Here is a 56570-nt window from a genome sequence, read left to right as displayed (position 1 = left end):
GTCCGACTCACGTCTCAGTGCCCACCCGCATGCCGATCACCTTCCTGGTCGGGATGTGCCTTCCAGACCTGAGACGAGACAGGCCGGCCGTTTGTGACATGGGAGCCCGGCCGGTGCGGGGCGTCGGTGAGGGTTCGTATGTGGTTGTGGTTGTGCTTGCGGTTGCGGCCGTACGCGCTCGGGCCGTCGGCGTTCAGCCGGACTTGCGCGCCACGCCGCCGTAGAAGCCGATCTCTTCGGATCCGGCCGGCGGCGGGCCGTCAGGGCGCCAGAACGGGACCTGCGCCAGGCCGGGTTCGACCAGCTCGAAGCCGTCGAAGAACCGCTCGACCTCGGCGCGGGAACGCAGGTTCAACGTGGCGGTGGCCCTGTTGTAGACGGCCTGGGCCGCGCTGCGGTCGGCGAAGTCGCTCGTGGCGTGCGAGAGCACCAGGAAGCTGCCGGCCGGGAGCGCCTCGCGCAGGGTGGCGACGATCTGCCCGGGATTCTCCGCGTCGGTGAGGAAGTGGACGACGGCGACGAGGAGCAGGGCGACCGGCTCGTCGAAGTCGATGACGCGGCGCACATCGGGGTGGTCCACGACGGCCCGCGGATCGCGCAGGTCGGCGAGCACGATGCTGGTCGTGCCGGAGCGGCTGAGCAGCGCGTCGGCGTGGGCCTTCACGATCGGGTCGTTGTCGACGTACGCGACGCGCACGTTCGGCGCCAGCTCCTGGGCGATCTCGTGCACGTTCGGCGAGGTGGGCAGCCCGGTGCCGACGTCGAGGATCTGCCGGACGCCTCTGCCGACGACATGGCGGACGGCGCGCCGCAGGAAGGCGCGGTTGGCCCGCAGGCCGATGCGGACCTCGGGTGCCGCGGCCGCGAGCGCCTCGCCGGCCCGCGCGTCCACCTCGTAGTTGTCCTCGCCGCCCAGCAGGTAGTCGTAGATCCGCGCGGGGTGCGGCCTGCTGGTGTCGATCTCCTCGGCACGGAAGCCGCCCTGTGTCACCCTGTGCTCCTCTCGGCAACCGCCACGGCGCCGCCCCCGCGAGCGGCCTCCGACAGTTTCGCACATCAACTTCCTTGTGCAGGGCCGCAGTTCACACCAGCGCTCCGGATGCGCCCCCGGCGCACCTTTCGTGACGCAACCAACCCACCGTCACATAACGTCATTTCCCATGACGGATGGTTCAGTCTGTTCAACGGGGAGCACAGGTGCTGCGGATCCACTTCACGAGCGAGGACATCGGACGTATCCGGATCGCGGCCGGCCCGGTACCGGCCTGGGAGATGTTGCTGAGCCTGCACGCTCTGCACGGGCGGGCAGACCACGGCGTCTTCGGGATATGGCGGACCAGAACGCTGGGCCTGCTCGCCCCGTCCGCGCGCCTGTTGCTGCGGCTGGCGCCCGCGAGAGGCTACTCCCCGGACTTCCTCACACCCACGGTGGACAACGATGTCGAGTCGGCCGTGGAGGCCGTGCAGAGCACGGCTCGGACCCGGCTGCGCGCCGACCTGGCACTCCTGGCCGGACGCAGCGCCGCGGCAGCCTCCCTGCTGCGGCCACTGGCCGAGGGCGAGGCCGAGGCGTTACGGCACTTAGGCAGCGCGATGCGCCTCTACCACCAACGCGCCCTGGCTCCCGCCTGGGAGCGTATCCACGCCGTGGTCGCGGCCGAACGGGCGGCCCGCGCGGCCGACCTGATGGCAGGAGGCGTGGAACGCATGCTGGGCAGCCTGCACCCGCAGATCCGCTGGGAGTCGCCGGTCCTCACGGTCGCCTATCCCGTCCGCAAGGAACTGCATCTGGGCGGGCGGGGACTGGTGCTGATCCCGTCCTACTTCTGCTGGGCCCGTCCCATCGCCCTGCGCGACGAGCGACTCGACCCGGTTCTGGTGTATCCCGCCAACCGCGGCCTCCAGCGGCTGGTGGAGCCCGCGGACCGGTCCGGTGCCGGGTGCCTGGCCCGACTGCTCGGGGCCACGCGTGCGGCCGTCCTGGAGGAGATCGCGGCGGCCGAGGGCATCACGGGCGCGGACCTCGTCCGGCGGCTGCGCATCTCACCCGCCTCGGTGAGCGAGCACGCCACCGTCCTGCGGCAGGCCGGCCTGGTCTTCAGCCACCGGACCGCGAACACGGTCTGGCACCTGCCGACTCCGCTCGGCCGGGCGGTCCTCGACGGCACGGCCACGTCCGACCTGCCTCGCCTCGCGCAGTTCCACCCGACCGACCGCGTCCCCGACACCGTCGAGGTCCGCAAGAATTCCGCCCTGTCACACCTTTCACCCGCGACAGGCCGGTCTTTCGGCTGAGCCCGAACCGTCATGCGGCAGCGGAGTGACTGGTGCAGGCTGATCGGCGAACCCGACCGATGGCACTGACCCCGACCGACCGTGCTGACCGCCCTGGCTGCGTCTGACCGCCTGACCGCCTGACCGTCCGACCGCGTGACCGACTCGCCGCACGGGCCGCGACCGACCGGCTCACCGACCGGGCTCCGACGCACGAGCCACACGTCGGCGCGCCCCGCACCCTTGCGACACGACCGCTGATCCCCCTTCACCAGCGCGATTGACCGACGCGCTGGACCGGCTGCGCGTGTCCCGCGCAGGCTCCGGCCGCGAAAGAGGCTTCATGCTCCGCGTTCACTTCACCCCCCACGATCTGCTGAACGTCCGCATCGCGCAACGCCCCGACCCGCTGTGGGAACTCATCTGCAGCGTGTGCCGACTGCAAACAGGAATAGGGCCACTGGAATTCGGCAGCTGGCGGAAAGCCGCCCGCCAACGCATTCAGCGGGATGCCGATCTGGACCGCGCCGTGCGCCCGCTCACCACACTGATCCCGCCCACCGGCTACATCCCCGACTTCCTCACTCCGTCCGTCACGGCACCCGAACTGGCCGCCGGACTCGACGCGGTGCGCGCCACCGAGCGCCCGCGCGTGGTGACCGAGCTGAGCCGCCTGGCCGACTCCCGCAGACTGCCGGCCTGGACGACGACCCTGGGCCGCCCCGGATGCGCCGGACTCGCCGAGGTGACGCGGGCACTGGCCGTATATTTCCGGGCACTGGTGGAACCGCACTGGCCCGTGGTGCGGGCGCTGGTGGCCGGCGACGTCGGCCAGCGCACCCAGGCGCTCCTGGACGGCGGCACACAGGCCTTGCTGGACGGGCTCAGCCCCTGGGCCCGCTGGAACGCCCCGGTCCTCGAAGTGGACTATCCCGTCGATCGCGACCTTCACCTCGACGGACGGGGCCTGTTGCTGGTCCCCTCGTTCTTCTGCTGGAACCGTCCGACCGCCCTCGCGAACCCGGAGCTGACTCCCGTGCTGGTGTACCCGGTGCCCAAGGGTCCCCGGCATGTCCCGCAGCACGCCCTCGTACGACTGTTGGGCCGGACCCGGGCCGAAGTGCTGGGCGAGGTCGCCAAGCGGGACGCCCGTACCACCAGCGAGGTCGCCGGTGCGCTGGGGATCGCCCTGCCGAGCGTCAGCTACCAGCTCGGGGTGCTGCGCAACGGGGGTCTCGTCGCCAGCCGCCGCGAGGGCAAGTTCGTCCTGCACTCCGCGACACCGCTGGGCCACGGCCTGTTGAAGTCCGGACCGCCGTGATCACTCCCAGCGGCGGGCGTTGGAGTCGTCGAGGTTGCCCGGGGGATGCGGGATGACGCAGAACAGCAGCCCCGCGGGATCGCGCATGACCCACCAGGAGTGGACCTTGCGTACCCGCGCGGCCCCCAGCCGTTCCAGGCGGGCCACCTCCGCCTCCAGGTCGTCGGTGTGGATGTCCAGATGGACGCGAGGACCGTCCCCGCCCTCGTCCAGGCGCTGGATGTACAGCCACATACGGGGGCTGTGCAGCGACGCGCTCGTGTACTCGGGGGAGCCGGGCACCACGGCCGTGGGCGCGCCGGTGGCGGCTCCCCAGAAATCCACGGTGCGTTCGTGGTCGGTCTCGGGTACGTCGATGACCACCTTGCAGATCCTGCTGTGATGAGCCATGTCTCGAAGGGTCTTCCCGTGCGGATGATCGGGCGGCGGTGATCGGTCGGGGGCGATCGGGCGGCGGTGATCGGTCGCGGGGCGATCGGGCGTCGGTGATCGGTCGGCCGGACAGGTCCTAGGTGAGCTGATTGAGCAGGTGTTCGGACTGGAGGCGCAGGGTCCCTGCCACGACGTCCCCGCTCGTCAGGCGTTCCAGCAGGGCCAGGGTCGCCCTGCGCAGCGTCTCCTCCGCCTCGGCCCGCGCGTCGGCGGACATGTGGGCATGGAAGGCGGGCACCGGCTGGTGTCCGAGGGCACGGCTCTTCGCGGTCTGCGTCAGGAACGGCAGCACCGCCGACTGGAGTGACACCGCGGGACAGACCAGGGAGAGACTGAGGGACTCCGCCTCGGACACACCGGAGTGCAGCCAGAAGATCGGGATGTAGAGCAGGTCTCCCGGGCTGACCCGGAAGCGCAGCACATCGGTGTCCGGGAGGCCGTGGCCGCCGACACCGGGCACGTTCATCATGCGCCGAGCCCGGGTTTCCGGGCGGATGTGGTGCGGTGCCGCGAGTGACCACTCCTTGACGCCGGTCTGTTGCAGGACGAAGTTGTCGCTGTGGTCGAAGTGGGCGCCGATACCGTCGGCGCCGTATGTGCGGACCGTGTCGAACCAGGCCCGGGGCGCCCCGAAGACGCGGGCGAAGTCCGCCGCCCGACCGGCGAGGTCGGTGTCGAAGGCGGAGACCTCCTCGATGAACGTCACCTCGCCGGGGCGTTCGGTCACCGAGCCGGCCCGCTCGGCCAGGCTTCGGTCGCGGGCGGCGGCGAAGTCCTCGGGCGACCAGGAACGCCCGAGGAAGTCCGCGGCACCGCCGGGGACGAACAGCGGCCTCTTCCTCCAGAAGGCCGCGAAGAACTCGTCGAAGTCGAACGCGCTCCGCTCGCAATCCGTGCTCTCGGTCATGGCGCGAGGCCCCTCTCAGTACCGTTGCGTCAACAGCGCGCAGACGTATTCCTGCTGCTGAGCCGTCAGTCGTGGATGGCAGGGCAGCGACAGGGCGCTGTCCGTGTACTGCTCGGACGCGGGCAGCGGCCCGGACACGCAGCCGAGCGCGGCCATCGCCGGATGGTGCGGAACCAGCAGCCCGTAGAAGACCCGGGCGTCCACCCCCTTGTGCCGCAGATACGCGAGCGTCTCGTCCCGGCTCTCCTTCCCGCCCGGGACGGTCACCGTGTACTGGTGAAACGCGTGCGTACGGCCGAACGGGACGACCGGCGGCCGGATGACACTGTCCTTGAGGAGCTCGTCGTAGCGGGCGGCGACGGCGATCCGCCGGGTGATGTCCTGTGGCAGCGTCCGCATCTTCACCGAGAGGACGGCGGCCTGTACGCAGTCGAGCCGCGAGTTGATGCCGCCTTCCTCGACCGCGGTGTACCCGTCGGGCTCGAAACCGTGTTCGCGAAGCCGGCCCACTCGGGTGTACAGGGCCGGATCACTGGTGACGACGGCACCGCCGTCCCCGTAACAGCCGAGGTTCTTGGTCGGGAAGAAGGAGAAGACCGCCGCGTCGCCGAAGGAGCCCGCCGCCTTGCCCCAGTACTCCGCGCCGACGGCCTGAGCCGCGTCCTCCACGACGGCCACGCCCGCCCGGCGGGCGTCCTGGAGCAGCGGGTCCATGTCCGCGGTCAGTCCGAAGAGGTGGACCGGCACGATCGCTCTCGTCCGGTCCGTGCAGGCCGCGGCCACGGCGGCCGAGTCGAGGTTGAAGGTGTCGGGGTCGATGTCGGCGAACACCGGGGTCGCCCCCGTACGCGCGATCGCGGCGGCCGTCGCGACGAAGGTGACGGGTGACGTGATCACTTCGTCGCCGCGGCCGATCCCCAGCGCCTTGAGCGACATGAACAGCGCGTCCGTGCAGGTGCCGACGCCGAGGGCGTACCGGGTGCCGCAGTAGGCGGCGAACTGGTCCTCGAAATGTCTGACCGCGGGGCCGAGGACGAGTCGGCCTCCCGCGATCACCTGGGAGATGGCCGTGTCCAGCTCGTCCTTCAGCTCCGCGTACTGCTGTTGGACGTCATTGCCGAGGACGATCTGCCGGGACGGTTCACTCATGCCGCTCTCTCCTGTGCGCCGCATCAGACCAACGATCCCGAGGAGCCGCCGTCGAGCTTGCACAGCATGCCGTTGGCGGTCGGGCCCAGCTCGGCGAGGTAGCGGACGCTGCGGAAGCACGATTCGTAGTCGATGAATTCGTCGATCACCAGGTTCGGATTCGATCTCCGCAGAAAGAGCCGTACGACCTCGGCCGGAGGCAGACTCCTCCGCTCGGCGACGGTCTCGATCTCCGCGAGTTTGGCACGGTCGGCGAGCGGTCCCAGGAGCAGCGTGGACACGCTGGCCTCGGCGGAGCGGCATCCCGCGGCCAGACCGGCGGTGAGGACGCGCAGCGCCGCCTTGCTGGCGGCGTAGATCGCCGAATGGCGGTCCGCGCTGTAGATGGACTCGGAGTTGACGACGACGTAGGAGCAGAACCGGTCCGGCGGCTTCCGCGCCAGCAGGTCCAGGGTGAGCAGGTAAGGGTTGAGCGCGTTGACGCGGAACACCTCCTCCATGTCGGGCAGCGCGGGCCCGGACGGCCGGGCGGCGGGATAGGCCGCGGCACAGTGCACGACGAGGTGCGGCGCCGAATCGAGCCGGGCGGACAGATCGGCTGGAGTGCGGGGGAGGGCGAGGTCGGCCTGGAGATAGGTGACTCCCGGCACGGGAGGTACCTGGTCCGCGGGGCAGCGGCCGACGCCGACCACCGACCAGTGCTCGTCCGCCAGCCGGGCGGCGAGGTACTGGCCGAGCCCCTTGCAGGCACCGGTGACCAGGGCGTGCCGATCGGCCATCACCGCTCCTTCCGGCTGATCAGCAGGCCGTTCTCGGTCCCGGCGAACGCGGACAGCAGCCGTGGACTGCGGCCCACGGCACGGGTGTACGCGGTGAGGGCGGCGACCTCACGGCTGCCGGCGTCGGCGTCGGCGTCGGTGTCGGCGTCGGTGTCTGCGTCCGCCTTCGCGCCGGCCCCGGCGTCCGAGGACTCGGCGGAGTAGTCGCCCCGCGCGAGCACGTCGTCGGCGACGAGCAGGCCGCCGGGCTCCAGCAGCGGGAAGCCGTACTTGAGATAGCGGGTGTAGGACTTCTTGTCCGCGTCGATGAAGAGCATGCCGATGCTCTCCGGCGGCACGGTGGCGAGGTGGTCGACGGCGTCACCGACGACGATGTCCACCCGGTCGGCCACACCGGCCAACGCGAAGTTCTCGGCCGCGACCTTCGCCGCCGCGGGATCGATCTCGAGCGTCGTGACGGTGCCGCCGGGCGGGAGCGCCCGGGCGATGTGGATGGTGGAGTATCCGAACAGGGTGCCGATCTCGATGACGCGGAGCGGGCGGTGCAGACACGTCAGCAGCTGGAGCAGCCGCCCCGCGTTGTCGTCCACGTGGAGGGTGGGCAGCCCGGCGGCCCCCAGTGACCGGCGCAGGACCTCGTCGAGGACCGCGTCCCGGGGGCCGAGCATCGCCCGGGTGAAACCATTGGACAGCGTGATCATGTGTCGGGCGCCCCTCATCCGGTCAGGGTCGACGAGCCGTAGAAGCGGAAGACCGCCGAGCTGTCGGGGATACCGGCCGGCGCGTCCACGTCGAAGCACGGCGCGAACATCCGCCTCAACTCGGTCCGCTCGGCGATGTCTTCGAGGCTCAGCGGGTGGAAGGCGGCGAACTTCTCGGCGCTGTCGGCCGCACCCCACAGGTAGCTGAAGTTCGCCCCGGGGTTGGCCACGTACATCGGCCAGGTGAAGTAGGGCGTGAAGTCAGCCAGGTCGTAGTGCCGGGAGAGGCCGTAGCGCTCGTCCAGACCGTCGAAGACGTTCTGGAGGCCGCCCTCGTCGCGACGGTGGACCTCCAGGTCGAGCGCGGCGGTGATGGCCTGCTCCAGGTGACCGGCCCGCTGTTCGATCATCTTGATCCGCACGCACCGCCGCCACTCGCGCGCGCCGTCGGGACCGAGCGACAGACGGCGGGCGAACTCCGGGTGGTACGCCCACTTCTCGAACCACATGCTGAGGCATTCCAGCCGTTCCGGCGGCAGGCACTCCAGCCCGGAGCGGAAGGGCACACCGGTGCGCGTCAGAAGGTGGTTGAGGGCATGGCCGAACTCGTGGAACATGCCGTGCACGTTCTGGAACGTGATGCGTCCCGTGCCCTCGGGGTCGGGACGGAACCGGCACGAGACATAGGCGACCGGTCGCTGGACCAGGCCGCTCCAGTCGGTCCGGTTGCGCAGGCCCAGGGTGTGGTTGGGGCCGCGTGCCTTGTGGCTGAGGTCCCACAGGTCGAACAGGATGTGCCCGATCTCCTGGTCGGCGTCCCGGACCACGACCCTGATCACCTGAGGATGCGCGCCACGCTGCCGGGTCAGCGTGAGACCGAAGACGGCACGGGTCACGGCGAAGAGGTAGTCAAGACACTCCTCCAGGAGGAACGTCGGGGCCCGGTCCGCGCCGAAGACGCTGTGCATCGCGAACCCGAAGTCGTTCATCGGCCGGTCGGTGCGGCCGGTGACGGACGTGATCTCCGATTCCACCTCCGCGTGCGCTTCCAGCGCCGCTTCGAGGTTACGGATGACGAACGCGGCGATGTCCGTCTCGGTGACCCGGCACCGGGCGAGCGTCTGTGCCGCGACGCTCGGGTGACCGGCCCGGGCACTGCGCCGGCGCCGTACCGCCACCATGCCGTCGAGCGCGGCCAGCAGCGTGGACTCGTGGGCGTCGCGGGTCGCGGCCCACACCCGTGCGAGTCTGCCGCGCGTGGAGGCGCTCGCCATGGTGCCCATCACGGTGTAGTAGACGGCCGCCGGGTCCGCCTCGCCGACGCGGGTTCCCACGCGTTCCAGGACCCCCCGCCGGGCTTCCTGGACTCGGGCGAGAACCGCCTTCGCCTCGTCGAGGAGGGCGTCGATCCGCGCGTCGGTCGCCGGGTCGCACCGCTCCTGGGCGGTCAGGTGCGCGAGGTACTCCGCGCGGACGTCGTCCAGTTCGGCGTCCCCACAGCGCAGGTCCCGCAACCGCCTTACGATACGGGCGGTCAGCTCGCCGTCGTGGTAGAAGTCCCGGCGCCAGGGCAGGAGTCGGGCGAAGGTCTCCTCGTCGTCGATCGCCTCCAGGTACAGGAAGACGTAGGCCACGTTGTTGTAGATGGCCATGATCTCGACGAGGGTCTGATCCGTCAGGCGGTCCGCGGCCAGAATGGCGTCCAGGCGGGTCATCATCCCTTCGAGGGACTCCTCGATCGCGGTCGCGCTGCGTCCGGGAAGAGTGCTGGGGTCGGCTACCCGCACGACGTCACCTCCGTGCTCGCGGGCTGGAATCGGAACTCGTAGACGTCTCCCGAGTAGGAGGCGCAGTACATGGCGCCGTCGGGCGCGGCGACGGGCGTGGTGTCCATCGTCGGCTCGTGGTCGGGCAGGCCCAGGACCTGGCTGCTCTCCCATCGGAAGCGGCCGTCGTGGTGGCGCAGGGCGATCACGTTGCCCCGCTCCGCCGTCGCGATGAAGTCCCCGTTCGGCAGGACGCTGAAGGAGGTGTACGACCGGGGGGCACCCTGGTCCGTCCGCCAGACGGGTTCGTGCGTGCGCACGTCGATCCCGGTCACCGTGCCGTTCTGCGGGCCCACCGCCAGCACGTCCGCCGAGAGCGCGGGGCTCGCGGTGATCTTCGCCCCGAGGAACAGCGTCTGCCGCAGTCGTCCGCAACGGCTGTCCAGGAACAGGCAGTTCCCGTCGACGGTGCACACCGCGACCTCCGCCGTGGCGCCGACGAAGACGGGGGAGGCCTTGATGTCGTGGCCCGCCGAGAACCGCCACCTCTCGGTCCCGTCGCCCGCCACGGCGATCACATGGTCGCCGCAGCACACGATGACGCCGCCGTCGTCGGTCGCGGCCGGGCTGGGATAGGGGTCCCGGTACGACGCGGTGCCGCCGTACGCCGCGTGCCACGGTTCGGGCAGGGCGAGGTCGAAGACGGGCTCACCCGTGGACATCCGGAAAGCGAGGCAGCGGGCGTGGAAGGCCGCCACCACGAGCAGGTCGGCCCCGGGAAGGACGGCCGGGGTCGCGTAGACGGGAAGGCCCGTGGAGGTGGCCCACACCAGCTTGCCCCGCAGGTCGAAACACGTGATCAGACCACTGGTCGCCGCGACGATCACCCGGTGCCGTACCGGGTCCACGACGAGGGAGGCGTACACACCGCTGTCGAGACGGCGTTCCCAGTACACCTTGTCCAGGCCCCGACCGTGGAAACGCACATGGCCGTCGTCGCCGGCCAGCAGCACGCCGATGCCGGGGACCACCGCGGGCGAGGCGCTGACGGGGACGGGGAGGGTGCGGTCGAGCGTGCGGTTGTGGAAGGTGAGGCGGCGGTGCCCGCACACCACGGGTTCCCTGCTCCAGCGGAACGTTCCGTGGTCTCCCGTGGGCAGGACGGACTTCGCCGGGTCATGCCGGAACGCCGACACCCGTGTCATGGCCCACCTCGCTCCGCGTCCAGTGGTCCCTGCGGACCGACCTCCGGAAGATCGCGGCGAGCACGACCGAGGGGACGACTCCCGCGGCGATCACCAGGAACGGCGAGTGCAGGACGAAGACGCCGACGGCGGCCAGTGGAATCGCGAGGACGTAGGTCGTGACGGCGGAGGCGGTGGCGAGCAAACCACCGCGCTGGTGCACCGAGAGGATCTCTCCGAAATGGTTCTCGATCAGATAGGCCGGCACCGTGAGCAGAAAGGCGAGCAGCAGCGACCGGGTCAGCCCCTCGTCCTGGTCGCCGCCCGCGAACAGCCCCACCAGCCAGGGGGACGTCAGGAACACGACCACCGCGCCCACGGCCGTCGGGATCGCCGCGTAACGCAGCAGGGTGCGCGCGGTGCGCGGCAGATCGGCCTCGCCCTTGCCGAGTTGATAGCCGTAGAAGACGAAGGTGCCGGACACACAGGCCTGCGGGACGCGGCAGAACAGGCTCCAGATCTTGGTCGCCACGGTGACCGCAGCCAGCACCTGAACACCCAGTGTGCCCAGGAGCATGGTGAGGGTGATGGTGCCCGCGTAGTCGTTGAAGTGCCGCACGCCCACGCCCGGCGCCGTGCGGGCCATCGAGCGCGCCTCGGCACCGACCGCGGCCCGGTCCGGACGGCTGAACGTCTCGCCGCGGTCACGCATCCGGCGCAGGAAGATCCGCAGGCCCCAGCAGGCGATCAGGATCTGGGACCCGGTGGTCGCCGTCGCGACCGCGGCCACCGGCGAGGAGAAGTACCCGGCCGCACGCGTGTAGAGGAACACCCAGTCCAGGGCGGCGTTCGTGGCGAAGCCCACGACCAGCAGCAGCAGGGACCTGTTCTTCAGTCCGCAGATCTTGAGTGTCTCGTTGAGGGCCGCGTACAGGATCGTGAAGGCCATGCTGGAGGTGCGCACGGTCACGAAGTCGCCGACCAGAGGCACCAGATGACTGTCCTGGCCCGCCAGCCGCAGGCCCGGTCCGACACCGAACGACAGGACCGTGGCCGACGCCTGGGCCGCGAGGAGAAGGGTGAGGAGTGCCGCCGCCAGTACCGGCAGGCGCTGCGCGAGGTCCGCTCTTCCCTCCGCGATGGCCAGGCGGCTGCTGAACGTGTCCACGATGCCGATGGCCAACAGCGCGGTGAGACCCGCGTTGATGACATCACCCAGGCCGACCGCCGCCACCTGGTCGAGGCCCTTGGGGGAGATCATGAGGATGTCGATCGCGCCGAAGCCGACCGAGACGAGCCCGGTGAGGAAGACGGTCGTCGCGAAGCCCGTGTAGTTCCTGGTGGTCAGTTCGGTGTGCTTCACGTCGCCTCGCCTGTCGCGGTACGGGACTGGTCGAGCAGCCGTCGGAAGTGAGCGGCCCGCGCCGGGTGACTACTGCGGCGGGCGACGTCCAGACCGCGTCGCAGTACGGTCCGGTCGCCGGGCACGAGAGCCGTCAGGTGCTGGTAGTGCTCCAGGGCTCGTTCGTCGTCGCCCAGCCGTTCCCGGACGTCGGCCGCGCGCAGCAGATGGTGCCCGTAGTACGGCGGACCGATCTCGACGGCCTTCTCGTACAGAGCGGCCGCCGCTTCCAGCCGGCCGAACAGGACGTGGGCCTCGGCGAGTTCGCCGTAGCTCGGGGACCACGCCGGGTCGAGCGCGATGAGGGCGAGGCCCGACTCCTCGGCCTGGTCCGCGTCGCGGGTGACGTACATGTGCTCCTTCAACGAGGACTCGTGATAGGTCTTCAGGAAGTGGGCCTCGTAGGCCTGAGGCCGGCGCATCAGCGAGTGGGCGGCGGTATCGCGGGTGAACTCCATGTAGCGACGGGTCAGTTCGGCCTTGCCGCGGGCCGCCGGCACCATGGCGAGCGCCCGGTACCAGGCCGACAGGGAACCGGCGCCGACGCCCCGCGGCTGCCGGGCGACCTGACGGCCGGTCGTCGCGTACCAGCGGAAGTCCGCCGTCGGCAGGTCCCGGCGCTTCATGTACCAGACGACGGCTTGTGCGCAGGCGTCCAGCACCCGGTCGGCGGGCAGCGGGCCGGACTCGATGGCACGGCGCATACGGCGGAACGCGTGGGCCGTGGCCGGACCGTCCTCACAGCGGTTGGCCACCACGAAGCGCAGCATCGCCACCTCGAACACGTCACGGGACTGCTCGGCCCGTTCCTCGACCCGGTGCAGGATGCGGGCGGCCGGTCCGAAGCGGGAGATGCTGATGAGAGCGGCGGCCACGTTGACCGACTCCACCACCGACAGGTCCGCGACGTTGTCGGCCAGTTCACCGAGCCGCGCGGTCGCCTCGGAGGGGCGGTGGCGGAGTTCGGCCAGGTCCTCGTAGGGAAGGTCGTCGAGCAGGGCCACTTCGCGCAGTACGTTCGCCTCGAAGACCTGCGCGAACCGGTAGCCGTAGTGGGCGAAGTCGCCGGCGTGGAACTGCTCCACACACGCACGGGAGAAGAGGTCGCACTCCTGGTGCAGCGAGAACGTGAGACCGACCATGGTCTCCTGGAAGGCGTTCCTGGTACGCGTCGTGGTGTCGAGCATGGTCCCCCCGAGTGGATCCGGCAGAGGTCGGTGTGTGCGGTGTCAGGCGGGTCAGGTGCGGGCCGGGGCGTTTCCCTGCCGGCTCACCCAGCCGAGCAGGTGGACGAAGACGAGCGCGGCACGCTGCGCGTCGGCGAGCGTCCTGGGGGAGCGGTCCTCCCGGCCGGCCGCGAACTCGACGACGTCGAACCCGATGAGCCGGTTGTCCGTCAGCGCGAGGTCGATGAGCCGCAGCAGCCTGCGCGTGCTCAGCCCGACCGTCGCGGGGTATCCCGTGGACGACATGTCGGCCGCGTCCAGCACGTCCACGTCCACGCTGACGTAGATGTCCTCGCCCTGCCCGACGATCTCCCGGAAGGCCGGGGCGTCGTCGATCTCGGGGGCCGATACGCACACCTGCCGGCCGATGGAGCGCAGGAACTGAGGCAGGGCGTGCGCGCTGTCCTCCTCCACGGTGGCGAAGGGAGACACACCGACCTGGAGCAGCCGGCCCGGACCGATCACGTCGGAGACATGGGACATCACGTTGGTGTGGAAGATCGGCTCGCGCTCCCGTGGTCTCGCCGGGGCTCCGTCCCAGATCTGGAGGTCCAGGTGGTGGTCGAACTGGACGACGGTGAAAGGGGCTTCACGGCGTTCGGCCAGGGCCGTGACGATCGGCAGCGTCACGGTGTGATCGCCGCCGATGACACAGGGAGCCACCCGTGGCGGAAGCGCGGCGACGAGTGCTCGGACCGCGTCCAGTACCTCCGTCAGCGTCGGCTCCGCCGGGCCGGGGGTGAGGTCGGGAGCGAGGTCGAGGTCGCCCACGTCGACGACCCGGTCGAACAGCCCGACCCCGTGCCGGAGGTCGTATATCCGAGCGGATTCGGCCGCCCAGGTGTACTCCTTCGAAACGGTCCGCAGAAAGAACGGCCCGTGCTCCGCGCCTTTGTGCGGACTCCCCAGTGAATGGCCCACGCCGACGACGGCGGCCACCGTGCCGGCCGGAACGCGGTCCGGGTCGGCGAAGGGAAGTCCACAGAAGGAAGTCGTCATGGTTCGCTTCGGCAATTCTCAGCTCCCCGTGAGGCCGTGAGGCCGTGATGCACCGAGGTGCGGGGATGGCGGGAACACCGCCATCCCCGACCGATTGACGTTGAGGAAGCCCTGAACACGCCGGGACGCGCCCGGCGCGTCGGTCAGCGGCTTTCTCAGGCCTCGACGCCGAGCAGCGCGTCGAGTTCCGCGTCGACGTCGACGTCCTCCGCGAGCGAGCCCAGCACGACCTCGGTCTCCAGGGCCTCGGACTCGAAGAACATGGCGACCGACGTGGTGCGGAAGAACGCCGGCTTCTTCTCCAGGGAGTAGCTTTCCATCGTGACCTCCTCTGTCGGACGGCGGCGTGCATCGCCCCCGTACGTGATGGACCGTTGAGAACGCCCGCAGAAATCCGCGATGCCCGGCATGGATCTCTCGCCGGTCGCGAATTTCTGCTTCTCTGCGAACAGGCAGCGCTGGCAGGACCTTTCGGTTCAGGTCCCTGTGCCCCCGGCGGCGTCCATTCGTCCTTTCCGGCAGCCGCTGCCGTGTACCTCATTCAGAATGAGGTACTTCCGTGCAGCGCGCACTCGTTTGCACGAGGGTGGAAATGTTCAGTCTGCAATCGAGTCCTCAGGGCGGCGGACGCCGAGGGGCGGATCGCCTTGCGCGGGCCGATGGCACCGGCAGCGGCGCCTGTTGAGGCTAAGGGCTGTCCCGTAATCCCCGGTGGATCAGCGCGCGGCGTCAGATGCGGTGCATCGCGAGGCGGAGGGCCGTCCTCATACTGGGCGTATTCGGGCGATCCGACAACGCGGCGAGGTGCCGTAGCTGTCGTCGTGCGCCCGCCGGGGGTTACGGGACAGCCCTTAGAGACCGTCCGGGCAGTACGGGCTGATGATTCCCGGGGTCAGGACGATGGAGTTGACCGGGGTCAGGTCCTGCGCCCATGAGCTCGGGTAACTGGTGTTCGGCGACTCGGCGATGATCAGGCTGCCACCGCCGTTGTAGCCGGCGCACAGCCGCATCCACGCCCCGCCGGTCTGGTTGTTGATGACCGCGTGGACGCCGAACTGGTTGGAGAGGTTGTGCGGGCCGTAGCTCCAGTAGATACCGCCGGGCTCGATACCGGAGTCCACACTGGCGCCGTTGTAGACGCACACGGCGCCGGACGGGCAGCCGTGGAAGGTGCCGTCGGCCCTGGCCGGACCGGCCGCGATCAAGGCGCCGGCCGCGATCGTCGTCATGACTACAGCCGCTGCCTTCGTGCTGGGTCGCTTCATCGTTCCCCCTGATGTGGGCGGCGCCGGGCCTCGCGCCCGGCCGGGCCATCATTGGCGCGCGAGCCACATCGACCCAAGCCACTTCGGCCTGAGCCGAATCTCCCTGCCGACCTGGGCGGACGAGCCGGCGGCCACTGGTTCGCGGGCGGGAGTCCGCGCCGCGGGACGCTGATCGGCGTCCCTGATTCGTGAGGCCGGATCGGCCCAGGTGTGGCGATCCTTACTGAGCGCGAATCGTGATCTTCGGCTCTTGACGGGGATTTCGGGATAGCCGAAGGTGCTGGTCTGGACAAGCAGGGATGAGGGTGGAAGTGGTACAGCAGTACGCACAGAAGTGTGCGGAGCTTTTCGCCGTGGGCGGCTTCGCGTCCGTGCGACGTACGGCGCAGGCGGGCCTCGACGAGGCCGGACCGTCCCCGGTGCTCTATCAGTGGCTCGGTCAGGCCCACGCCGCCGAGGACGAGGACGACCACGACGCCGAGGCGGAACGCGCGTACCGCGAGGGCCTCGCGCACGCTCCGGACGACCTGGGGCTGCACGTGAGCTACCTCGAACTGTGCCTGCGTGCCGACGCCTTCGAGTATCCGGGCCGGGCCAAACGCGCCGTCATGCTGCGGGCGCGCATCGACGAGCTGGCCCCCGTCGGATCGCCGCACCGCGAGCGGGTCGATACCGCCCTGGCCTGGGCCGGCCGAGGTTACTGGGACGAGGTCGCCTCCGCCGCCACCCGCAACGAGATGCGACAGGCCGAGACGGCCGAGCTGAGCGAGCGGGTCACCGAGGCGTTTCGCCCGGATTCCGCCGTCGCCACCGCGCCGGACGCCGGCGGAGAGGATCTGAAGGCGGCGGAACTGGCGGCGGCGCTCGAACTGCTCCAGGGCCCGGCCAACGCACCCCTGCGCCTCCTCCTGGCCCACCGCGGCACCGCCTATCTGGCCGCGTTCCTCGGCGCCTTCGCGGTGAACCGCCTGCTGGTCGAGACCGGCGTGGTCACCTTCAGCCTCTGGGGCTTCCTGCTGTGGATCCCCCTGCTCGCCGCCGACGCCAAACTGGGCGCGGCACGCAAGCTGGCCCGGCAGCGCGTCGTCGCCCGCATCGAGGAAGGCCACGCTCGGCAGACCACGGCCACCGGGTCCGGATGACCCGCGCGCAACCGTGCCGCGTACCACGTCCGGCCGGAAGGCGAGCCGTGGTTCGCCGGCGGCCGACGCCGGCCACGATGATCGATCAACGGCTCCTGGGTGGTTCCGGCCGCCGGCGTTCGCGGGATACCAGGGCCTGGTCCGGCCGGAGTTCCTCGCCGCCGGTTCCGGTAGCGGATTCGCGCCTCCGGCGGCACGCTATACTGGATCTTGAGCGCGCCGCGGAAACGCGGTCGACGTGCTGTGCGTCGGTGGTCCAAGGAAAGACGCCCCGCTTCCTGCGGGGAGATGCAGGTGCAAGGCCTGCCCGGCGCTCGAGCAGACCCCGTCCCGGAGATCCGGGGCGGGGTTCGTGCTTTCCGCGGGCACGGAAACGGGCGGCCTCTGCCGGTGGTGGCGTCGGTCAGCCGTGGTAGTTGATGTAGCCGTTGCCGTCGCGGTCGTTGGCACGCTTGGTGTAGGAGTGCACGTCGGCCTTGGCGCCGGTCGGCTTGATCAGGTTGATGGTGTCCTTGTCGTTGTTCCAGATGAAGTTGCAGTTCTGGCGGTAGACGACGTTGCCCGCGTCGGAGTCGGTCCCGCGGCCGCCGCGCAGCTTCACGTAGTCGCCCGGCTCGAGCTTGTGGCTGGCGGTGAAGGTGAACTTGTTGCCGACGGCGTCCTTGACGACGTAACCCTTGAGGTTGACGGTCGTGGTGCGCGAGTAGTTCTTGATCGTCAGGTACTCGTTCTTGGTGTTGCCACCGGAGCACCTGTTCGAGTCCGAGCCGGGTGCGTCGTACTGGACGCCCTTCAACTTCAGCGCCGAGGAGTACTCGGCGGCCTGGGCCGGAGCGGCGACGGTGACCGCGATGGCGCCGGCGGCGGCGGTAGCGGTCAGGGCGTGACGTATACGCATGAGGAAATCCCCCCTCAGTGGTGCGAATGGAGCGTCGAGAGCATACCCAATGAGTGATCATCGTGTAATCACAAAGTGGTGAAATGGTGAAGCGTGTGGCGTCGGGGCGGTCTTGGTCGTCTCCGGGCCGAGCTGTCCGAGGCAGTCGCCGGACGGGGTGGGGCTGGTGGTGCCGGTAGCGTGCAGGTCATGCACGTGCCCGGCGGTGGTTCGACCCCGTCCCCGTCCCCGTCCCCGTCTTCTCGTCCGTCCGCGTCCGCGTCCGCGCCCCCGTCCATGTCCTCGCCGCCCTCCGCTCCGCGTAGAGCGCGGGAACTCGGCATCGTCGTCGGTGATGTGGCGACGGGGCGCTACAACGCCCTGACGGACGTGCCGGGTGTCCGGGTCGGGCACACCACGCTGGTACGCCCTCCGCGGGTGCACAGTGGTGTCACGGCGATCGTGCCGGAGGGGGTGGGCCCCGGCAGCGCACTGCCCGCGGGGGTGTTCGCGGGCAACGGGTACGGCAAGTTGCTGGGCACTACGCAGATCGCCGAGCTCGGCGCACTGGAGACCCCCGTGCTGCTCACTTCGACGCTGTCCGCGTTCAGGGTGGCGGACGCTCTGGTCGGCTGGATCCTGGAGCGACCGGAGGGCGCGGGTGCGCGCAGCGTGAACCCGGTCGTGGGTGAGTGCAACGACGGGCTCCTGTCCGACATCCGCTCTCGGCCGGTGCGAGAGGAGCATGTCCGTGCCGCGTTGGAGAGCGCGTCGGACGGGCCGGTCGCCGAGGGGTGTGTGGGGGCGGGGACGGGGATGACCGCCCTCGGGTTCAAGGCCGGCATCGGCACCTCGTCGCGGCGCGTGCGACTGGCCGCCCGGGAGGTGACCCTCGGGGTGCTCGTGCAGGCCAACTTCGGTGGCACGTTGCGGGTCCTGGGGCGTACGGTCACTCCCGCCGACGTCGGTGTGCCGACCGCGGACCCCGGCCCGCAGGCCGGCTCCTGCATGGTCGTGGTCGCGACCGACGCGCCCCTGGACGCACGGCAGCTGACCCGGCTGGCTCGCCGGGCCGTCTTCGGGCTTGCGAGGGTGGGTGCCGCGTACGGTCATGGCAGCGGCGACTACGGTCTTGCTTTCGGGACCCGTCCCCTGGGAACGCCCGCCGGGCCCGCAGTGGTCTGCGACGACCTCCTCGATCCCCTCTTCGTCGCCGTCCTCGACGCCGTGGAGGAGGCGGTCCTCAACTCGCTGCTGACCGCCACCACGACCACGGGCCCGGGCGGGGACACGCGCTACCCCCTGCCCGCGGAACCTCTGCTCGCCCTGCTGGGGTGAGGGGGCGGCGCCGGGCCGCGGCGTCGACGGTCGGGCGTGTGCAGGAACGGTGACGCGCCGGTCGAGGAGCTGTTGAGCCTGATCGACGGCCTCGCCGGGCACGTAATTCGCGGCGAGGCCGTCGATCAGGCCCCGCAGCGGGACCGGTTGGTCCCGCGCGGAGTACGTCGCCGGACAGGAGGGACGGAGGTGCCAGGACCGAGGCGGCCGCCGCGTCGAACGGCCTGTCGTCGGTCCTGCGCTGCCACGTCGAGGCGAGGGAAACCTGCCCGGCGGCCGAGGTCGGGCGGAGTCGCATCCTGTCAGTCGGGGACTGGCGGAGTCGCATCCTGTCAGTCGGGGACCGGCGGAGTCGCATCCCGTTCCGCCGCCTCGGCGACGCGTTTGATGGTCGCCAGGCGGCGGTCCCAGTCGGCCGCGAGCGAGGCCATCCACCGTGCCGTCGTGTCCAGCGCCGCGGGGCGTACCGCGTAACGCACCTCGCGCCCGACCCGGCCGCTGCGGACCAGGCCCGCGGCGTCCAGCACGGTGAGGTGCTTGACCACGGCCTGGCGCGAGACGGGAAGCTGTTCGGCGAGTGTCGTGGCGGTGGCCTCACCCCGGGCGGCGAGCAGATCGAGCAGTCGGCGTCGGGTCGGGTCGGCCAGCGCGGCGAGGACGCTGTCGACGGTCTCGGCGGCGCCGGGACGGTCTTCCGTCACGTGGCGGGCTGCTCGGCGCGCTTCTTGAGGGCGTCGAGCTCCATCGGCCAGCCTTGGGTGTGGTCCTTGAAGTTCTGGGTGCGCAGTTCCTCGGACCCTGCCAGCGCCGCGAAACCGCTCTCGACGACGCGCAGCCGCGTCCGGTCGCCTTCCGCGGTCAGCGTGAACTCCACGAGGGTGCTGTTGTCCTCGCGCAGTTCCTCGCCGGGGAACGCGCTGGTCCAGCGGTACGCCAGATAGGTCGGCGGCACGACCTTCTCCACGCGGACCGGGAAGTCGCCGTGCTCCGCGTTCTTCGCCACCATCGACTCTCCTTCCACGGCCACGGTGCCGGGCAGGCTCGCCTTCTCGGCCACCCAGAACCCGGGCTGGGCCACCAGCGACCAGACCCGCTCCATGGACGCCGCGATCAGGGTTTCGCGTTCGATCCGGTCCTCGCTCATGAGGGACTCCTTCGTCGTCACCATCGGTGCGTGCAACTCCAGGGTTGCACGTGGTGGCGCAACGTGCAACCCGAGGGTTGCGCGATGTCGACCGAGGCGACGCCGCGAGGCAGCGTCGCGGGGCGGCGTCGCGAGGCGGTGATGCGGTGACGTGGTGATGCGGTGACGTGACGTCGTGGGCATCGCGTTGCCGGGTGCGATCCGTACGGGTCACCGGGTGGTGCTGAGCCATGGCATCGGGTCCGTGTACTGGGCGTCGAGGAGGACCTCGAAGTGCAGATGGGGGCCGGTGGACAGACCGGTGGAGCCGACGAGCCCGACCGGGGAGCCGGCGGCCACGGTCTGGCCCGCGGTGACCTGGAGGGCGGACAGGTGGCTGTAGGTGGTCTCCAGCCGCTTGCCGCCGATCGTGCCGTGGTCGATCACCACACGGTTGCCGTAGGCCGTGGTCGGGCCCGCGAACTCGACCCGACCGGCACGCGCGGCGGACACCCGTACCCCCTGAGGTGCGCCGAAATCGACCCCCGTATGAAGCTTGGTGACGCCGGTGAGCGGGTGTTCGCGCGACCCGAAGGGCGAGGTGACCGTGAGCGTGCCGACGGGAGGGGTCAGGATCGCGGCGGCGTTCTGGCCGCCCGCCTGGTCGGGATTCCGGCGGACGAGGGCCTCGTACTGCGGAAGCCGCGCCTTGACCTGGTCGAGGAACTCGCGGGCGGCGCCCGGCACCCGGCCCGTCCGTGCCACCGTGTCCGTCCCGACCGCGTACGCGGCGAGGGTGAGGTCCGCGAGGTTGCCGCTGACGGTCCCCCTGGTCCTGAGGTCGGTCACCTTCTTGGCGAGCGAGCAGTCCTGCCGGCCGAGGGCCATGATGGCGTCCGCCGGATCGTGCGGCGAGGAGTGGCCGTTGGCGTCGTCGTCCCGGCCCCAGGTCCGCCATCGGGCGACCGTGAAACGCGCGATTCCCTGCTCGGACAGGCTGGCGCTGTCGTCCACCCACCCGGAGAGCTGGTCTATCTGTGCGGCGAGGAGCGCGGGGGTGACGACCGCGCAGGCATCGGTCGCCTTGCGCAGCCAAGGGACGTACGAGGCGTCCACGTTGCTGCTGGAGGTCGGTGCCGGATCCGGCCCCGGCGGCAGCGCGGGGGAGAGGCCGCCGGTCAGGACCAGGAACCCGGAGACTCCGGTGAGCGCCAGGAGACCGGGCACCATGATCAGGGTGAAGGGGCCGGGCCCACGGCGGCGCGGTGGACGACCTCCGCTCGGCGTGGGCGTGGGCGTGGGCGTGGGCGCAGGCGCCGGCACGTGCGCAGACGTAGACCCATGCGCAGGCTCAAGTCCCGGAGTTGTAGCCGGTGGTGGTCCGTGCCGAGCCGGTTCGTCGGTGGTGTGCCGGGGAGTTGCGGTGTCCGCCGGGTCGCTCACGTGCCGGGCCGGTGACGGTGATGCGGAGGCTCCACGGCCGGGCGCGGTGTCGGCGGGATGTTCGGGCTCACGCTGGGACGCTAGCGAACCCGTGACCGGGCGTCACCGGCCTCCGAGGCAGAGTGGGCTGCCCCAAGGGGCCGCTGCGAAGTCCGGGGGGACGCACGTCCGACCACGCGACAGGCAAGGCCGGATTGCCGGTTCGGGGACCGTCGAGGGCGGCGGCGGTGGAGCATGGCCGTCCGTTTCCCGGTCCGCTCCGGGGATGGCGCCGCGCGGGCCCGCGGGCGAGGATGCTCCTTCGCGGAGAACCGTCCGCCCGTGCGACCGCGCGGGGCGCACGGACGCCGTCGGCAGCTGAGCCTCGAGGGAGCCTTGGGATGGGTTCACACGCAGCGCCGCACCACCGAAGGCGAGCCCTGGTGACGTCCGCGGGGCTCGTGCTCGTCGCCGCGTTCCTGGGACTTCCCCGGGCCGACGGGGCGCCCGATTCGGCCGATGCCTGCCGCACCACGGGCGCGAGTCTGCCCCGAGGCGACTGCGGACCCTTCTGGCAGGTCCTCGCGGAGGACTTCAACGGCGACCGGGTGCCGCTCGGCGCGTTCAGCGACTGCGATCACCACGTCGACACCTCCGCCGCCTACTGCGCGGGTCTGAGCGGGAAGTTCCGTGACAACTGGTGGGCCTACCCGACCGGTTGGCTCGACACGGCGAACAGCAGAGGCCGGGACGTGGTGGGTGTCTACCACCCGGAGGACACGGTGAGCGTCGGCCCTGCGGCGGACGGCGACGGGAGGATGACCGTACGGATGTGGCGGCCGGCCGACGGAGGGCCCGTGCACGCCGCCGCGTTGGTCCCACGCGCGGTGATGCAGATGAAGTACGGCAAGTACAGCGCACGTATCAAGGTGACGAAACTGGCTCCGGGCTACAAGTCCGCCTGGCTGCACTACGGCGGGGGGTGCGAGATGGACCATCCCGAAGGCGAGTGGACCGGCTCCCTCACCGCGTTCCACCATCCGTGCGGCGGCGGTGAACAGGGGTACTTCCCGGGAAGCGACGACTGGACCGAGTGGCACACCGTGTCCACCGAGTGGACGCCGGGCCATGTGCGGTTCTTCGTCGACGGGCGGCAGACAGGACACGACACTCGCGGTGTACCGGACCGGCCTCTGTCCTGGGTGTTGCAGAACGAGAGTGCCCTGGAGGGGCTTGGGGCGGCGCCGGGCAGCAGTGCCCAGCTCGACATCACGTGGGTCGCGGCGTACGCGTACGGGTGGAAGTGAACGTAGGGAAGCGGGCGTGGGCGAGCGCGATCAACGCGGAGCGATCGTGGGAAGCCGTCGTACGTAAGCCGTCGTACATGAGCCGGCTCAGGAAAGCGGCCGAAGCGGAGCGGTAGCGCTCAAGCGGTCAAGGGGGAGCGATCGAAGTGCACGGGTGGGTTCCGCCGGGCGCGGCCGTCGTGGTCCGCGCCACTGCCCAGTCAGTCCGAGAGCAGGGCCGACAACTGGGGGGAGTACGTCGCATGCAGCACCAGTGCCGCGCTGCCCACGACCGCTGCGTCCACGCCGAGCGGGGAGGCCGCGACCTGTACCACCCGGATGTGCCGGGCCAGCGGTCTGGAGGCCAGGGCCGAGGTGACGGCGTCCACGTAACGCGACTCCACGTGCTGGATGCCGTGACCGCCCAGGATGATGAGGTCCACGTCGATGAAGTTGGCGATGGTGACCGCGACCGAGGCGACATGTCCCGCGGCCTCGTCGATGACCGCCGTCGCGACCGGGTCACCGGCTCCCGCCGCGAGCTGGATCGCGGCATGGTCGACGAGGGCCGGATCCTCGGCGAACGATTGCGACAGCGCACTGTCGACGCCGGGCCGGGCGGCGAGGCGGCGGTGCACCTCCGCGACGATCGCGGTCGGGTTGACCAGCCTCTCCAGACAGCCCCGGTCGCCGCAGTAGCACTCCGGCCCGTCGGGCAGTACGGAGGAGTGACCGAAGTCGCCCGCGTTGAACGAACCTCCTCGGTAGACCTGATGATGGAGGATCAGGCCGCCGCCGACGCCGGTGCCGAAGAACAGATAGGCGAAGTTCGCGACCCCTTTGCCCAGGCCGGACCAGCGCTCGCCGATGGCCGCGGCGGTGGCGTCGTTGTCCAGCGTCACCGGCAGACGGGTGACCTCGCTCAGCATGCTTTGCAGGGGCACCCGCCGCCAGTGGGCGAGTTGGGGCGGGGCGACGATCATGCCGAGCTTCTGGTCGATCGGTCCCGGTGTGGCGAGTCCCAGACCCAGCACCTTGTCGCGTGGCACCTTCGCCTCGTCCAGCACATCGGCGACCAGCTCGGCCATGGCCGACACGACGTGTGACGGGTCGGTGCCGGGCGGCGTGGGGCGGCGCTTGACGACCAGCGGCCGGCCCAGCAGATCGACAACGGCGCAGGTGAGTTCGACCGGATCGAACACGAGCCCCACGGCGCTGCCCGCGTCGGCGTTGATCCGCAGGGTGGTGCGGGGTTTGCCGCCGCCGGAGCCCCGGCTGGCCCCGTCCTCCCGCACGATCCCCTCGTCCAGCAGCCGGCGCACGATGCCGGAGACCGTCTGCGGGGTGAGCCCGGTCCGCTGGGCGATCTCGACCCGGCTGATGCCGTCGGCGAGCTGGATCTGGTCGAGGACCACCGCTCGGTTGTATCGCCCGACCTTGGGAAGGTTTGTTCCTGCTTGCCGCACGTGCGAGGTCCTCTCTGTTCCAGCTCGACGACGATACCTTCGCCAGGCGTTGACTTAGTAAAACAAATGGATTTAAAGTCCGGTCCCGCAGGCGTAACAGCCCGGACATGCAGGCGCAAGGCAGTGCCATCGGAGGCAAGTTGATGTCCATGAAAAGTCGCACCCCGGAACGCTCGGAGCCGTGTGGTCGTCACGGCTTCCGCGGCATGGGGCCCGGCTCATGAGCCACCCCCAGGTACTGCTGGAGATGCGCTCGATCACCAAGACCTTTCCGGGCGTGAGGGCGCTCGCGGACGTCAACCTGGTGGTCAAGGAGGGCGAGATCCACGCCATCTGCGGCGAGAACGGCGCCGGCAAGTCCACCCTCATGAAGGTTCTCAGCGGCGTGCACCCGCACGGCAGTTACACGGGCGACATCGTCTACCGGGGTGACGAGGTCCGCTTCCACGACATCCGGGCCAGTGAGCAGGCCGGCATCGTCATCATCCACCAGGAACTGGCGCTGGTCCCAGGCATGTCGATCACCGAGAACATCTTTCTCGGCAACGAGCCGCGCAGGCGCGGCGCGATCGACTGGAAGGCCGCGCAGCGCCAGGCGCTGGAGCTGATGGAACGCGTCGGGCTCCGGGAGGACCCGGACACGTTGATCAAGGACATCGGTGTCGGCAAGCAACAACTCGTCGAGATCGCCAAGGCGTTCGCCAAGGACGTCAAGCTGCTCATCCTCGACGAGCCGACCGCGGCCCTGAACGAGGCCGACTCGCAGCACCTGCTGGACCTGCTGCGCGGCTTCCGGGATCGCGGGATCACCTCGATCATGATCTCGCACAAACTCAACGAGATCGAGGCCGTCGCCGACACCATCACGATCCTGCGGGACGGCCGGACGATCGAGAGCCTCGACGTCAAGGCCGACGGAGTCAACGAGGACCGCATCGTGCGCGGCATGGTCGGCCGCGAGCTCAACAGCCGCTTCCCCGACCACACGCCCGACATCGGCGAGGTGTTCTTCGAGGTCCGCGACTGGACGGTGAAGCACCCGAGTTCGGATGAACGCCTGGTGTGCAAGGGCTCCCACTTCACCGTGCGGCGCGGCGAGATCGTCGGCTTCGCCGGACTCATGGGCGCCGGACGCACCGAACTCGCGATGAGCCTGTTCGGGCGCTCCTACGGTCACTACCTCTCCGGCCAGGTCTTCAAGGACGGCAAGGAGATCCAGCTGAAGTCGGTGGCGGACGCCATCGGGCACGGTCTGGCCTACGTCAGCGAGGACCGCAAGTCGATCGGCCTCAACCTGCTGGACGACATCAAGACCTCGATGGTGGCCGCCAAGCTGTCGAAGATCGCCCGACGCCGGGTCATCGATCCGGTGCGCGAGCACAAGGTGGCCGAGGAGTACCGCCAGAGCCTCCGGATCAAGACCCCCGGAGTCGACGAAGGCGTCGTGAAGCTCTCCGGCGGCAACCAGCAGAAGGTCGTCCTCGCGAAGTGGATGTTCACCGATCCCGACCTGCTGATCCTCGACGAGCCGACACGCGGCATCGACGTGGGCGCCAAGTACGAGATCTACGGGATCATCCAGCGACTGGTCGGCCAGGGCAAGGGCGTCATCGTCATCTCCTCGGAGCTGCCCGAGCTCATCGGACTGTGCGACCGCATCTACACGGTGTTCGAAGGCGCCATCACCGGTGAGGTGACGCGCGACGACGCCAACCCGGAACTCCTTATGAAGAAGATGACCTCTCTCACGAAGACAGCGACCCCATGAGCCGCATATCAGAGCTGCAGAAGAACCTCTTCGGAGGTACGACCTCCAACGCCCGCCAGTTCGGGATGATCGCCACACTCGTGGCGATCGTCATGCTGTTCCAGATCTGGACCGGCGGTCTGACCCTGACCTCCGGCAACCTCATCGCCGTGGTCAGCCAGTACTCCTACATCCTGATCCTGTCCATCGGCATGCTGATGGTGATCGTCGCCGGCCACATCGACCTCTCGGTGGGATCGGTCGCGGCGTTCACCGGCATCGTGGTCGCCAAGGCGATGCAGGAGTACGACCTCCCGTGGATCCTGGGCATCGTGCTCGGCCTGCTCGTCGGCGCGGCGATCGGCGCCTGGCAGGGCTTCTGGGTCGCCTACGTCGGGGTGCCCGCGTTCATCGTCACCCTGGCAGGCATGCTGCTGTTCCGCGGCGGCAACCAGTACATCGGCAACGCCGACACGGTGCCGGTGCCCACCGGATTCCGTGACATCGGCGCCGGATTCCTGCCGGAGGTGGGACCGGAGACCGGTTACAACAACCTGACCCTGCTGCTCGGCCTGGCCGCCTGCCTGGGTGTGGTGTGGCGGGAGTGGAAGGCACGGGAGACCCGGCGTGAGATGAACGCCGACGCAGCTCCGTTGTGGGTGGCGGGGATACGGCTGGCCGTGATGCTGACCGTCATCATCTTCACCACGCTGCGCTTCGCCGGCGGCCGTATCGGCACCAGCCTGCCCATCTCCGGCATCATCCTGATCGTCCTGGTGCTCGCGTATTCGTACTACACGCGCAACACCATCGGCGGCCGGCACATCTACGCCGTCGGGGGCAACGCCCGCGCCGCCGAGCTTTCCGGTGTGAAGCTCAAGCAGGTCAACTTCTTCGTCATGATGAACATGTCCGTCCTCGCCGCACTGGCCGGGATGATCTTCGTGGCGCGCTCCGCGGCCTCCGGCCCGCAGGACGGACTGAGTTGGGAGCTCGACGCCATCGCGGCCGTCTTCATCGGTGGCGCGGCGGTCTCCGGCGGCCTCGGAACCATCAGCGGCTCCATCGTCGGTGGTCTCGTCATGGCGCTGCTCAACAACGGTCTGCAACTCGAGGGCGTCGGTTCCGACATGGTCCAGATCATCAAGGGCCTGGTCCTCCTCCTCGCCGTCGCGTTCGACGTCTACAGCAAGAAGCAGGGGCGCTTCTCGATCATCGGAACACTGATGCGCCCGTTCCATCGGGACGAGGCGTCCACACCGGCCGATGCACCGAAGCAGGCCTCCGATCCCGACAAGGCTCAGGTCGCAGGCTGAACGGAGGGTCGTCACCGATGGCGCCGCACTCCACTGCGTCCCACTCACCCCGCACCACCGTAAGAAGGGCTCAACTCACCATGCGCAACAACATCGTCAGAGGCATCGCCGCGGTCGGCGCCGCCGCCCTGCTCACCCTGGGCACGGCGTGCTCCAACGAGCGCGAGGGTTCCGACCCGTCGAGCAGCAGTGACGCCAAGGGCTTCGACAAGGGCTCCCTCGTCGGGGTGGCGCTGCCCGCGAAGACCTCGGAGAACTGGGTGCTGGCCGGTGACCTGTTCACCGACGGCCTCAAGAGCGCCGGTTTCAAGGCCGACGTGCAGTACGCCGGCGCCTCGACGACCGTCGCGGACCAGCAGTCGCAGATCTCCTCCATGGTCACCAAGGGCGCGAAGGTGATCGTGATCGGCGCCACCGACGCGTCGCAGCTGTCGACCCAGGTGGCGCAGGCCAAGCAGGCGGGCGTGACCGTCATCGCCTACGACCGGCTCATCACCAACACGCCGGACGTCGACTACTACATCGCGTTCGACAACTTCAAGGTCGGCCAGCTGCAGGGGCAGGCGCTGCTCGACGGCATGAAGGCGAAGAAGCCGAAGGGTCCCTGGACGGTCGAGCTGTTCTCCGGCTCGCCGGACGACAACAACTCCAAGGTGTTCTTCGACGGCGCGATGGACGTCCTCAAGCCGCTCATCGACAAGGGTGACATCGTTGTCGGTTCCGGGCAGAAGGACATCAAGCAGACCGCGATCCAGGGTTGGAAGGCGGAGAACGCCCAGAGCCGCATGGACGGGCTGCTGACCTCGACGTACAACGGTGCCAAGAAGCTCGACGGTGTCCTGTCCCCGAACGACACCCTCGCCCGCGCGATCCTGACCTCGGTGAAGGGCGCCGGCAAGCCGGTCCCGGTCGTCACCGGTCAGGACTCCGAGGTCGAGTCGGTCAAGTCCATCATGGCCGGTGAGCAGTACTCGACCATCAACAAGGACACCCGCAAGCTCGTCGCCGAGACCATCAACATGGTCAAGTCCATCCAGAAGGGCGACAAGCCGCAGGTCAACGACACCAAGTCGTACAACAACGGCTCCAAGGTCGTCCCCTCGTACCTGCTCCCGCCGGTCATCGTGACCAAGGAGAACGCGGCCGAGGCCTACGCCAACGACCCGAAGCTGTCGCCGCTCACCAAGTAGTGGTGGTTTCCCGAGCGCCGCTGTCCCGGTCCGGCACTTCGCCTGACCCGGGACGGCGGCGCTCGACCCTTTTCCAGACGTCCGCTTCCCAGGCGTCCACGTCGGCCGCGGGCCGGCCGTGGCCGCCTTTCCCCTGCCCGGGTGTGCGGAGATGTCACAGACGAGGGCGCTGTCTCGTCGTTCGAGGTGCAGGCGCACCTCGATCAAGGAGCGGACGATGAACCTCGTACTGTGGATCGCCGCCGGGCTGCTGGCCGCAGTGGCCCTGACCGGCGGGATCAGCAAGACCTTCGTGCCCAAGGAGAAGCTGGCCGCGGCGCACGGCGGAGGATGGACCGGCGACGCGGGCGTCGGCTTCGTCAAGACTCTCGGCGTCCTCGAACTCCTCGCCGCGGCAGGCCTGGTGCTGCCCGCGGTGGTCGACGTGGCCCCGGTCCTGGTGCCGGTGACCGCGGCCTGTTGGGTCCTGCTGATGGTCGGCGCGATGATCACCCACGGCCGACGCGGCGAGTTCATGTTCGTCGTGCTGAACCTGGTCTATCTCGCGCTCGCGGCATTCCTCGCGTGGGGCCGCTTCGGCCCCGAGCCCTTCACCGGCTGACCCGGCGGCGACAACAGTCGCCGATCAGCTGTCGTGAAGGGTGATGACCATGTGGCTGTGCGCGCTACCGTCGGCCGGGGGAGGAGTCGGTATGAGCAGGACCGAGGAGTTCCAGGAGCTGCGTTCGCTGTTGTTCTCGATCGCCTACCGGATCCTGGGCGGTGTGAGCGAGGCCGAGGACGCGGTCCAGGAGACCTGGCTGCGCTACGAGACCTCCCCGGCCCACGTCAGATCGGCCAGGGCTTTCCTCTCGGCCACGGTGACCCGGATCTCGATCGACGTGCTGCGCTCGGCCCGGGTCCGGCGGGAGGAGTACGTCGGGCAGTGGCTCCCCGAGCCACTGCTCACCGACCCGTACGAGGACCCGGAGAGGTCGGCGGAGCTGGCCGACTCGGTGTCGATGGCGGCCCTGTTGCTGCTGGAGCGCCTGAGTCCGCTGGAGCGGGCGGTGTTCGTGCTGCGGGAGGTGTTCGGGTTCGGCTTTCCCGAGATCGCGTCGGCGGTGGGGCGTTCGGAGGCGGCGTGCCGTCAACTGGCGGTCCGTGCCAGGCGCCACATGGACGAGGGCCGACCCCGCTTCGAAGCCGCCCGCGGCGAGCGGGAGGAACTGGCGTCGCGCTTCTTCGACGCCCTGCGCGACGGCGACGTCGCCGGACTGCGGGAACTGCTCGCCGCCGACGTGTCGATGGTCGGCGACGGCGGCGGCAAGGCCCCGCAACTGGCCAGGGACGTCATCGGCGCCGAGACCGTGGCCAGGCTGCTGGCCTCCGCCTTCCCTCGAATGGCCCGCGTCGGAGTGACGTTCGAGCCGCACGAGGTCAACGGCCGGCCGGGCGCGGTCTTCCGCGACCGGGACGGCAAGGTGCTTCACACCCTGGCGCTCGATGTACTCGACGGGCAGATCCAGACCATCCAGACGGTGATCAACCCCGACAAGCTCGGGCACCTGGGTCCGGTGGCGGACGCCTGGGCGATCCACCGCGCGGTACGAGAGGTGGGCCGCCGTCGGTGACAGCGGTGACCGTGCCCTGGCCAGAACTTCCTTGCGGACTACTGGGGCGCGTTCTAGCCGTTCGCCGCCTGACGTCTCCATGAACGACCTCGGCCCGTCCTGCTCCGGGGGAGAGGAAGGGCCGCGTCACGTCACCCCCGCGGTGAACGGCTCCCGCGGTGAACCGCCCTGCGGGAGCGGTTCGGTCGCGCTCCCCGTCCCGGGGCGAACGTTGCCTGCTGCGGCACTAGTGAGGTGGCCCGTCCGTCACGGTGAGGCGTCCGGTCGCCACGCCGTGCACGACATGGGCGGCCGCCACGTCCAGGGCCGCGTGGCCGGTGGACTTGAAGACGGTGAGCAGGTCGGGGGAGTGCCGACCGGGGGCGTCGCCGGCGAGGACGGATCCGAGCAGCGTGACGCCGCGGCCCTGCGGCAGTCCTTGCAGCTCGTGGGCGCCGGAGGGCGGCGGCGTCCCGGCGGCGCCGAGCCACTCGGCGAAGAGCGCCGCCTCCCGGATCGTCGCGGCGTCGAGTTCGGGTCCATGGGAACCGCCGACCGAGCTCAGGTGCGTGCCCGGGGCGAGCCAGTCGCGGCGCAGGACAGGGCGGGTCGCGCCGGTGCAGCAGTACACGGTCGCCGCCTCGCGTACGGCGGCCTCGATGCCGTCGGCCGCACGGCCCGCGGGATGCAGGGCGGCCGTCGCGTGGACCGCCGTACGGTCGCGGCCCGCGACGGTGACGGGCTCGGCCGGCCGGAGCGCGGCCAGCAGGGAGACCTGGGCGCGGGCCTGGGCGCCGGTGCCCACGACCACGACGGGGCCTGGGCGGGCCAGGGCCAGAGCGCTGTGTGTGGCGGCCGCCGCGGTGCGCCAGGCCGTGACGGGCTCGGCGTCCATGACGGCCAGGGGCCGGCCGTCACAGGTGTCGAAGAGGGCCACGATGCCCCGGTGGGTGCTGCGGCCCGGCCGGGCGGGGTCGGCGAACACCGACACGAGCTTCGCCGCGAGGCCCAGACCCGGCACGTATCCGGGCATGGCGCCGAGCAGGCCGCCGGGCGCGGACGCCGCGATCCGGGGCGGCGCGGACGCCTGTCCGCGTGCCACGGCGGTGAGGGCGTCGGCCACGGCGGCCATGAGGTGGTGGGGGTCGAGCGCCGCCGCGGTGGCGGCCCGGTCGAGGACGAGGAGGTCGTTCACGCGTCGCCCGCCCCGCTGGTGCCGGACAGCAGGCCGCCCAGGACGTCCGCCGCCGAGGCGAGGTCGGCGCGCAGCCCAAGCATGCGTGGTGCGTCGATCTCGGCGTCCGGGCCGACGACGGTGACGGCGCAGACCGGCGCGCCGGGGGCCGGGACGACGGCCCGGCTCAGGGACGCGACGAACTGCTCGTTGCGGCCGTGCTCGACGGCGAACCCGGCGGCCCGGGTCCGCTCGATGTCGGCGAGCAGGCCCGTGTCGCCGTCCAGCGGATGTCCGGCCTTCCGGGCCGCGTCCAGGTAGGGGCCGCGTGCCTCCGGGGCGAGGGCGGCCACCAGGGCGAGCGGACCGGCGAACCGGTGCGCGGGCAGGGCCTCGCCGAGCAGTGTGCTGATCATCGCCAGGTGGTCCGGCCGGACCACGTCCACCACTCGGGAGCCGTCGTTCTCGAGGACCTGGAGGTTGACCATCAGACCGGTGCGCGCGGACAGGTCCTCCAGTACGGGGCGGGCCAGCGACGTCAGCGAATTGTGTGCCGCCCGGACCGACAGGCGCAGGACGGCGGTGCCGGGCAGATAACGGTCGCCGGTCCGAAGGACCCAGCCGCGGCGGACCAGGTCCACCAGGATCCGGTAGGCGGTGGCCCGGTGCAGTCCGACCTCGCCGGCCAGGTCGGTCAGCCGGGGCGGCCGCGGAGCCCGGGAGACGGCCTCGACCAGGTCCAGCGCTTTGTCCACGGCCGTTCGCGACTCTTGCGGCATCGCAGCCCTTTCGATCGAAGCCCCGCCGGCGGGCCCTTCGTCGGCAGCCGACCGCCGACCGCCCGGTTACGGAGGTAGAGTACCGCCTGTTTCACATAGCGAGAGAGTTGTTACGTAGAGCGTAACAAGCTGGGAGTGGTGACCTTGACGAGCGACAGTGCGGGAGGGGCGACCCCGTTCGCCCCTCCCGAGAGCGGAACGGTCGTGGTCTACCGCGGCGTCACGCTGTTCGACGGGACCGGCAGCCCGCCCCGGCCCGCGACGTCGATCGTCGTGGACGGTTCCCTGATCCGGGCCGTGATGGACGACGTGGACGCCGCGGCCTTCCGCGCCGAGGGCGCTGAAGTCGTCGACCTCACCGGCCACTTCGTCACACCCGGCCTCGTCGACGCGCATCAGCACCTCGCCACGCCACCTGACCGCCCGGCCGCCGAGGCCGTACTGCGCCGCCTCGTGCACAGCGGGGTCACGGCCGTACGGGACATGGCCGACGACCTCCGGCAGATCGGCGACCTGGCGCGGGCCGCACGGGTGGGGGAGATCGCCGCCCCGGACATCCACTACGCGGCGCTGATGGCAGGTCCGGGGTTCTTCGACGATCCCAGGACCCACCAGGTGACACAGGGCGCCGTGCCGGGCGAGGTGCCCTGGATGCAGGCCGTCACGGACCTGACCGACCTGCCCCTGGCGGTCGCCCTCGCCCGGGGGACCTACGCGGCGGCCATCAAGGTCTACGCCGACCTGGACGCGGGCGTCGTCGCCGCCATCACCGCCGAGGCGCACCGGCAGGGCATCCCGGTCTGGGCGCACGCGGCCGTGTTCCCCGCGACACCCGGCGAGGTCGTCGCGGCCGGAGTGGACACCGTCTCGCACGTGACGCTGCTGGCCCACGAGGCGGCCACGGCACCCCTGACCACCTACAAGGACAAGCCGGCCGTCGACCACGCGAGCCTGGTCACCGGCGAGGACGCGCGGCTCGCCGCCCTGTTCGCCCGCATGCGCGAGCAGGGAGTCGTCCTGGACGCGACCGCCGGAATGTGGGCCAGTGAGGCACTCGCGGGCGACGACCCGGAGGCGTCCGAACGAGCCTCCCGCAACACCGAGTTGGCCATCGCTCTCACGGCGCAGGCACACCGGGCCGGCGTACAGCTGGCCACCGGGACCGACTACGAGACCGCCCCCGGCGACCCGTTCCCCGCCCTCTACGAGGAACTCGCCTTTCTCGTCAGGCGATGCGGCATCCCGGCCCCGGACGTGCTGCGTTCCGCGACGTTCGTCGGCGCCCGCAGCGCCGGCGCGGAACACCTCACGGGCAGCGTCGAGCCGGGCAAGCTGGCCGACTTCGCCGTCTTCGCGCGGGACCCGCTGGCCGACATCGACCACCTGCGCACGATCACCCTGACCGTCAAGCGGGGGCACCGCTTCCCGCGCAGCGCCTACACCACCACCGCTCCCAGGGAGAACCGTTGACCGGCACGCCCCTGATCGTCAATGCCCTCGGCCAGCTCGACAACCCCAACTCCGCGCAGTCGATGGCGGCGGCGGGCGAACTGAACCCGGGCAGCGAGCAGTTCACCCTCGACCCCCGGGCCCTGGCCGAGGCGCGGGCCTCGGGCCTGACCGCCGTCAACATCACCCTGGGCTACGTGATGGGCGATCTGCCGCCTTACGCGCACACCCTGCACGAGATCGACGTCTGGGACGCCGTCATCGCCCGGCACCCCGACGACCTGCTGAAGGTGACCACCGTCGCGGACATCCACACGGCGGCACGCGACGGTCGGGTCGGTGTCATCTACGGATTCCAGAACGCGGTGGCCGTGGGCGACGACGCCGGCCGTGTCGCCACGTTCGCCGAACGCGGCGTACGCGTCGTGCAGTTGACCTACAACCAGGCCAACCACCTCGGTGGCGGTTCGTCGGCGCCGGCCGGCACCGGACTGACCGCCATCGGGCACGAGGTGGTCGACGCCCTCAACGACCACCACCTCATGGTCGACCTGTCGCACAGCGGCGAGCGGACCTGTCTGGACGCGGCCACGTACTCCCGCGTACCCGTGTCGATCAACCACACGGGGTGCCGCGCGCTGACCGACCTGCCCCGCAACAAGACCGACGAGGAACTGCGTCTGGTCGCCTCCCGCGGCGGGTTCGTCGGCATCTACTTCATGCCGTTCCTCAGCCCCACCGGCCACGCGTGTGCCGCCGACGTCGTCGAGCACATCGCGCACGCCGTGGACGTCTGCGGAGAGGACCACGTCGGCATCGGCACCGACGGGCCCGTCACTGCGATCGACGACCTGGACGCGTACCGGGCCCGGCTGGCGGAGCACGTGGCCCAGCGCCAGGAGGCCGGGGTCTCGGCGGCGGGCGAGCGGGCGGACACGCTGCCGTTCGTGGTCGATCTGCGGGGCGTGGACCAGTTCCGTGAACTGATACGCCTGCTGGAGCGGCGCGGCTACTCCTCCGGCCGGATCGAGAAGATCATGGGGCGCAACTTCGTCGACTACGCCGAACGGGTGTGGGCGCCGTAGCCGCCGGTCGGCCGGTCCTCCACGGTCGCGAGGGGTGATGTTTCCGGCACGTCTGCCGCGCGCCACAACGGGCACACGAAGGACTCAGGACAAGCATCAGCAGGACGACAGCGACGACGCGACGACGCGACGACGCGAGGACAGGGAGGACAACGTGAGCGACTACCGCGCACGCCAAGTGCCGACCGCCGGCCATACCCCGGACGACGACCTCACCGGATACCAGGTGGACGCCACGGACGGTCATGTCGGCAAGGTCAGCAAGTACTCCAGGGACCTCGGCCCGCGGTTCCTGGTGGTGCACACCGGCGTCTGGGTTCTCGGCAAGGACGTGGTGATCCCCTCGGACACCGTCATGGGTGTCGACCACGACGCCCGCATCGTGCAGGTGTCGAGTACGAAGGAGCAGGTCAAGTCGGCGCTCGACTTCGACGTCGACACCTATCTCGGCGACCCGCGCCACCGTGACCAACTGGGTGGCCGGTACGGCTCGGGCCACTGACCCGGGCGGGCCCGCGCCGCGACCAGCCCTGTCGGCACCCGGCCGTCGTCGGCCACCCGGCAGGCGGCGGGTGACGGCGTCCGGCGCCACGCCGTAGCGGAGGGAAACCGGTACGAATGTATGTGCCGTGCTAGGCTGGAAGTAGTTGCAGTTGTGGTTCCCGAAACTTCAAATGTCTCGACGGTTGGATGTCGTCAGGCGTTTATGTATTTCCGGTGCTTATCCGGACGGGGTTCATTGTGGCGACGCACGGGCTCGCACAGTGCGAGTCCGCGGGCACTGCCCCGAAGGAGATGTGACATGGCTACTGGCACCGTCAAGTGGTTCAACGCGGAAAAGGGCTTCGGCTTCATCGAGCAGGACGGCGGCGGCCCCGACGTCTTCGCCCACTACTCGAACATCGCCACCCAGGGCTTCCGTGAGCTCCAGGAGGGCCAGAAGGTGAACTTCGACGTCACCCAGGGCCAGAAGGGCCCCCAGGCGGAGAACATCACCCCCGCCTGACGCCTAGGCGTTTGACGAAGTTGGGACCCGCACCTCAGGGTGGGGTCCCAACTTCGTTTTTGTGTATTTTCGGGCAGAATTTGTCCGGTCCTAGTTTTAGCTCGCATTGTCGCAATTCGTCCGGCTCATTCCTGCCGCGAAATTCCTTGATGCGTGCCATGTCGAGGAAGGTTGTGCATGAGTCGTCCAGTTCGCCCCGGCGTCGGTTCAGAAGGCAACGAACGTCGTCCCTCCGGCCCCCAGGGAGAGTTCGAGCTGCCGGTCAGCGTCACCCCGGCGCTCCCCGCGGCTGCGACCTTCGGCGAACTGGACATGCCCGGCGAGCTGCTGAACATGCTCACCGACCTCGGCCTGCACGAGCCGTTCCCGATCCAGGCCGCCACCCTGCCGAACGCCCTCGCGGGGCGTGACGTCCTGGGACGCGGGCGCACCGGATCCGGCAAGACGCTCGCCTTCGGTCTGGCGCTTCTCGTGCGTACGGGCGGGCAGCGCGCCGAGTCGCGGAAGCCGCTGGCCCTGATCCTCGTCCCCACCCGCGAGCTGGCCCAGCAGGTCACCGACGCGCTCGATCCGTACGCCCGGTTGCTGAAACTGCGACTGGCCACGGTGGTCGGCGGTATCTCGATCAGCCGGCAGGCGAGCGCGTTGCGCGACGGCGCCGAGGTCGTCGTCGCGACACCCGGCCGCCTCATGGATCTCGTCGAGCGCAAGGCCTGCCGTCTGGACAGGGTGAGCATCACCGTCCTGGACGAGGCCGACCAGATGGCGGACATGGGCTTCATGCCCCAGGTCACCGAACTACTGGACCAGGTCCGCCCCGAGGGGCAGCGAATGCTGTTCTCGGCCACCCTGGACCGCAACATCGACCTCCTGGTCCGGCGCTATCTCCATGACCCGGTGGTCCACTCGGTCGACCCCTCGGCGGGCGCCGTCACCACGATGGACCATCACGTGCTGCACGTGCACGGCGCCGACAAGTACGCCGCCGCCACGGAGATCGCCGCCCGCGACGGGCGCGTGATGATGTTCCTGGACACCAAGCACGCCGTCGACCAGTTCACCAGGCATCTGCTGGGCAGTGGCGTGAAGGCCGCCGCTCTGCACGGCGGCAAGTCGCAGCCCCAGCGCACCCGCACCCTGGCCCAGTTCAAGGACGGCCACGTGACGGTGCTGGTGGCCACCAACGTCGCGGCCCGCGGCATCCACGTGGACGACCTCGACCTGGTCGTCAACGTCGACCCGCCCAGCGACCACAAGGACTACCTGCACCGCGGCGGCCGTACGGCCCGCGCGGGCGAGTCCGGCACCGTCGTCACGCTGGTGCTGCCCAACCAGCGCAGGGACATGGCCCGTCTCCTGTCCGACGCGGGCATCAGGCCGCAGATCACGCAGATCCGCTCCGGTGAGGCCGAGCTGAGCCGCATCACCGGCGCGCAGGCGCCCTCCGGCGTCCCTGTCAACGGCAGCAAGCCCGTCGCGGAGCGCCCGAAGCGCGGCGGTGCCCCCTTCCGTGGTCTGGGCACCCGCCCGGGGCAGACCGGTCGCGCCGGCGGCGAGTCCCGCCGGTCCGCCGAGGCCCGCCAACTCGCCGAGGCCCGCAAGGCCGCCCGGATCCGTCGCGGCGACTAGTGCCGTGGCGGGCAACGTTCGCCCGTGAAGGAGCGGCGTCCGGTGCGTGCGGGAGTGCGTGCCGGGCGTCGCGACGGGGCGAACGTCGCCTGCTGCGGCACTAGGACCAGGACCGGTAGGACCCGTGGGACCGAGATCCCGGTCGGGTTCCGCTCGCGGCTCGGGCTCAGGGAAGGACCGGCAGCATCCAGCAGTTGGACGTCGTGGCCTTTCCGGAGAGCCGGTCGACCAGCCACGAGATGGCAGTGCCCTGGTCGGTGAGCAGCGGGGCGAAGTGGTTGACGATGTTCTTCTCCCCGAGGCTCGGCAGGTTGACCGGCACGTAGGTGACGTCCGCGCCCTTGCCGCACCAGTCGGCCGCGAGCCGGCGGACCTGCGCGTGGGTGACCATGTCGTCGTTGACGCCGCTGACCACCCGCACCGGGCCCGTGGGCTTGAGGGTGCCGATGCGCTGCGCGTCGATGAAGGACTTCAGCCGGGGCTCGGCGTCGACGACCTGGGAGACGGAGGAGCCGTCGCTCGTCCACTCCGTGCTCGACACGGCCCCGTAGGACAGGAGCGCGTCGCCGACACACATGGTCGAGGTGTCGGCCAGCGCGGCCCGGCCGGCCGCGTTGAGATGGGCGTCGACGACGGGTCCGAGGGCCGGGTCGCTCTGCCGGAAGCCGTTGACGGACCAGCCGATGGCGGCTGCCAGGGAACTGCCGTCGACACCCTTCATCACCTCGGTCAGGTCCGCGGGCGGCGCTCCCGAATAGGTCCCCGCCAGGGGGACGTCCGGTGCGTAGGAGCGCTGGAGTTCGGCGGCCGCGGCACTGGCGCCGCCGCCCTGGCTGTAGCCGTACAGGCCGACGCGTGAGGTGGAGGTGACGGTTGCCCCGGCCACCGTACGGGCGGCGCGCGCGGCGTCGAGGAGGGCGTGGCCCTCGTCGACACGGTTGACGTAGGTGTGGACGCGGTCGGTCGTGCCGAGGCCCGCGTAGTCGGTGAGTACGACGGCGACACCCCGGCTGAGGATCCGGTAGACGGCCAGTGCCTCGTAGCCGACGGACACGGAGCCTTCGTTCAGGGCGATGGGGTGTTCGAGGGCGAGAGAGGCCGAGCACTGGTCGCCCTGTCCCATCGTGCCGGGGGCGAGGGCCACCAGGGGGCGGGGTCCCCTGCCCGTCCAGGCGGCGGCCGGCTCGATGTACGCGCCGGTCACGGCGAGGGGCCGGCCGGCCGAGTCGGTCGACTTGTACATCAGCCTGGTCGCCGTCCCGGGCAGCGGGCCGTCGATGCCGGGCAGACTCAGCGCGAGGGGAAGCGGTTCGGTGCGCACCAGCGTGCCGTTGGCGTCGGGCAGTTCGGCGGGCGGGGTGTAGAAGGGCGGGACGGCCGCGGCCGCGGTGAGTGATCCGGCCGGCTCCGAGGCGGCTGCGGCGGCCGAGGCGGGCCCGGCCGTGGCGCTCAGGCCGCAAGCGGCGACCAGGGCGGCCGCCAGTGCGGTGGCCGGCCGCCGGCCACGGGTCGCGGCGGTCGTGAGGGTCGCGGAGACGGTGACGGAGGCGGCTCTTTCTTCGGGCATCCTGTTCGATCGCTTCATGCGGCTCACTCCTGATGGCGGACGGAGTTCGGGGCGGGTGGCGGCCCCTGGAGTCCTTCGGGGTGGTGCGTCGCGCATGCCGACCACCGGGACGGCCGGATCAGGTGGCCGCCCGGGCTCGGGTGGGTGCATGGGCAGTGGCGTGCTGCCGGTCCTTCGTGGTCCGCCCTCTCGGGTCAGGATTTATGACTCCCGGGTCAGTTACTCGGGAGTCACATCGGCAGACTAGGACTGGGTGTCACTCAGTGACAAGATGTCTGCACGCGTCAAATACCGCTCTCGCTATGCTGCGTCGATCGGACGCATAGGTGGTGTGACGGCAGTGCACGAGGCAACGGTCGGACGGCGCTCGGCTTCGGCGGAACCGGTCGCGCGACGGCCGACGCTCGGTGAGCGGCGCAAGTCCGCGCTCCGCCTGGAGATCGCCCAGGAGGCCATCGGCCTCTTCACCGCGCAGGGCGTCACGGCGACCACGGGGGAGGAGATCGCCCAGGCCGTCGGCATCTCGGCCCGAACCCTCTGGCGGCACTTCCCGACCAAGGAGAGCTGCGTCGGACCTCTGCTGACAGCGGGCCTGGAGTTCATGGCGGAGGCGCTGCGTGCCTGGCCGCCGGACACCCCGCTACGGGCCTACCTGGAGGATCCGCGCACGTGGGGCGAGGTCTTCGATCCCCCGGAGGTCGTCTGGGACCTCATTTCCATGATCCGTACCGAACCGGGGCTGCGCGCGGTGTGGCTTCAGGTGCACGACGACGCGCTGCCGGTCTTCGCCGAGTTGTTCGCCCAGCGGTCCGGAAGCAGCCCGGACAGTCTGCGGGTGAAGGTGCACGCGGCGATGTTCAACGGCGCGCTGCGGGCGGCGGTGGAGGACTGCCTCATGGACCCCGCCGGACCCCGTCCGGGAACCGGGCTGACCGCCTCGCTGCACACGGCCCTGTGCGCGGCGGCCGAAGGCCTGCCGTACTGACGGGGCTCCGCCACGGATGGCTGCGGCCGGTCAGCCGCACCACGGCGCTGGGGAGGCGGACCCGGGAACCGGAGCGGAGAATGAATGTGCGGACCTTCGCGTCGTGATTCCCCCGAGCCGACGCGGAGGCCCGCGCACCTCCAGGAGGGTGCTCCGCCCATGACATCCGGCGAGTGACCCGGTGAGCGGTTGGTGGACCTGCCCGGAGAGGACTCGTCAAGGGGTCGACGCGATGGTGGCGCGCGGTCACCGGATGGCGGCGGTGAGGCGGGTCCGGGACGCTCTGCGCCCGCTGGACCTGGGTCTGCGCGAGGCGGAGCAAGTGGTCGACGAGCGCTACGAGTTCCTAGGTGACCATGTGACCATGTGGCCGTGTCACCGTGTCACCGTGTCACCGTGTGGCCGTGTGACCTGCAAGCCCGGCTGATCCACTCGGGGAGTGTCGCCCAACTTGTCCCGGTCGCGCGGAAGCATCGGGGAGGGTCGTCCCGACTCGTCCCGGTCGCGCGGAATCGCGGGGCAACGCGAGAACCCCTGGCCGTGCGCGGACGGCAACGGCGACGGCAACGGCAGGACGCCCTCGTGCGCCCTGCGCGCATCACGTGCCCCGACGCCGCCGACCGCGACGTAAAGCCGCCGACCCGTCGAGGCAGGCCCCGGCCGCCGACGAAACTGGACAGTCATCGGAGTGCTCGGGAGTGCTCGCCCCCGTGCGACTGGACCGGATCCGGCGCTCCCGGGACCCGCCCCCCGCTCCAGGGACCCCCCTTGCATCCCTCGCGCAGGTTCCACATAAGGTAAGGCTCGCCTAATTGTTCACAGGTGAACCACAGCTAGGAGCCGTCACATGTCTCTTCGGCGCCGCGGTACAGCCGCAGTCGCTCTCGCCGTCGCCGCCGCACTGTCCCTCGCGGCGTGCAGCGGCGATTCCTCGGGGAACGGCAAGGAGGGCAGCGCGTCCGCCGAAGCCGGGTCGGGGGCGAAGGACTCGAAGTCGGTGGCGAAGGGCGGCAAGGACTTCGCGGACGCGGCGGAGAAGACCGCCGCGCTCGGCACGGACGCCAAGCCCGGCCAGTGGCCGCGCACGATCAAGCACGCGATGGGCAGCACCGAGATCAAGGCCCAGCCCAAGCGCGTGGTCGTCCTCGACGTGGGCGAGCTTGATAACGTTGTCTCGCTGGGTGTGAAGCCGGTCGGCCTGGCCCCGACCGAGGGCTCGCCGGACCTCCCGTCGTACCTGAAGAAGGACGCCGGCACGCCGAAGAACATCGGCACCATCAACAGCCTCAACCTGGAGGCGATCGCCGCTCTCAAGCCCGACCTGATCCTGGGCAGCCAGCTGCGCGCCGCCGACTCGTACGACGAGCTGTCGAAGATCGCGCCGACCGTCTTCTCGATCCGCCCCGGCTTCACGTGGAAGGAGAACTACCTCCTCAACGCGGGCGCGCTGGACAAGACCGCGCAGGCCGAGGCGAACCTCGCCGCGTACGAGAAGCGGGCCAAGGCCCTCGGCGACAGGCTCGGTGCCCACAAGCCGACCGTGTCGATGGTCCGTTACATGCCCGACGGCGTCATCCGCCTCTACGGCAACGACTCCTTCATCGGCACGATCCTCAAGGACGTCGGCATCCCGCGCCCGAAGAACCAGGACATCGCGGACCTGGCGGCAGAGGTCAGCGCCGAGAACATCGACCAGGCCGACGCCGACTGGATCTTCACGGGCGTCTACGGCGACCCGAAGGCCACGGACAAGACCAAGACCCAGGGCAACCCGCTCTGGAAGAACCTCAGGGCGGTCAAGGACGGCCACGCCTACGACGTGCCGGACGAGACCTGGTACCTCGGGCTCGGCGTCACCGCTGCCGACGCGGTGCTCGACGACCTCCAGAAGCACCTGGCTCCCTGACGACCGGCCGTGCCTGACGACCGGCCGTACCTCACGGCCTGACGGCCTGACAAGCAAGAGAGAGTGAGCTCGGCGCATGTCGCCACCCACCCCCACCCGCCGGGCCGGCTGGCTGTCGGCAGCCACGGTGATGCTCCTGATCGCCGTCCTGCTGAGCCTCGCCGTGGGCAGCCGCCAGATCGCGCCGGGCGAGGTCATCCAGGCCCTGCTGCACGGCGGCAGCAGTGACGACGCCCAGGTGGTGCGGTCGTTGCGGGTACCGCGCACGGTCATCGGCGTACTGGCGGGCGCCGCGCTCGCCCTCGCCGGGACGGTGATGCAGGGCGTCACCCGCAACCCCATCGCGGAACCGGGCATCCTCGGCGTCAGCCAGGGCGCGTCGGTCGGCGTGGTGTGCGCGATCGCGTTCTGTGGCGTGCACACGCTGGGTGGCTACGTGTGGTTCGCGTTCGCGGGCGCGGCGCTGGCGGCGGTGGGCGTGTACGCCGTCGCCAGCGGCGGGCGGGGCGGCGCGTCGCCGGTCAAGCTCGCGCTCGCGGGCGCCGCGATGAACGCCTTCCTCGCAGCGCTCGTGTCGGGGATCGCCACCACCGACGCCCGAGCCCTCGACGAGTTCCGTTTCTGGCAGGTGGGTTCGATCAGCGGCCGGGACAGCGAGATCATCGGCCAGCTCTGGCCGTTCCTGCTGGCCGGCCTGGTGCTGGTCGCGGCGATGGCCCGCGGTCTCGACGCGCTCGCGCTCGGCGACGACGCGGCCAAGGCTCTCGGGCACAACGTCGGACTGCTGCGTGTGCTCGGGGCGCTGGGCGCGACCGTGCTCACCGGAGCGGCGGTGGCAGCGGTCGGCCCGATCGCGTTCACCGGCCTCGCCGTACCGCACATCGCCCGCGCCCTGGTGGGCACCGCGCACCGCTGGGTGCTGCCGCTCGCCGCGCTGCTGGGCCCGGTGATGATCCTGGGCTCGGACGTGCTCGGCCGTATCGTCTTCCCGCCCTCGGAGGTGCCGGTGGCCGTCATGACCGCCCTGATCGGCGTGCCGTTCCTCATCGCGCTCGTCCGGCGCCGGGCGGTGGTGGCCGCGTGACCAGCACCGAGACCGACACCACCCGGCCCGGTGCATACCCGGCCGGGTATGCCGTACGACGTGCCGGTCGCGGCGTACGTCCCGCCGGACACTCCGTGCTGCGCGGGGGACGGGCCAGTTTCCTCGTCCACCGGCGGGCGGTCGTCGTCGCGACGGCACTGACCGTGCTGCTCGCGTGCTCGGTGGTGGCGTATCTGTGCGTCGGCGAGTCCTTCGTCCCGCCGACCGAGGTCGTCCGCGTGCTGTTCGGGCGGACGAGCCCCGACGAGCTGGTGGTGGGCACGCTGCGGCTGCCGCGCCTGGTCGTCGGCCTCCTCGCGGGGGCCGCGTTCGGTGTCGCGGGCGCGCTGGTGCAGACCGTCGCGCGCAATCCGCTGGCCAGTCCCGACGTCATCGGCGTCACGCACGGCGCGGGCGCGGCCACGGTCGCCGCGCTGAGCTTCAACGCCGTCGCCGACGACGCGCTGCCGTACGTCTCCGTGGCCGGTGGCGTCGCGGCGGCTCTGCTGGTCTACGTCTTCGCCTGGCGGCGCGGGCTGCACTCCTCCCGCTTCGTCCTGGTCGGCATCGGCGTGTCGGTCGCGCTCGGTTCGCTTACCCAGCTGTTCCTCACCAAGGGCGACTACCTGGTGGCCCAACAGGCCAAGGTCTGGCTGACCGGTTCCCTCAACAGCCGCGGCTACGAGGAGGCGGGCCCCCTCGCACTCGTCCTGCTGGTCGGCGTCCCGGCGGCCCTGTGGGCGGCGTGGGTACAGCGCGGCGCGTCCTTCGACGACGACACCGCGACCGCCCTCGGCGTGCGCCTGGACCAGGTTCGGCTCGGCCTGACCGCGCTCGGGGTCGTCCTGGCGTCGGTGGCGACCGGCGCCGCGGGCCCGGTCGACTTCGTCGCGCTGCTCGCCCCGCAGATCGCGCGCCGGCTCACGCGCACGGCGCAGATCCCGCTGCTGTCCTCGGCGTTGACCGGCGCGCTGGTCGTCGTGGTCGCGGATCTGCTGGCCCGCCGTATGTTCTCCCCGATCGAGCTGCCCGTCGGCGTCCTCACCGCCGCGGTGGGCGCCCCGTACCTGATGTGGCTCATCGTTCGCACCCGCAGCCGTTCCGGAGGCACCTCCTCATGAGCCGTCCGCACACCAGCCGCCTGTCGGCCCACGACCTTACTCTGGCGTACGAGGACCGTGTCGTCGTCGAGGGCCTGGACCTGGAGATACCCGACGGCAAGGTCACGGTGGTCGTCGGCCCCAACGCCTGCGGCAAGTCCACCGTCCTGCGGGCGCTGGGCCGCCTTCTCAAGCCGCGCGGGGGCTCCGTGCTGCTGGACGGCGCCGAACTCGCCCGGATCCCCGGCAGACAGATCGCGCGTACGGTCGGTGTCCTGCCGCAGTCCCCGACCCCGCCGGACGGCATCACCGTCGCCGACCTCGTCGCCCGTGGCCGCCAGCCGCACCAGAAGTGGTGGCAGCAGTGGTCGGACGCCGACGAGCGGGCCGTCACCGAGGCGCTGGAGCGCACCGACACGGCCGACCTCTCCGACCGGCCGGTGGACGAGCTCTCCGGCGGTCAGCGCCAGCGGGTGTGGATCGCCATGGCCCTGGCCCAGGACACGGAGCTGCTGCTGCTCGACGAGCCCACGACGTACCTGGACATCGCACACCAGGTGGAGGTGCTGGACCTCGTCCGACGGCTCAACCACGAGCGCGGCCGAACGGTCGTCGCGGTTCTCCACGACCTCAACCAGGCCGCCCGCTACGCCGACCACCTCGTCGCCATGAAGGCCGGGCGCATCGTCGCCCAGGGGCCGCCGGACGAGATCGTCACCGCCGAGCTGGTCCAGGACGTCTTCGGCCTCACCTCCGTCGTCGTCCCGGACCCCGTCACCGGCGGCCCTCTGGTCGTACCCGCCCGTGCCTGGCAGCCCGTGCCCCCGCAGGAGGCGCGGACCCACTGACCGCCCGGAGATCGAACCTCCCCGCTAGGCTGGCCGCAGAGGTGGCCAAGTGACCTTATGGGCAGGGGAGTTGCTGGAATTGCCGGAGCCGTCGAAGCCATCGCAGCCGCAGCCGCAGCCGCAGCCGCAGCCGCAGCCGCAGCCGCAGCCGCAGTCGTCCGAGTCGCCCGAGCCGCTGGAGTCCGTGGCGGGCCGGGAGTCCACCACCGTCGTGGTGATCGGCGCGGGTCCGGCCGGTCTGACCGTCGCCAATCTGCTGCGGCGCAGCGGTATCGCGTGCGTCGTCCTGGAACGCCGGACGCGCGAGTACGTGGCACAGCGCCAGCGGGCCGGCATCGTCGAGACCCGTGCCGTGCGGATGTTCGACTCCTGGGGGCTGGCGGACCGAGTCCTCGGCGGTGTCCCGTCGGACGGTCTCCTGGAGTTCCGCGTGGACGGCGAGAGCCACCTCGTGTCCGACAGCGACGGCTCCGCGGGCCCCGCGGCGCGCCTGTGCCCGCAGCAGGTGCTGGTCCAGAAGCTCACCGCCGCGTACCTCGCCGACGGTGGTGACCTGCGTTTCGAGGCCGCCGACGTCTCCCTGCACGAGTTGACCGGAGATCGCCCGACAGTCAGCTACCGCGCCGCCGACGGCACCGTCCACACCATCACGTGCTCCTTCGTCGCCGGCTGCGACGGTGACCGCGGCACCAGCCGCTCCGCCGTCCCCGACGGTTTCCTCACCGCGCACGCCTTCGACCACGGCATCGGCTGGCTCACGGTTCTCGCCGACGCCCCACCCCCGGCTCATCCCCTCCTGGCGGTCAGCCCGCAGGGCTTCGCCGCACACTTCCCCCGTGGCCCGCACAGCAGCCGCTACTACCTCCAGTGCCCGCCCGACGACCACCCCGACGCCTGGACCGACTCCCGCGTGTGGGAGGCGCTGCGCACCCGGCTCGCCGACGCCGCCCTCGTCTCCGGTCCGATCACCGACCGCGAGGTCTTCCGGCTCCGCAGCCTCGTGCACGACCCCATGCAGTACGGCCGCCTGTTCCTCGTCGGCGACGCCGCCCACATCGTCTCTCCCATGGGCGGCAAGGGCATGAACCTCGCTCTCCACGACGCCGATCTCTTCGCCGGAGCCGTCCGGGACTTCGTCCACGATCACGACGACACCGCCCTGCGCACCTACTCTCAGCGCTGCCTCCGCCGCGTCTGGAGCGACCAGGAGTTCTCCCACTGGCTGACACGCACGCTCCACGACGCCGGCGACGACACCCACTCCGGCCGCTTCCGCCGCGGCCTGGCCCGCGCCCGACTCGACCGCCTCTTCACCTCCTCCGCCGCCGCGCAAGCCTTCGCGGAACTCACGACGGGCGTGGACCTGACGGGGGACACCCAGGTCTAGAGCACCGTCCCGGGCGGGAGCCAGGGCACGCGAGCCACCGGTACTCCGCCGACCGTCGGGTGGTCAGCGCGGTCTGCGCCAGGTGAGCTCGGCCGTGCGGTCGGCGCCCCAGAGCCGGGTAGGGGCGGCGAGGCTCAGCTTCAGCAGGTCGGCTTCGAAACTGACCTTCCTCGCCTGGGGCTTTCCGGCCCAGTTCGGGAAGAGGCTGGTCGTGACGTGATGCTCGACGGTCGTCGGGTCGACCACGTGGAAGGGACCGCCGTAGGCGACGTAGGTGACCGCCGCCTGTGCCAGCTCGTCCGGCGTGGCTTCTTCGAGGCGCTCGGACTGTGCGGGTGGGCGATCGCCTCGGCCCAGTTGAGCGGACATGTAGCCCTGCGGGGTGTAGACGATCAGACCGTGCGGCCGGGGGCCGAGGGGGTGGACGATCCGGCCGTCCCCGCCGGTGGCGACGTAGGACACGAGTTCCCACGCGCCCAGCAGCCTGTCACGCACCGCTTCGCACGCCTCGCGGTCGCTGCTCGCCGCCATGTGGTCGTCGGCTCTCATCGCGTTGCTCCTTTCGTTCGGGACTTCCTTCCGCCGGGGAGAGGGAGGTGAGGGCGGAGGGGGCCTGTGCGGGTTGAGGGGGTGACGGGTCGCAGGGTTGAGGCTCGCGGCTGAGCGTTGCCGCTGTGGGCACGGGCCCCGGAGACGGTTCAGTCACGGGTGAGTTCGCCGTCGACCAGCCGCCAGACGTGCAGCGTGTTGACCTCGCGCAGCGGCTCGGGCAGCAGCTCGTCGGGGAAGCCCTGGTAGGTGACCGGCCGCAGGAACCGCTCGATCGCGCTCATGCCGACGGAGGTGAACCGGCTGTCGGAGGTGGCCGGGAACGGGCCGGTGTGGACGGAGGCGTACGAGACCTCCTGCGGCATGGAGAAGGCGTTGAAGACGATGCGGCCGGTGCGCCGCTCCAGGACCGGCAGCAGTTGCGCGGCGGCGCCCCGATCGGCTGCCTCGGCGTGCACGGTGGCCGACAGCTGTCCCCTGAAGGCCCGGGCCACCTCGTGCAGTTGGTCCAGGTCGGTCAGCCGCACCAGCAGAACGGACGGACCGAAGACCTCCTCGCGCAGGGCCGGTTCGGCCAGCACCTGCTCACCGGTGACCTCGTACAGCAGGGACTGCCCGTCCCACGCGCCGATCGGGGCCGGTCCCGCGGCGACCCGGGTGGCGCCGTCCTCCTCCATCCGCCGCACGTTGTGGGTGTAGGCGTCGTGAATACCGGGCGTGAGCATCGTCCGCGCCGCCGTCTTCTCCACCTCGGCCGTCGCCGCGTTCCGCAACTCCGTGAAGCCGGGCCCGTCCACGGCGAGGAGGACCGCAGGCTTCAGACAGGCCTGCCCCACGTTGTACTGCGCCCGCTGGGCGACGCCGGCTCCGATCTCCGCGCCCCGCGCCGCCAGCGCGGCGGGGAGTACGAAGGTCGGATTGACGCTGGTCATCTCGGTGAACACCGGGATGGGGTCGGGACGTTGCTGGGCCCGGCGGAAGAGGGCCATGCCGCCCCCCTCGGAGCCGGTGAAGGTGACCGCCCGGACCAGGGGGTGCGACACCAGCGCCTCGCCGATCTCGTTGCCCGCGCCCCGGACCAGGGAGAAGACCCCTTCGTGCAGTCCCGCCTCGGCGACGGCCCGCTGTAGGGCGCGGCCCTGGATCTCGGAAGCACCGGGGTGGGCGTTGTGCGCCTTGAGGACGACGGGGCAGCCGGCGGCCAGGGCGGAGGCGGTGTCGCCGCCCACGACGGAGTACGAGATCGGGAAGTTACTGGCGCCGAAGATCACCACGGGGCCGAGGGCCACCTTCTGCAGACGGTGGTCCATGCGCGGCGCGGGCTGCCGGTCCGGCTGTGCGGGATCGATGGCCGCCTGGAGGAACCGGCCCTGTCGTACGACGGTGGCGAACTTGCGGAAGTGCGCCGCGGCCTTCAGGGTCTCGGCCGCGAGTTGGTCGGCGGCCAGGCCCGTCTCCAGCGAGGTACGTGCGGCGAGTTCGTCCTTGACCGCTTCGAGCTTGTCCGCGATCAGGTCGAGGAAGGCGGCCCGCTCGGCCAGGCCGGTGTGGCTGTAGCTGTCGAAGGCCGCGTCGGCGAGGCGGAGGGCACGGTCGACCTCGGCCTGCCCGCCGAACGCGAAGTCGGGTTCGAGGAGTTCGCCGGTGGCGGGGTTGAGCGCCTTCATCGTTCCCGCGGTGGCGGCCACGCCGGCCGCTCCGATCAGCAGTTCTCCGGTCAGTGTCATGACTGGACTTCCTTGAGTGCGTCGGCGAGTTCGTCGGTGGTGGTGATGGTGTGGGCGAAGGTGGGGCCGTTCAGCTCGTGGGCGGCGTGCATCTCTTCGGGGAGGAAGGCGGCGGTGGCGTCGCGGACGAGGGTGACGTGGTAGCCGAGTTCCATGGCGTAGCGGCCGGTGGATTCGATGCAGGTGTTGGCGAGCAGGCCGATGAGGACGACGTGGGTGATGCCGTGCTGTTTGAGCTGGAGGTCGAGGTCGGTGTTGGCGAAGCCGCTCTGTCCCCAGTGCTCGTGGGCCACGATGTCGCCGGGCCGGGGCTGGAAGTCGGGGTGGAACTCTCCGCCCCAGGTGCCGCGGGCGAAGGTGTGCCGCTGCTGGATCTTGCGCTGGGTGGGGCTGGGGTGGTCCCAGGTGTCGTAGTCGCCGCTCTCCCAGCGGCGGTGCGGGACGAACACCAGCTGGACGCCGGACGCCCGCGCGCAGGCGACCACGGTCCGCAGGTGGTCCAGCAGACCGACCTCGCCCGCCACCGCCTCCAGCCGCGGCCAGGCCAGGCCGCCCTCGGAGAGGAAGTCGTTGTAGGGGTCCACCAACAGCACCGCCGTACGGCGCACGTCGTATGTCTCGGTCATCGTGTCCCTCCAAATCTGGATGATGAGCAACATCTAGATATGAGGATTATGCGCATCATCCTGAAAGTCAAGTGGTGGCAGATCAGAAACGTGTTCCAGTGGCATGTGTATGATGGGTGTCATCTAGTTCTCTGGCGACTGGTGGTCTGGCGGCGGCATGCGCCGCTCCTCGAACGGGAGGCCCGGCATGGGACACTCACAGGCGGAGAAGGCGGCGTCCCGCGAGCGAGTGCTGCGGATCGCGGCCCGCAAGGTCCGCGCCGAGGGGGTGACCCGTCCCGGCGTCGCGGACCTCATGAAGGAGGCCGGGCTGACGCACGGTGGCTTCTACAAGCACTTCGCGTCCCGGGACGACCTGATCTCCCAGGCTTCGGCCGTGGCCCTCGCCGAGGGCACGGCGAAAATGGAGCGGGCCGCGCGGAAGAACGAGCAGGATCCGCGGGCCGGCCTGATCGACGCGTACCTCGCCAAACAGCACCGCGACGCGCCGGCCACCGGCTGCGCCCTGGTCACCCTCGGCGCCGCCGCCGGACGCGGCGACCAGCACTTCAAAGAGGCCTACGAGCAGCAGGTCCGCGCCTACCTCGACCTGATCGCCGGTCTCGACGACAACGGCGAGGAGGCGCGGGCCGAGGCGATGCTCACCCTCAGCGCACTGGTCGGCGCCACGCTCATGTCCCGGGCCATGGCCGACCCCGAGCTCTCCGACGAACTCCTGGAGACGGTGACCGACCAGCTCAAGCGACACGCGTCAGGAGCTCCGGCCACCGCAGGCTGACGTGTACGCGGGCACGGGGGCATCCGTTGCCGTCGGACAAGGCCCGTCGGACAAGGCCCGTCGGACAAGGCCCGTCGGACAAGGCCCGTCGGACAAGGCCCGTCGGGCAAGGCCGTCGGGGCGCGTCAGCGCGGCGACGCCTGCCCGTGTCCGGCAGGTGATGTGAGCGCCGCGCCGGCACACGGTCGGTGCTGTCGGGGTCCGCGCCCGTACCCGTGTCTCACACTTCGCGGCGCTCTTGCCGATCGAGTGGCGAGGCAGGCTCATCCGGCGTGGCAGGTCCGCGAACGAGAACAGGTCTGCCGACGTCGGACGGCCAACTGGGCCTGAAGCGCGCGGTGAACTCCGCGAAGTCCTTCCGCAGGTACCGCGGATCGGAAGGCTTCAGGCGGACCTGCTGACGGCTGTCCGCCCACCAGACCTCGAAATCGGCGACCGCGCCTTCGCCGGGCCAGAGCTCCTCCTGCTCCGGCAACAGCAGAACGTCCACGAAGCCCCCGACGGCCAGACCGATGTCGACGAAGATCCCGATCGCTCCAGGTCTGGGCACCTTCACGACAGTGCCGCGGAGGACCTGCCCGAAGCGAAGACTTCTTCGAATCCGTTCCCACTCCGCATCCGTGACCACGGAACGCATCGTCGCAGCCGCGCCGTGCGTGAATCAGCCCGGTCCGGGAGCGAGCATGACTCTCGGACCGTACCGAATTCGCCATGAGCGTCACACATGCATGAGCGTCACACATGGTCGAGCGGGGGCGATGTCACGGGCCGGGAGCCAATCGCTGTTCGGACCAGATGAGCTTGCCGTCCGACGTGTGGCGGGTTCCCCATCTGCGGGACAGCTGCTTGACGAGGAGGAGGCCGCGACCGTTCTCGTCGGTGATGTGGGGCCGGCGCGGGCACGGGTGGCTGTTGCTCGTGTCGTGGACCTCGCAGGTCAGCCCCTCGTGCCGGATCAGGCGCAGACCGATCGTGCCGTCACTGTGCCGGATGGCGTTGGTGACCAGTTCACTGACGATGAGTTCGGTGGACTCGGACAGGTGGTCCAGCCCCCATCGGGCCAGTTGGCTCGTGGCCAGGGCCCGGGCGTCGCGGACGACGGCCGGAGTGGCCGGGAGCTGCCACGAGGCGACCTGGTCCGGGCCGAGCGCTCGGGTCCGGGCGAGGAGCAGGGTGACGTCGTCGCCCGGTGCCCCGGCCGCCAGCGCGTCCACCACCGACGTGCTGAGTTCGTCCAGCGAGAGGCCGGGCCGTGCCAGGGCGGCCGCCAGGCGGTCCATTCCGACGTCGATGTCGTGGTCGCGGCCCTCGATCAGCCCGTCGCTGTAGAAGGCGAGCGTGGTGTGCTCGGGCAGTCGCACGGTCACGGACTCGAAGGGGACCAGCCCGAGCCCGAGGCCGAGCGGCGCCCCGGCAGGCAGCGGGGGAAAGGTGACGGAACCGTCCGGAGCGACGATCGCGGGCGGTGGGTGGCCGGCCCGCGCCATCGTGCAGCACCGGGTGACCGGGTCGTACACGGCATAGAGACAGGTGGCGGCCATGGTCGCGCCGGCCGGGTCCTCCACGTCGGTATCCGCCTCGCAGAGCCGGACGACCTGCTCGTCGAGGCGGGCCAGCAACTCGTCGGGAGGTACGTCCATGGCGGCCAGGGTGCGTACGGCGGCGCGGAGTTGGCCCATGGTCGCCGCCGCGTTGATGCCGTGTCCGACCACGTCTCCGACGACCAGGGCGATACGGGCACCGGACAGCTGGATCACGTCGAACCAGTCGCCTCCGACGCCGTGGTGACTGTCTGCCGGCAGATAGTGGGAGGCCACGTCGGCGGCCGACCCGCCCGTCGCGTGGTGGGGGAGCAGGTGGCGCTGAAGAGCGAGGGCCGCCAGGCGTTCGCGCGCGTACTGGCGTGCGTTGTCCAAGGACAGCGCGGCCCAGCTGACCACTTCTTCGGCCAGGAGCAGATCGTCCTTCTCGAACGGCGCGCGGTCGTCCGTCCGCACGAACAGCGCCATGCCCAGTACGGCCCCTCGCGCGTGGATCGGGACGACCATCAGCGAGTGCGCCCCGTACGCGTGGATCGCTGCCTGCGTCGCTGCGTGATGCTCCACCCAGGTTCCGGCCGAGGTGTCCACTATCGGCTCGAAGTGGGACCTGCCCGAGCGCAGAACGCCGGAGAAGGGCGACTTCGCCGGAACGACGACCCGCTCTCCCGGCCCGGCCAGGGAACTATGGATCCCCTGGTGGATCGAGGCCAGGCCGGCGCGGCGAAACGTGGGGGTGCGGCCGCCCCGCAGGCTCAGACCGCTCACAGGCTCATCGCCGAGGAGAACCGACTCCGCCAGGTCGACGGTGGCGTAGTCCGCGAGGAGGGGCACTGCGAGGTCGGCCAGTTCCTGACCGGTCCGTGTCACATCCAGGGTGGTTCCGACCCGCTTGCCGGCCTCGCCGAGGATCGCCAGCCGCTCCCGTGCCCGTCGGCTGTCGGTGACATCCACGCTCACCACGCACACGCCCAGGGCGCGGCCCTGTCCGTCGTCGAGGCGGAAGAGGGAGGCCGTCAGCGTACGTTCGCTGCGTGCCCGGCTCGACAGGAAGGACCGGTATTCCACGTTGAGTGTCGGCACCCCGCTGCGCAGCACCTGGCGCATCAGTGTCTCCAGCGTCTCGGCCTCGCTGCCGGGAACCGCCTCCGACAGCCTCCGTCCCAGCCGCTGGGCGAGGGGGATACCGTCCTTCACGCCCTGGGCGTCGTTCGCCCAGGTGCAGCGCAGCTCGGTGTCGCGGATCACGACACCGACGGACAGACCTCCTGGAAGACGCAGCCCCCCGGGCAGCGACTGCGGTACGGCGCCGTCCGTCGCCGACGCGGGAGACATCGTCGCCTTGTCGGTCGCCGACACGACCCACTGGGCCCGGCCGTCCTGCCCGGACACGGACTGCACGCACAGGCGTACGTCGATCGTGTGGCCGGCGCGGTGCCGCATCTTCGCGAACCCGGACCAGGGATCCGGGGCACTTCTCGGCGCGAGGTACGCCGACGCGTTCGCCCGGTCCGCGCCGTCCGCGAGCAGGGGGACGGCGGAGCGGCCCACCACGTCGGCGGGGGCGTAGCCCAGAAGCCGCTCGGCGGCCTGCGTCCACCCGACCACCCGCGCATCCGCGTCCAGCAGGGCGATGGCCGCGCCGACACCGGCCACCTCGACGTCGGTCTGGGCCGCGGTGAAGGCCGCTGCCACGGAACTGCTCATCGATCGTCCTTGTCCGTAGCCCCCCTGTGTCCATATCCCCCTGTGTCTCGTGTGCACCGCGTCCCGTTCGGCCGTGGTGGGCCGGGGCGCGCCGGGTGACCGACCGTGCGCGCACGCGCCGGTCACCCGGGCAGGACGCGTCAGGCGCCGGTCGGCGGGCCGACCGGCTGCGACAGTGCGGCCTTCACGCGACGGGTCTCGTCGTCGGCGAGGACTTCGAACCGGTTGCCGGTCAGGGCTTCCATGGTGAGTTCGGCCACCGTGGCGGGGCTGATCTTGGGCGCGTCGATCCCGGTGCTCAGATCCGTCTCCACGAAGCCGGCGTGCACGCCGACCACCAGGGTTCCCTGCGCGTGCAGGGCCTGTCGCAGGGAGTCCGTCAGCGACCACTGCGCGGCCTTGGAGGCGGCGTAGCCGGGAAACAGCGGCTGACCGGCCCAGGAAGCGAGCGACAGCATGTTCACCATTGCTCCGCCCCCGTTGCGGGCCAGGATCGGGGCGAAGGCCCGAGCCACCGCCCAGGTGCCGAAGTAGTTGACCTCCATCGCGTGACGCGCACCGTCGAAGTCGCCGTCCAGGAGGTGGGTGCGCCCGCTCCCGACCCCCGCGTTGTTGATGACGATGGAGACGTCGCCCGCGAGGTCGGCGGCCGCGGCGACGGCTTCATGGTCGGTGACGTCCAGGCGCAGCGGGACCAGGTCGGGATCGGTCACCCCGGCGGGGTCGCGGACGCCGGCGTAGACCTTCGCCGCGCCGTGGTCGAGCAGTGAACGGGCGAACGCGCGGCCGATACCGCGATTGGCTCCGGTCACGAGGGCGACTGATCCTTCGATTTTCATCGTGCTTCCTCTCCCACGGGCCCGCCCGGATCGGGCGGGCTCTGGACAAGTGGTCGTCTGTCGACCGGGCGGGACACTCTCAGGTTAGCTGCTGAGTTTAAATATGCAAGGCAGGGTGTCCTGGGAATGTCGTCGCCGTGGCGACGGCTTGCGGTCGGCGGGTCGTGCGGGCACACCTGGGTGGCAATATGAAACTCAGGAGCGTAGGCTGTGGTCTGCGTGCGGTGGATGTTTCCCTACGCGATCGGCGACATGTGGGAGGTCGGCAGTGGCAACGGAACGACGGTCGGCGGGTCCCGTGAGTGACGAGCCGGCCTGCTCCATCGAGCGCAGCCTGCAGATCCTCGGTGAACGCTGGTCCTTCCTGGTGCTCCGCGAGATCTTCCGCGGCAGGCACAAGTTCGCCGAGATCCAGTCGTCCCTGGGTATCGCCTCGAACCTGCTCAGTGCCCGCTTCAAGCTTCTCGTCGAGGCCGGTGTGCTGTGCACGCAGACCTATCAGGAGCCGGGCTGCCGGCCGAGGCAGAGTTATCACCTGACCGAGTCGGGGCGTGACCTGCAGGTGGTGCTGGGTGCGCTCCAGCAGTGGGGCGACCGCCACCGCCCGCGCCCCTCGGGACCCTCCGCGATGCGGCAGATCCGCGCCACCGGCCGGCCCGTCCACGTCGGTTTCATCGACGAGGAAGGCGGCGAGGTGCCCGGCGCCGAGGTGGTCGCCGTCACGAACGACGTCATCGGCACCTGACCGGAGCCGCGGACCGCCCGCCCCGGCCCGCCGGTGCCGACGGGGCTGCCGGCGTTCCCGGCGTTCCCCGGGGTGGCTGACGCCGCCACGTCGAGGTCGTCGGCGCTCCCCGATATGCGTGTGCCCACGGCTTGCCCTCGACGTCGACGCGGTGACCTCCCGCGTATGCGCTTTCCCGGATCTCTGACCCATTGCTCTCCCGAGTCCCTGACCTGCCGGTTTCTCGGGTCCCTGACCTCCTGGATCTCTCTCTGGCGTCGCGCGTCCCTTCCGTGACGCATCGGCGTAGCCCTGGACCGCTTCTCGCCGTAGCCCAGACCGCTTCTCGCCGCCCGCGCCCGTGCTCGTGCGCAACGCCGGATCGCGGCGGACGTGCGTCGCGCCTGCCCGCGCCGTGCCCGGGCGGCTGTCCTCGGCGGAACCGCGCGCGGGTGGACCCGCAGGTCGCACCACCTGTACCGGAATCTCCGGGCAGGCGACTTGCACATTGCAAGCGTCGCGGTAGGCTGACACCTGGATAGCGAATCTAAAGTCAGGTGCGAAGGAGACAGGACCCATGATCCGAAACGGCGCGACGGGCCGGGCGGCCCTACGAGATGGACGGGGAGGTGCGCACGCGAAGGATCCGCGTACGACGACGTTCCTGGCGCGACGGATGCCGCGGCCGGTCGGCTTCTGGCTGCTGGCCGTGACACTGCTCGCGATCCTGGCCGCGTCCGCCGCGCCGTCCCCGCTCTACGTGGTGTACCAGCACCGCTGGAACTTCTCGCCTGCCACGCTGACCACGATCTTCGCGGTCTACGTCGTGGCGCTGCTGGTCGCGCTGCTGATCGTCGGAGGGCTGTCCGACTTCATCGGCAGGCGGCCCGTGCTCGCCGCCGCGCTCGTGGTGGAGGCCGCTTCCATGGTCGTGTTCCTCACGGCCGACGGTGTCGGGCCGTTGCTGGTGGCACGGACCTTGCAGGGTCTGGCGACCGGTGCGGCGGTGGGAGCCATCGGCGCCGGCCTGCTGGATCTGGAGCCGTCACCGCGATCCCCGCTCGGGCCGCTGCTGAACTCCGTCGCACCGGCCGCGGGGCTGGCCGCCGGGGCGCTGGGCACGGGCGCGCTGGTGGAGTACGCCCCCGCCCCCACGGTGCTGGTCTTCGCCCTGTTCGCCGCCCTCTTCGTGCTGCTGGCCGCGGCGGTGGCCTTCCTGCCCGAGCCGGTCACGCCCCGCCCGGGGGCCTTGGCCTCGCTGCGGCCCAGGGTGGCCGTGCCGTCCGGGGCCCGCAGGGAGTTCCTGGCCGCCACGCCCAGCCTCGTCGCCACCTGGGCGATGGGCGGGCTCTACCTCGCGCTGGGCCCCTCGGTGGTCGCGGGCGTCCTGCACATCGGCAGCCATCTGGTGGGCGGCCTGGTCGTGACCGCGCTCTTCGGCGCGGGGGCCATCGCCTCGCTGCTCGTACGTGACCTGGCGCCCCGGCGGGTGACGGCCGCGGGTTCCCTGGTGCTCGCCGTCGGAACAGGCCTCACGCTGCTTGCCCTTGTCGGCCCCTCGACACCGCTGTTCTTCATCGGGACCGCCGTCGCCGGTGCCGGCTTCGGAAGCTCCTTCCTTGGCTCCTTCCGCTCGCTCGCGGTACTGGCCGGCCCCACCGAGCGAGCGGAGCTCTTCGCCTCGGTGTACATCCTCAGCTACCTGGCCCTCAGCGTCCCCGCGGTGGTGGCCGGGCTCGAAGTTCCCTCGTACGGCCTTCGCACCACGACCACGGTGTACGGCGTCGTGGCGATCGTGCTCGCGCTGCTCGCCGCTCTCGCCGGAGCCCTGCGCGGGACCGCCGTCTCGCCGTCGACCGTAGTGGCCTCCTCCGAGGGCCTGGCCGCCGACGGCCCGGAACGCGTCGTCTCCGGTCGGGACGTCATGGAGGCCGGACTGGCCGAATCGGCGTCGTCCGGGATGGACACCCGTGGCCGCTGACGAGGCCAGGCATGTTTCCGGTGGCCGCTGACACGGCCACCCACACCACCGGTGGTCGCTGCCAAGACGAGGCGTGATGGCTCGTCACGCACCTGACGACGCCGACCGGTAGGGCCTCTGGGCGGTGGATTTCGGCGCCGCGCTTCGCGGTTCGCTTCAGCGTCGCACTTTCGGCGGCGGCGAGGACCTCCTCGCCGC

The 56570-nt window shown here is 70.6% G+C and carries 51 protein-coding genes; 24 read left to right on the top strand and 27 right to left on the bottom strand.

Going from position 1 to position 56570, the window contains the following annotated elements; genetic code table 11:
* Positions 1–193: 193 nt before the first annotated feature.
* Positions 194–991 (bottom strand): SAM-dependent methyltransferase, encoded by a 798-nt coding sequence (locus ACFV0T_RS15615; protein ID WP_385778687.1) that lies wholly within the window; start codon positions 989–991, stop codon positions 194–196.
* Positions 992–1197: 206 nt separating this feature from the next.
* Between ACFV0T_RS15615 and ACFV0T_RS15610 the strand changes: the two genes are divergently transcribed.
* Positions 1198–2295 carry an ArsR/SmtB family transcription factor gene (locus ACFV0T_RS15610; RefSeq protein WP_385778685.1) on the top strand — a complete coding sequence of 366 codons (1098 nt, stop codon included), beginning with the start codon at positions 1198–1200 and terminating at the stop codon, positions 2293–2295.
* Between the two features lie 322 nt (positions 2296–2617).
* A complete protein-coding gene (locus ACFV0T_RS15605; RefSeq protein WP_385778683.1) occupies positions 2618–3595 on the top strand; it encodes an ArsR/SmtB family transcription factor in 978 nt (325 codons plus the stop codon).
* On the opposite strand, the gene ACFV0T_RS15600 is transcribed toward ACFV0T_RS15605, so the two are convergent.
* From ACFV0T_RS15600 to ACFV0T_RS15545, 12 genes are all read right to left on the bottom strand, one after another.
* Positions 3596–3985 carry a VOC family protein gene (locus ACFV0T_RS15600; protein WP_385778681.1) on the bottom strand — a complete coding sequence of 130 codons (390 nt, stop codon included), beginning with the start codon at positions 3983–3985 and terminating at the stop codon, positions 3596–3598.
* 118 nt (positions 3986–4103) lie between these two features.
* Entirely contained in the window at positions 4104–4934 is an 831-nt protein-coding gene (locus ACFV0T_RS15595) for a JmjC domain-containing protein (protein WP_385778679.1), read from the bottom strand.
* Positions 4935–4949: 15 nt separating this feature from the next.
* The gene (locus ACFV0T_RS15590) at positions 4950–6083 is read right to left on the bottom strand and encodes a DegT/DnrJ/EryC1/StrS family aminotransferase (RefSeq protein ID WP_385778677.1); all 1134 of its coding nucleotides are present in this window, start codon (positions 6081–6083) and stop codon (positions 4950–4952) included.
* Between the two features lie 23 nt (positions 6084–6106).
* A complete protein-coding gene (locus tag ACFV0T_RS15585) occupies positions 6107–6862 on the bottom strand; it encodes an SDR family NAD(P)-dependent oxidoreductase (protein WP_385778675.1) in 756 nt (251 codons plus the stop codon).
* Positions 6862–7563 (bottom strand): O-methyltransferase, encoded by a 702-nt coding sequence (locus ACFV0T_RS15580; RefSeq protein WP_385778673.1) that lies wholly within the window; start codon positions 7561–7563, stop codon positions 6862–6864. The genes ACFV0T_RS15585 and ACFV0T_RS15580 overlap by 1 nt, the downstream gene beginning before the upstream one ends.
* Positions 7564–7577: 14 nt before the next feature.
* Entirely contained in the window at positions 7578–9350 is a 1773-nt protein-coding gene (locus tag ACFV0T_RS15575) for a M3 family metallopeptidase (protein WP_385778671.1), read from the bottom strand.
* Positions 9341–10534 carry a PQQ-binding-like beta-propeller repeat protein gene (locus ACFV0T_RS15570; protein WP_385778669.1) on the bottom strand — a complete coding sequence of 398 codons (1194 nt, stop codon included), beginning with the start codon at positions 10532–10534 and terminating at the stop codon, positions 9341–9343. The genes ACFV0T_RS15575 and ACFV0T_RS15570 overlap by 10 nt, the downstream gene beginning before the upstream one ends.
* Positions 10506–11876: an MATE family efflux transporter gene (locus ACFV0T_RS15565; protein WP_385778667.1), complete on the bottom strand. Its 1371-nt coding sequence runs from the start codon at positions 11874–11876 to the stop codon at positions 10506–10508. The genes ACFV0T_RS15570 and ACFV0T_RS15565 overlap by 29 nt, the downstream gene beginning before the upstream one ends.
* Positions 11873–13102, bottom strand: coding sequence for a hypothetical protein (locus ACFV0T_RS15560; protein ID WP_385778665.1), 1230 nt, complete (start codon positions 13100–13102; stop codon positions 11873–11875). The genes ACFV0T_RS15565 and ACFV0T_RS15560 overlap by 4 nt, the downstream gene beginning before the upstream one ends.
* A gap of 51 nt (positions 13103–13153) precedes the next feature.
* The gene (locus ACFV0T_RS15555) at positions 13154–14140 is read right to left on the bottom strand and encodes an arginase family protein (RefSeq protein ID WP_385778663.1); all 987 of its coding nucleotides are present in this window, start codon (positions 14138–14140) and stop codon (positions 13154–13156) included.
* A gap of 155 nt (positions 14141–14295) precedes the next feature.
* Complete coding sequence (locus ACFV0T_RS15550; protein ID WP_385778661.1) at positions 14296–14460, bottom strand: hypothetical protein; 165 nt, start codon at positions 14458–14460, stop codon at positions 14296–14298.
* A gap of 531 nt (positions 14461–14991) precedes the next feature.
* Complete coding sequence (locus ACFV0T_RS15545; RefSeq protein WP_385778659.1) at positions 14992–15405, bottom strand: hypothetical protein; 414 nt, start codon at positions 15403–15405, stop codon at positions 14992–14994.
* A gap of 299 nt (positions 15406–15704) precedes the next feature.
* Here ACFV0T_RS15545 and ACFV0T_RS15540 point away from each other — a divergent pair, with 299 nt between their 5' ends.
* A complete protein-coding gene (locus tag ACFV0T_RS15540) occupies positions 15705–16547 on the top strand; it encodes a hypothetical protein (RefSeq protein ID WP_385778657.1) in 843 nt (280 codons plus the stop codon).
* A 403-nt stretch (positions 16548–16950) separates the two neighbouring features.
* Here ACFV0T_RS15540 and ACFV0T_RS15535 read toward each other — a convergent pair whose 3' ends face one another.
* Entirely contained in the window at positions 16951–17445 is a 495-nt protein-coding gene (locus ACFV0T_RS15535; protein WP_385778655.1) for a lamin tail domain-containing protein, read from the bottom strand.
* A gap of 276 nt (positions 17446–17721) precedes the next feature.
* On the opposite strand from ACFV0T_RS15535, the gene ACFV0T_RS15530 reads away from it, so the two are divergent.
* Positions 17722–18762, top strand: coding sequence for a P1 family peptidase (locus ACFV0T_RS15530; RefSeq protein ID WP_385778653.1), 1041 nt, complete (start codon positions 17722–17724; stop codon positions 18760–18762).
* Positions 18763–19094: 332 nt separating this feature from the next.
* Here the strand turns inward: ACFV0T_RS15530 and ACFV0T_RS15525 are convergent, their stop codons facing one another.
* The 3 genes from ACFV0T_RS15525 to ACFV0T_RS15515 all read right to left on the bottom strand — a co-directional run bounded on the left by ACFV0T_RS15525 (position 19095) and on the right by ACFV0T_RS15515 (position 21115).
* Entirely contained in the window at positions 19095–19463 is a 369-nt protein-coding gene (locus ACFV0T_RS15525) for an ArsR/SmtB family transcription factor (protein ID WP_385778651.1), read from the bottom strand.
* Positions 19460–19906 (bottom strand): SRPBCC domain-containing protein, encoded by a 447-nt coding sequence (locus ACFV0T_RS15520; RefSeq protein WP_385778650.1) that lies wholly within the window; start codon positions 19904–19906, stop codon positions 19460–19462. Before ACFV0T_RS15520 ends, ACFV0T_RS15525 begins: the two co-directional genes overlap by 4 nt.
* Positions 19907–20116: 210 nt before the next feature.
* Positions 20117–21115, bottom strand: a complete 999-nt coding sequence (locus ACFV0T_RS15515) for a M23 family metallopeptidase (RefSeq protein WP_385778648.1) — start codon at positions 21113–21115, stop codon at positions 20117–20119.
* 593 nt (positions 21116–21708) lie between these two features.
* Here ACFV0T_RS15515 and ACFV0T_RS15510 point away from each other — a divergent pair.
* Entirely contained in the window at positions 21709–22614 is a 906-nt protein-coding gene (locus ACFV0T_RS15510) for a glycoside hydrolase family 16 protein (protein ID WP_385778646.1), read from the top strand.
* 200 nt (positions 22615–22814) lie between these two features.
* Here the strand turns inward: ACFV0T_RS15510 and ACFV0T_RS15505 are convergent, their stop codons facing one another.
* Complete coding sequence (locus tag ACFV0T_RS15505) at positions 22815–24008, bottom strand: ROK family transcriptional regulator (protein WP_385778644.1); 1194 nt, start codon at positions 24006–24008, stop codon at positions 22815–22817.
* 271 nt (positions 24009–24279) lie between these two features.
* On the opposite strand from ACFV0T_RS15505, the gene mmsA reads away from it, so the two are divergent.
* The 5 genes from mmsA to ACFV0T_RS15480 all read left to right on the top strand — a co-directional run bounded on the left by mmsA (position 24280) and on the right by ACFV0T_RS15480 (position 29925).
* Complete coding sequence (gene mmsA, locus ACFV0T_RS15500; protein ID WP_385778642.1) at positions 24280–25827, top strand: multiple monosaccharide ABC transporter ATP-binding protein; 1548 nt, start codon at positions 24280–24282, stop codon at positions 25825–25827.
* Entirely contained in the window at positions 25824–27122 is a 1299-nt protein-coding gene (mmsB, locus tag ACFV0T_RS15495) for a multiple monosaccharide ABC transporter permease (protein ID WP_385778640.1), read from the top strand. Before mmsA ends, mmsB begins: the two co-directional genes overlap by 4 nt.
* A gap of 80 nt (positions 27123–27202) precedes the next feature.
* Complete coding sequence (locus ACFV0T_RS15490; protein ID WP_385778638.1) at positions 27203–28312, top strand: substrate-binding domain-containing protein; 1110 nt, start codon at positions 27203–27205, stop codon at positions 28310–28312.
* 217 nt (positions 28313–28529) lie between these two features.
* Positions 28530–28913, top strand: a complete 384-nt coding sequence (locus ACFV0T_RS15485) for a DoxX family protein (RefSeq protein WP_385778636.1) — start codon at positions 28530–28532, stop codon at positions 28911–28913.
* 91 nt (positions 28914–29004) lie between these two features.
* A complete protein-coding gene (locus ACFV0T_RS15480; RefSeq protein WP_385778634.1) occupies positions 29005–29925 on the top strand; it encodes an RNA polymerase sigma-70 factor in 921 nt (306 codons plus the stop codon).
* 226 nt (positions 29926–30151) lie between these two features.
* Here the strand turns inward: ACFV0T_RS15480 and ACFV0T_RS15475 are convergent, their stop codons facing one another.
* The gene (locus ACFV0T_RS15475; protein ID WP_385778632.1) at positions 30152–31099 is read right to left on the bottom strand and encodes an ornithine cyclodeaminase family protein; all 948 of its coding nucleotides are present in this window, start codon (positions 31097–31099) and stop codon (positions 30152–30154) included.
* Positions 31096–31833 (bottom strand): IclR family transcriptional regulator, encoded by a 738-nt coding sequence (locus ACFV0T_RS15470; RefSeq protein ID WP_385778630.1) that lies wholly within the window; start codon positions 31831–31833, stop codon positions 31096–31098. The genes ACFV0T_RS15475 and ACFV0T_RS15470 overlap by 4 nt, the downstream gene beginning before the upstream one ends.
* Positions 31834–31995: 162 nt before the next feature.
* Between ACFV0T_RS15470 and ACFV0T_RS15465 the strand changes: the two genes are divergently transcribed.
* The 5 genes from ACFV0T_RS15465 to ACFV0T_RS15445 all read left to right on the top strand — a co-directional run bounded on the left by ACFV0T_RS15465 (position 31996) and on the right by ACFV0T_RS15445 (position 37026).
* Positions 31996–33327, top strand: a complete 1332-nt coding sequence (locus ACFV0T_RS15465) for an amidohydrolase family protein (protein ID WP_385778628.1) — start codon at positions 31996–31998, stop codon at positions 33325–33327.
* Positions 33324–34391 carry a dipeptidase gene (locus ACFV0T_RS15460; protein ID WP_385778626.1) on the top strand — a complete coding sequence of 356 codons (1068 nt, stop codon included), beginning with the start codon at positions 33324–33326 and terminating at the stop codon, positions 34389–34391. The genes ACFV0T_RS15465 and ACFV0T_RS15460 overlap by 4 nt, the downstream gene beginning before the upstream one ends.
* 154 nt (positions 34392–34545) lie before the next feature.
* The gene (locus ACFV0T_RS15455; protein ID WP_385778624.1) at positions 34546–34893 is read left to right on the top strand and encodes a PRC-barrel domain containing protein; all 348 of its coding nucleotides are present in this window, start codon (positions 34546–34548) and stop codon (positions 34891–34893) included.
* Positions 34894–35193: 300 nt separating this feature from the next.
* Positions 35194–35397, top strand: a complete 204-nt coding sequence (locus ACFV0T_RS15450) for a cold-shock protein (protein WP_210586179.1) — start codon at positions 35194–35196, stop codon at positions 35395–35397.
* A 177-nt stretch (positions 35398–35574) separates the two neighbouring features.
* Positions 35575–37026, top strand: a complete 1452-nt coding sequence (locus tag ACFV0T_RS15445; RefSeq protein ID WP_385778621.1) for a DEAD/DEAH box helicase — start codon at positions 35575–35577, stop codon at positions 37024–37026.
* A gap of 166 nt (positions 37027–37192) precedes the next feature.
* Here the strand turns inward: ACFV0T_RS15445 and ACFV0T_RS15440 are convergent, their stop codons facing one another.
* A complete protein-coding gene (locus ACFV0T_RS15440; protein ID WP_385778619.1) occupies positions 37193–38611 on the bottom strand; it encodes a lipase family protein in 1419 nt (472 codons plus the stop codon).
* A 313-nt stretch (positions 38612–38924) separates the two neighbouring features.
* Here ACFV0T_RS15440 and ACFV0T_RS15435 point away from each other — a divergent pair, with 313 nt between their 5' ends.
* From ACFV0T_RS15435 to ACFV0T_RS15410, 6 genes are all read left to right on the top strand, one after another.
* Complete coding sequence (locus ACFV0T_RS15435) at positions 38925–39578, top strand: TetR/AcrR family transcriptional regulator (RefSeq protein ID WP_385778617.1); 654 nt, start codon at positions 38925–38927, stop codon at positions 39576–39578.
* Positions 39579–40425: 847 nt separating this feature from the next.
* The gene (locus ACFV0T_RS15430) at positions 40426–41484 is read left to right on the top strand and encodes an ABC transporter substrate-binding protein (protein WP_385778615.1); all 1059 of its coding nucleotides are present in this window, start codon (positions 40426–40428) and stop codon (positions 41482–41484) included.
* 76 nt (positions 41485–41560) lie between these two features.
* Entirely contained in the window at positions 41561–42568 is a 1008-nt protein-coding gene (locus tag ACFV0T_RS15425) for a FecCD family ABC transporter permease (protein ID WP_385778613.1), read from the top strand.
* A 95-nt stretch (positions 42569–42663) separates the two neighbouring features.
* Entirely contained in the window at positions 42664–43689 is a 1026-nt protein-coding gene (locus tag ACFV0T_RS15420; RefSeq protein WP_385778854.1) for a FecCD family ABC transporter permease, read from the top strand.
* The gene (locus ACFV0T_RS15415) at positions 43686–44516 is read left to right on the top strand and encodes an ABC transporter ATP-binding protein (protein WP_385778611.1); all 831 of its coding nucleotides are present in this window, start codon (positions 43686–43688) and stop codon (positions 44514–44516) included. Before ACFV0T_RS15420 ends, ACFV0T_RS15415 begins: the two co-directional genes overlap by 4 nt.
* 175 nt (positions 44517–44691) lie before the next feature.
* Positions 44692–45903: a 4-hydroxybenzoate 3-monooxygenase gene (locus tag ACFV0T_RS15410; protein WP_385778852.1), complete on the top strand. Its 1212-nt coding sequence runs from the start codon at positions 44692–44694 to the stop codon at positions 45901–45903.
* Between the two features lie 63 nt (positions 45904–45966).
* On the opposite strand, the gene ACFV0T_RS15405 is transcribed toward ACFV0T_RS15410, so the two are convergent.
* From ACFV0T_RS15405 to ACFV0T_RS15395, 3 genes are all read right to left on the bottom strand, one after another.
* Positions 45967–46452 (bottom strand): lipocalin-like domain-containing protein, encoded by a 486-nt coding sequence (locus tag ACFV0T_RS15405; protein WP_385778609.1) that lies wholly within the window; start codon positions 46450–46452, stop codon positions 45967–45969.
* A gap of 149 nt (positions 46453–46601) precedes the next feature.
* The gene (locus ACFV0T_RS15400) at positions 46602–48179 is read right to left on the bottom strand and encodes an aldehyde dehydrogenase (NADP(+)) (protein ID WP_385778607.1); all 1578 of its coding nucleotides are present in this window, start codon (positions 48177–48179) and stop codon (positions 46602–46604) included.
* The gene (locus ACFV0T_RS15395) at positions 48176–48805 is read right to left on the bottom strand and encodes a cysteine hydrolase family protein (protein ID WP_385778605.1); all 630 of its coding nucleotides are present in this window, start codon (positions 48803–48805) and stop codon (positions 48176–48178) included. The genes ACFV0T_RS15400 and ACFV0T_RS15395 overlap by 4 nt, the downstream gene beginning before the upstream one ends.
* A gap of 187 nt (positions 48806–48992) precedes the next feature.
* Here ACFV0T_RS15395 and ACFV0T_RS15390 point away from each other — a divergent pair, with 187 nt between their 5' ends.
* The gene (locus ACFV0T_RS15390; RefSeq protein WP_385778603.1) at positions 48993–49583 is read left to right on the top strand and encodes a TetR/AcrR family transcriptional regulator; all 591 of its coding nucleotides are present in this window, start codon (positions 48993–48995) and stop codon (positions 49581–49583) included.
* A gap of 220 nt (positions 49584–49803) precedes the next feature.
* On the opposite strand, the gene ACFV0T_RS15385 is transcribed toward ACFV0T_RS15390, so the two are convergent.
* The 3 genes from ACFV0T_RS15385 to ACFV0T_RS15375 form a co-directional block, all read right to left on the bottom strand.
* On the bottom strand, positions 49804–50211 hold the full coding sequence (locus tag ACFV0T_RS15385) for a hypothetical protein (RefSeq protein ID WP_385778601.1): 408 nt from the start codon (positions 50209–50211) through the stop codon (positions 49804–49806).
* Between the two features lie 133 nt (positions 50212–50344).
* Entirely contained in the window at positions 50345–52828 is a 2484-nt protein-coding gene (locus ACFV0T_RS15380) for a SpoIIE family protein phosphatase (RefSeq protein WP_385778599.1), read from the bottom strand.
* A gap of 140 nt (positions 52829–52968) precedes the next feature.
* On the bottom strand, positions 52969–53667 hold the full coding sequence (locus tag ACFV0T_RS15375; RefSeq protein ID WP_385778597.1) for an SDR family oxidoreductase: 699 nt from the start codon (positions 53665–53667) through the stop codon (positions 52969–52971).
* Between the two features lie 298 nt (positions 53668–53965).
* On the opposite strand from ACFV0T_RS15375, the gene ACFV0T_RS15370 reads away from it, so the two are divergent.
* Positions 53966–54412 (top strand): winged helix-turn-helix transcriptional regulator, encoded by a 447-nt coding sequence (locus ACFV0T_RS15370; RefSeq protein WP_385778595.1) that lies wholly within the window; start codon positions 53966–53968, stop codon positions 54410–54412.
* A gap of 556 nt (positions 54413–54968) precedes the next feature.
* Complete coding sequence (locus ACFV0T_RS15365) at positions 54969–56372, top strand: MFS transporter (protein ID WP_385778593.1); 1404 nt, start codon at positions 54969–54971, stop codon at positions 56370–56372.
* Positions 56373–56570 lie beyond the last annotated feature (198 nt).

The organism is Streptomyces sp. NPDC059582 (assembly GCF_042735715.1).
In the GTDB taxonomy this organism is placed as follows: domain Bacteria; phylum Actinomycetota; class Actinomycetes; order Streptomycetales; family Streptomycetaceae; genus Streptomyces.
The sequence above is the reverse complement of the archived record's forward strand: the minus strand, read 5'-3'. Positions and strand labels throughout refer to the sequence as shown.

What these genes read in the sequence shown, in the direction of transcription:
- ACFV0T_RS15415 (WP_385778611.1), top strand. Translation starts at nt 43,686, where the DNA reads ATGAGCCGTCCGCACACCAGCCGCCTGTCGGCCCACGACCTTACTCTG.
- ACFV0T_RS15590 (WP_385778677.1), bottom strand. Translation starts at nt 6,083, where the DNA reads ATGAGTGAACCGTCCCGGCAGATCGTCCTCGGCAATGACGTCCAACAG.
- ACFV0T_RS15445 (WP_385778621.1), top strand. Translation starts at nt 35,575, where the DNA reads ATGAGTCGTCCAGTTCGCCCCGGCGTCGGTTCAGAAGGCAACGAACGT.
- ACFV0T_RS15490 (WP_385778638.1), top strand. Translation starts at nt 27,203, where the DNA reads ATGCGCAACAACATCGTCAGAGGCATCGCCGCGGTCGGCGCCGCCGCC.
- ACFV0T_RS15605 (WP_385778683.1), top strand. Translation starts at nt 2,618, where the DNA reads ATGCTCCGCGTTCACTTCACCCCCCACGATCTGCTGAACGTCCGCATC.
- ACFV0T_RS15450 (WP_210586179.1), top strand. Translation starts at nt 35,194, where the DNA reads ATGGCTACTGGCACCGTCAAGTGGTTCAACGCGGAAAAGGGCTTCGGC.
- ACFV0T_RS15560 (WP_385778665.1), bottom strand. Translation starts at nt 13,102, where the DNA reads ATGCTCGACACCACGACGCGTACCAGGAACGCCTTCCAGGAGACCATG.
- ACFV0T_RS15585 (WP_385778675.1), bottom strand. Translation starts at nt 6,862, where the DNA reads ATGGCCGATCGGCACGCCCTGGTCACCGGTGCCTGCAAGGGGCTCGGC.
- ACFV0T_RS15480 (WP_385778634.1), top strand. Translation starts at nt 29,005, where the DNA reads ATGAGCAGGACCGAGGAGTTCCAGGAGCTGCGTTCGCTGTTGTTCTCG.
- ACFV0T_RS15540 (WP_385778657.1), top strand. Translation starts at nt 15,705, where the DNA reads ATGAGGGTGGAAGTGGTACAGCAGTACGCACAGAAGTGTGCGGAGCTT.
- ACFV0T_RS15510 (WP_385778646.1), top strand. Translation starts at nt 21,709, where the DNA reads ATGGGTTCACACGCAGCGCCGCACCACCGAAGGCGAGCCCTGGTGACG.
- mmsB (WP_385778640.1), top strand. Translation starts at nt 25,824, where the DNA reads ATGAGCCGCATATCAGAGCTGCAGAAGAACCTCTTCGGAGGTACGACC.
- ACFV0T_RS15405 (WP_385778609.1), bottom strand. Translation starts at nt 46,452, where the DNA reads ATGAGAGCCGACGACCACATGGCGGCGAGCAGCGACCGCGAGGCGTGC.
- ACFV0T_RS15515 (WP_385778648.1), bottom strand. Translation starts at nt 21,115, where the DNA reads ATGGTGCCCGGTCTCCTGGCGCTCACCGGAGTCTCCGGGTTCCTGGTC.
- ACFV0T_RS15530 (WP_385778653.1), top strand. Translation starts at nt 17,722, where the DNA reads ATGTCCTCGCCGCCCTCCGCTCCGCGTAGAGCGCGGGAACTCGGCATC.
- mmsA (WP_385778642.1), top strand. Translation starts at nt 24,280, where the DNA reads ATGAGCCACCCCCAGGTACTGCTGGAGATGCGCTCGATCACCAAGACC.
- ACFV0T_RS15395 (WP_385778605.1), bottom strand. Translation starts at nt 48,805, where the DNA reads ATGACCGAGACATACGACGTGCGCCGTACGGCGGTGCTGTTGGTGGAC.
- ACFV0T_RS15390 (WP_385778603.1), top strand. Translation starts at nt 48,993, where the DNA reads ATGGGACACTCACAGGCGGAGAAGGCGGCGTCCCGCGAGCGAGTGCTG.
- ACFV0T_RS15570 (WP_385778669.1), bottom strand. Translation starts at nt 10,534, where the DNA reads ATGACACGGGTGTCGGCGTTCCGGCATGACCCGGCGAAGTCCGTCCTG.
- ACFV0T_RS15520 (WP_385778650.1), bottom strand. Translation starts at nt 19,906, where the DNA reads ATGAGCGAGGACCGGATCGAACGCGAAACCCTGATCGCGGCGTCCATG.
- ACFV0T_RS15595 (WP_385778679.1), bottom strand. Translation starts at nt 4,934, where the DNA reads ATGACCGAGAGCACGGATTGCGAGCGGAGCGCGTTCGACTTCGACGAG.
- ACFV0T_RS15580 (WP_385778673.1), bottom strand. Translation starts at nt 7,563, where the DNA reads ATGATCACGCTGTCCAATGGTTTCACCCGGGCGATGCTCGGCCCCCGG.
- ACFV0T_RS15600 (WP_385778681.1), bottom strand. Translation starts at nt 3,985, where the DNA reads ATGGCTCATCACAGCAGGATCTGCAAGGTGGTCATCGACGTACCCGAG.
- ACFV0T_RS15550 (WP_385778661.1), bottom strand. Translation starts at nt 14,460, where the DNA reads ATGGAAAGCTACTCCCTGGAGAAGAAGCCGGCGTTCTTCCGCACCACG.
- ACFV0T_RS15400 (WP_385778607.1), bottom strand. Translation starts at nt 48,179, where the DNA reads ATGACACTGACCGGAGAACTGCTGATCGGAGCGGCCGGCGTGGCCGCC.
- ACFV0T_RS15440 (WP_385778619.1), bottom strand. Translation starts at nt 38,611, where the DNA reads ATGAAGCGATCGAACAGGATGCCCGAAGAAAGAGCCGCCTCCGTCACC.
- ACFV0T_RS15485 (WP_385778636.1), top strand. Translation starts at nt 28,530, where the DNA reads ATGAACCTCGTACTGTGGATCGCCGCCGGGCTGCTGGCCGCAGTGGCC.
- ACFV0T_RS15535 (WP_385778655.1), bottom strand. Translation starts at nt 17,445, where the DNA reads ATGCGTATACGTCACGCCCTGACCGCTACCGCCGCCGCCGGCGCCATC.
- ACFV0T_RS15365 (WP_385778593.1), top strand. Translation starts at nt 54,969, where the DNA reads ATGATCCGAAACGGCGCGACGGGCCGGGCGGCCCTACGAGATGGACGG.
- ACFV0T_RS15375 (WP_385778597.1), bottom strand. Translation starts at nt 53,667, where the DNA reads ATGAAAATCGAAGGATCAGTCGCCCTCGTGACCGGAGCCAATCGCGGT.
- ACFV0T_RS15380 (WP_385778599.1), bottom strand. Translation starts at nt 52,828, where the DNA reads ATGAGCAGTTCCGTGGCAGCGGCCTTCACCGCGGCCCAGACCGACGTC.
- ACFV0T_RS15425 (WP_385778613.1), top strand. Translation starts at nt 41,561, where the DNA reads ATGTCGCCACCCACCCCCACCCGCCGGGCCGGCTGGCTGTCGGCAGCC.
- ACFV0T_RS15430 (WP_385778615.1), top strand. Translation starts at nt 40,426, where the DNA reads ATGTCTCTTCGGCGCCGCGGTACAGCCGCAGTCGCTCTCGCCGTCGCC.
- ACFV0T_RS15545 (WP_385778659.1), bottom strand. Translation starts at nt 15,405, where the DNA reads ATGAAGCGACCCAGCACGAAGGCAGCGGCTGTAGTCATGACGACGATC.
- ACFV0T_RS15555 (WP_385778663.1), bottom strand. Translation starts at nt 14,140, where the DNA reads ATGACGACTTCCTTCTGTGGACTTCCCTTCGCCGACCCGGACCGCGTT.